We start from the raw sequence: 54,617 nt of genomic DNA, 5'->3' as shown, positions 1-54,617 counted from the left end.
CCATGCCGACCGCGGAGACAACCATGCCTCCGGCAGCCACGCATTCAGGCGAGCAGGGCCTGACGCGACAAAAGCGATCAGACAACCGCATCAGGGGCGCGACAATGGCCTTGCCCCGAGCATGCTTATTTCGGGTTGAGGTGGATCTCAGGCACAAAAATCCCGCCGTTACCTTCCTTCGATCTTTACAGAAAAGCTGCGTTGCGCGCCAGACGGGGGGTCGGGAAACGGGGCGGCGCGGCGCACAACGGTGAGAGCCGCGCGGTCGAGCCGGGACGAGCCCGAGGAGCGGGCGAGCCCGACCGAGGCGAGCCGTCCGCCCGTGCCGATGGAGAACCGGACAATTGCCGCCCCGCGAGAGGTGGCGCGCGGGCGGGGAACGCGGGCGAGGTGGCGCATCACGAGACCGGGATAGTTGCTGGCGGCGGCGTTACCCTGCGCCTCGCTGCGGCGTGTCGTGTCGCGGCCCTGTCGCGTGGCAGTGGCGCTCTCTCGGCCGGCGGCGCTGCCGGCTTTGGCGTTGCGGGTCGCGTTGTTGCCTTGGCGGCTGCGGCTGCGCGCCTCTTGGCGCGCAGGCGATTGGCGTGCGGTAGCTGCCTGTTCGACCTCTCGCGGGCGGGCCTGCGGGCGACGCGACACCTGCACTCCCTGCTGCGGCCCGGGTTCCGCCCCGACCACGTCTTTCGCGGGCGCTTCGGCGGACTCGACCGGGGATGTCGCGGCGATCACTGGTGACGGTGTGCTGTCGCGGGGGCTGGCCGGAGATGTCGGCCTGAGAGGATCGGCGGCGGAAACCATTGGAATCGAATACTTTTCCGATGCAAGGGGCGCCGAAAGATCGGGATCGCGCGCGGCAAGGAGCGGCACCGCGTCCTCGGCTGCGGGGGCGGTTTCGGGTGGTGCGACACCAGGCGCAGACGCCGTTGGGCGCGCGATCTCGGCCGGTTCGGTCGGCTCCAGGATCTCCACCACCTGCCGGTTGGGCGTGACGGTGCTGTCGGAGACGGGCTGCACGGCGCCAGCCACCATGTCGGCGAAGCTGCTGCCCAGCATCGCCTCGGACGCGCCTGCCCCGCCGTCGATCTCGATCGTCGCGCGCGGATCGGAGACCCACAGACCGGCGCCGTGCAGGGCGAGGGCCGCCCCCGCGCAGACCATTATCATGCTGCGCGAGGCCCGGATCATTCGAGCCCCCGTTCGGTGATCATCACGACGCGTTCGGCCCCGGCCGCGCGCAGCGCTTCGCCAAGCCGGATCAGGTCGGGCGCGGGCAGGTCTGCATCGGGCACGATGCGTACATCGCGTACCGTTTCCCCCCGGTTTGTGTACGCCGCCCACATGTAGGCGCGCGCATCCGGCACGGCCGCGCCCCGATAGACCAGCCGACCGTCGGCATGGACCACAAGCGCGTCGGGCGGTGCGCGCCCCTCGAGGTCCTCGGTGCGCACAAGCCGCAGGTCGCCGTCGATCGGCGGGGCGATCGTGGCGGCGGCCATGAAGAAGATCAGCATCAGGAAGACGATGTTGATCAGCGCGATCGTCGGCTCGCGGCGGGACCGTGGCGCAGGTTTCCTCATGACGGCACCAGCACCTGCACGGAAAGCCCGGCCGCCCCGCGCAAGGCCAGCAGCAGGTCCGTCAGCCGCTGCGCGCTGACATCTGCGGACGTGCTGATGAGGGCGCGGCTCTCGCCGTCGCCCATCAGGGGGCCGAGTGTCGCGGGCAATGCATCGAGCGTCACCTCGCGCGCGTTGACCCGCAGGCTGTTCGCGCGCAGTTGCACGAAGATCGGCGGCGTGTCCGGGGATCTCGCGTGCCCGGCCCCGGCGGTGGTCAGGGTCACCTCGGAGAATTGCGAGAAGGTCGAGGATAGCATGAAGAACAGCAGCAGCAGGAAGATCACGTCGATGAGCGAGGTCAGCGACATCCTGCGCCGCCGGAACGCCGGATTACGCAAGATCGGGCACCGCCCGGCCCTGCGTCGCGCCTTGTGCCGCGCCCTGCCCGTCGGGGCGCAGCACCACGCCGAGCGCGTGATCGGCCAGCGCACGCTCGGCGGCCAGCCGCGAGTCGAGCCATGACAGGACGACCGAGGCGGGCATCGCCACCGCCAGACCGGCGGCGGTGGTCAGAAGCGCGACCCAGATGCCGCCCGCGAGCAGCGACGGATCGACCTGCGAGCCGGCAGATTGCAGCGCCTGGAATGCCTCGATCATGCCCAGAACCGTGCCGAAAAGCCCCAGCAGCGGGGCCACTTGCGCCACCGTGTCGAGAAAGCGGAATCCCCGTTCGAGCCGGGAAAAGCGCGCCTCGGCCTCGGCCTCGATCCGCCGGATGGCGGCGCTGTCGCGCGGGTCCTGCGCCGCGAAGGCGCGGGAGATGACCGGCGCGAGATAGCTGCGAGAGCCGGTGAGCGTGCGGCGTGCGGCATCGCCGTCGCCGCGGTCCCATTCGGTCACGGCGGCGCGCAGCGCGTAATGGCGGCCCACGCCCGAGGCGCGGAATTGCCAGAGCTTGTAGAACACGACCGCCAGCGTGGCCACCGAGATGACGGCGATGATCGCGATCACCGGCCCGCCCGTGTCGATCAGCCCCTGCAGTCGCGCGATCATCGCGTCGATCACGCTCATCCCGTCACCTCGATATCCGTGTCCGAGGACAGGCGCAGCCCCTTCAGGCACGCGGCGGGCGCAAGGCCCTCGCCCTCGCAGGTGCCGATACCGTTGACCAGCACCGCGCCGATACCCTCACAGGACGACCCGGCCAGATCGAATTGCCGCACGCGCGGGCGCCCCTCGGGCAGGGTGCCGAAATCGAACAGGGTCATGGTGGCGACGTGGCCCTCGGTGTCGAACAGCACCGCCTCGGCGACCAGTTTGTCGATCGCCGCGCCGAGATCGTTGCGGATCACGAAGGTCAGCCGGCAGCCCCCCGCCTCGGTGGCGGACACGGTGTTGAGCGCGAGGCCCAACCGGGGCGCGGGGTCGTTGCCGGATGGTTGCGCAAGCCCCGGCCCCGTCACGGCAAGGCACAGGGCCGCGGCAAGCAAGGGATGGGCGCAGTGAGGCGCATCCATGACAAGCTCCTTTCATCCTCCGGTCCGGAGGACAGATGAACCGCATGGCTGGCACGGGGCTGGCACGGGGTGATATCGTCGGCGCGGCCCATTTCAGGCGCGCCATGAGTGCCGTTTACCCTTCGACGAGGAAAAGAGTCAAGTTTGTGTAGCGACAGTGTCACCGAAAGGATCGGCCGGCGCGCCGCAGGTCAGAGGGTCCGGTGGCGCGTGAGCTCTGGCGGGGCCGCGCGCCACGAGCCCGGGTTCGGGAACTCTTTTCTTGACTCAATCGCTCGGAAAAGGCTACCCGGAGTACACAAGTGTTTTTGTCGTGATCGTGCCGGGCGTGGTCGATTGTCGTCCATCGCCAGCGGCAGGGATCACGGCCACACGCCAAGGAAAGGCCCGCGATGACATCCAAGCCCGCGCAGACCCCGCGGATAGAGGCGAGAGGTGCAAATGGCTGGCGCGAGATCGTTCAGGCCGGGGCTGAGGGGGCCGGCACGGAAGGTCTGGCGCTCGAACATCTGATCGATCTGCAGCGCGCGCAGGCGCGGCAGGGGAAAGACGTGCGGTGAGCGGGATGTGCACCACCGACGCGCGCCTGCCCGACACCCATTGCCCGGTCACTCATGATGCGCGGGATCTGGTGCAAGAGAATGGAACCGCCCGGATCGTGCTGGACGGTCAGGTCTACACGCTGCGCATCACCCGGTCCGGCAAGCTGATCCTGACCAAGTGACGACGCTGGTCGCAACCCCCCGAGAGGCGCGCATGAGCAAGATACCCAGCCCCTGCATCGATGTCTGCAAGTTCAAGCGCGACGGGCATTGCATCGGCTGCTCGATGACGAAGCAGCAGAAATCGGCCTTCAAGGCGCTGGAGAAGGACGCCCATCGCGAAGCGTTCGTCGAGCTGGTCGTCGCGCAGCAGGCGGTCATGGGGCGGTACACGCATTGGCGAGAGGCCTTTGAAAAGAAATGCCGGAAGAAGAAGGTCGCGTTGAAGGTGCTCGACGGGGGCAAGGCCGCGTGACATCGGCAATGCCCGAAACATCGCCCCGTTCAGCGGCCGCGCCGCTGGGGCATCGCCCCCCCCCCCCCCGCCCGACGCGCGAGGCGGACCTTCAAATATGACTCCACGACGAAAATCACCCGCCCCTTTCTGCAAACAGCAAGGGCCAGAGCGACAACATTTTTCGCTGCCCGCAGCGCGGTTATCACGCCATGTCCGTGGCTCGCCTTTGCACTGCCGTTCTCAGCCGCAGACACCTGGTATTTCTTTTGCGAACCGTCATCGAGACTTGCGGTCAGGTTTGGAAAGATCCTGAAAGCTCTGGCAAGATGACGGGATCGGGCTCGAAATTTCGGCCATGGCCAGCCGCCGAGCCAGCCGGAAGGATCCGCGCCCCGGGAGACGGAAATGACCGAGACCGCACGATCACTTTCGACGGATGCAAGTACCCGGATCAACGAGGCGCTGACCCGGTGCACCGCCGAAACGGTCGTGACTTGGCCGCGAAACACGGCGACACGCTGACCGAGGATCTGTGCATCGAACGCGGTCGGACGCATGAGAAATGCGCCTGGATGCTGCGCGCATCTGCGCTGATGCAGGCGGCCGAAGGATCCAGCCTGCGGCGACCATTCAACCGCGGGCGCGCGGCCTTGATTGCGCTCCCTGGCATAGGGGGGTGGCGATGCAGAGCGGCTCAAGGCATGCTCAGCACGGCCGGACTGCTCAGTCGTCGTACCACATGCGCGACAGGTTGGCTTTCGCCTTGAAGATCCGGTCGAAGGCCGCGGTCTTGCCCTGCGTGTCGAAGATACCGCGCGCCGCCACGTCGAGATCATGCAGGATCTCGCGCCGCCCGGGGTCGCGCACCCAGCTCGTGATCCAGCCGACGATCGCCACCCGTTCGCCTTCGGTCACGGGCTCCACCCGGTGCAGGGCGGATGTCGGATAAAGCACCATGTCCCCGGCCTGCAGGGTGATCGCCCGGTCTTCCAGCGCATCCTCCATCACCAGCGCGCCGCCCGAATAGCGCGCCGGATCGCTGAGCGACAGGGTGAAGGACAGGTCGGTCCGGTTGCCGTTCATGACCGGATCGTCGACATGCGGGCCATAGGACATGCCGTCGCGATACCGCGACAGCAGCATGCGGGCATAACGGCGCGGGCGCGCGACCGAGGTCACCAGTTCGTTGGCGTCCACGGTCTTGCGCACCGTGTCGAAGATGGCGTCCAGCGCCGGTGACGGTCTGGCCTGCTGGTTGGTCTTGACCCGGCGGGCGTACCGCCCGGCGGTCTTGCGGCCATCCTGATAATCGAGACGATCGGCGGCCTCCTGCAAGGCCGCCAGGTCATCCGCGTTCAGCACGTTTCCGATCACGAAGACCATGCGTTACTGGCCCTCGCCCTCGCCCTCTCCTTCGCTGTCACCGGCCGAAAGCGCGTTCGCGGCCAGATCCATCCGGGCGGCCGCGCCGTAAAGGATGCTCGGCTCCATCTCGAACGAGCCTTCGCCCTGCAGGTCCCCGAAGGCGGCCCCGGTCGCCTCGACCTGTTCGAGGATCGCCGTGCCGACCTCGGCCACGGCCGGGTCGTCGCTTTCGGCCATCTGGCGCGCCTCATGCTCGATCGTGCGCAGGAAGCCCCAGCTGTCCTGATATTCGTGCAGGTTCGACACCTCGCCACCCGCAACGGCGACCTTGTATTCGTCGCCCGCCACGCGGGTCAGCGCGATCAGCCCGTCCACCTGCCGGGCGGGCGTGTATTCGGCGCGCGCCTGCTCGATCCCGGCGTGAACGGTGTCGAAAAGCGACGAGACCTCCGTGAACGGCTTCTCCGCCTCGGTGGCGGCGGCCAGTGCCTCGAGATCGCCTTTCATGCCCTCCAGCCCGAGCTCTGCCAGTTGGTCCGCAACGGCGTCGTATTTCTCCTCGATGGGGTGGCCCATATGGGTCTTGGCGGCCTCGAGGTCGCCCGCTTCGTAAAGCGCGAGACCGGCCCTGAGATGGCCTTCCATGAAGCCGAGCGCGCTGAGGAAGGCGGTCTCGGGGGCGAGGCCCGCGGAACCTTCGCCTTCGCCCTCACCGCCGGCGGAGGCTTCTCCCTCGCCGCTGGCCTGCGCCAGACGGATCGGGTCGTCGGCCGGTTGCGTGTCGCTTGCCGCTCCGGCGTGGCCGGCCGTCACCGCCCCTGCCGTGACGAGCGCGGCGAGGCCGCCGGTCATGCGACGTGCAACGACGTGGCGTGTGGTCTTGTCTGTCGAATTGGTCATGTCTTCGCTCTCCCGGTTTGGTTTCTTATTGCTTACTAAATCAGTCGGAATTGTCAAGAACAGGGCCGCGACCGGGCGCCATGTCAGGCCCGGCCCATCGCGGCCCCGCTGGCCTGCGGCAGCAGGTAGGGCACGGCCCCCGGCGGGGGCGTGCTGACCCGCAGGTCGCAGTCATAGACCCGCGACAGCAGCGCCGAAGTCAGAACGTCGGCTGGCGCGCCGGTGGCGGCGATGCGGCCCGCATGCAGGACGCAGACCGCATCGGCGAACATCGCCGTGAGGTTCAGGTCATGCATCACCGCCACGACGCCGCCGCCGGCCTCGGCGAAATCCCGCGCCAGCCGCATCACGGCAAGCTGCTGCCCGATATCGAGGCTGGCGACGGGCTCGTCCAGGAACAGCCAGTTGGCGCCCGCGGCCCCTGTCGGCGCCCATATCTGGGCCAGTACGCGGGCCAGCTGCGCGCGTTGCTGTTCGCCGCCCGACAGGTCCTGGTGGATGCGGCCGGCCATGTGCCGCAGCCCGACCCGGTCGAGGGCCTGCGCGACGATCCCCGGACGGTCGGCGTAGCGTCCCGCACGCTGACCCATGCGCACGACCTCTTCCACGGTGAAGGGAAAGGCGACGCGCGCGGATTGCGGCAGCACACCGCGCCGCGCGGCAAGGGCGGCGGCATTGCCCGGGCCGATGGGGATGTCGTCGAGCCTGCGTGTGCCCTGGGCCGCGATCTCGCCGGTGAGCGCGCGCAGAAGCGTCGTCTTGCCCGACCCGTTGGGCCCGACAATGGCGGTGACCGCGCCCGGTTCGGCGGTGAAATCCACGTCGTGAAGGATGGCCGTGCCGCCGATCTCGACAGATAGGTCGCGTGCGTGCAGCATCACAGATCCACCAGCCCGCGCCGCCGCAGCAGGATCCACAGGAAGACCGGCGCGCCCAGCACCGCCGTCACGATGCCGATGGGCAATTCGGCCGGGGCGATGATCAGCCGGCTGATGATGTCGGCGGCCAGAAGCAGGCCGGCCCCCAGCAGCGCGCAATTGATCAGCAGCGGGCCGTGATCCGGCCCGGTCGCCAGCCGCAGCAGGTGCGGCACGACGATCCCGACAAAGCCGATACCGCCAGACACCGCGACCGCGGCCCCGGTGGCGGCGGCGACCGTGAGGATGGCCGCGCGCTTGACGTGCTGCACGCGGATGCCGAGATGCAGCGCCGTCGCCTCGCCGAAGGCCTGCCCGTTGAGACCGCGCCCCAGCAGCGATGCCCCGAGCAGGGCGGCGAGGATGATCGGCGCGGCGGTCGCGACCTTGGCCCATGTCGCCCCGGCGAGCGAGCCGAGCCCCCAGAAGGTCAGGTCGCGCAGTTGCTGGTCGTCGGCGGCGTAGACCAGCAGCCCCGACACCGCGCCCGACAGCGCGCCGAGCGCGATGCCGGCCAGCAGCATCGTCGCGACCGAGGTCTGCCCGCCGCGCGTGGCCACCGCGTAAAGCAGCAGCACCGAGGCCCAGCCCCCGAGGAACGCGGCAATCGGTACGGTGTAGATGCCGATGATCGCTTGCAGCGCGGGCGGCAGCAGCCCGCCCAGAACGATCGCCGAGACGGCGCCAAGGCCCGCGCCCGCGCTGACGCCGACGATGCCCGGATCGGCCAGCGGGTTGCGGAACAGCCCCTGCATCACCGCGCCCGACACCGCCAGCGCCGCGCCCACCAGCGCGCCGAGGGCGACGCGCGGCAGGCGGATCTCCCACAGGATCACGGCGCTGAAGCGGTCGGCTTGCGCGCCGCCGGTCACCAGATCGAGCAGCGACACGCCCGAGGCGCCGGTCTCGAGGCTGAGGGCGCAGATTGCCAGCAACAGCAGCCCCAGCCAGAGATGCGCGCGGCGTGCCACGGCGCGGCGGTCGCGCGGGGGGATCGCGGCGGCAGTGTCAGCTTGGGTCAGTGTCATCGCGGCCCTGTTGTGTGTCGTAGATCGCCGTGTTGAGATCGCGCACCGCCTGCGCCGTGCGCGGCCCGAAGCCCAGCAGGTAAAGCCCCGGCATGCGGATCACCGCGTTGTCCCGTGCGGCCGGGGTAGTGCGGATGGCGGGCATGCTCAGCAGTGCGTCACGGGTGACGGCGTGATCGCCGCCGCGATCCATCATCAGGATCACGTCGGGGGCGGCGCGGGTGACCGCCTCGTCGGTCATCGGCTTGTAGCCGGTGAAGGCGTCGACCGCGTTGATGCCGCCCGCCATCTCGATGATGCCCGCGGCCTGCGTGTCGCGCCCGCCGGCGAGGATGCGCCCGCCCTGCAGGCTGAGGATGAACAGCACGCGCTTGCGGTTCTCCGGTGCGATGCGCGCGGTCTGCCGTGCGGCGGCGTCGAGCGCGGCGCGCGTCTCGGCGATCAGCGCGCGGGCCCCTGCGGCGGTGTCGAGGGCGTCGCCGACGACCGCGATCTTGCGCAGGATTCCGGGGCCGTCGCGTGCGTCGGGCACCGAGGTGAAGGGAATGCCCGAGGCCTTGAGCACGTCGATGGTCTCCGGCGGGCCGGCATCCTCGATCGCGAGGATATGCGAGGGGTTGACCGACAAAACACCCTCGGGGCTGAGTGCGCGCGCGTACCCCACATCCGGCAGATCCTCGACTTCGGGCGGGTATGTCGAGGTGGTGTCGCGCGCCACGAGGCGGTGGCCCTGCCCGAGCGCATGCACGATCTCGGTCACCGACCCGCCGATCGACAGCAGGCGCGCGTCACTGTCGGCAAAGGCGGGCAGGGCGCATAGTGCGGCCCCGCTCGCCACAGCCTGCGCCAGCAGCGCGCGGCGGCTGAGCGTCGCGCGGGTCATTGTGCCACCTCGGTCGCGGAAATGCTGGGAAGCTCCGCCACCATCCCCGCAAAGGCGGCGCGGTGATCGCCGGTCTCCTTGCGCAGGCCGAAGACCTGGCAAATCAGCCCGCCCTCGGCGTCGAACGCCTCGACCGAGGTTGTGGGCCCGTCGCGCGTCTGTTTCTCGACCGCCCAGACCTCGGCGATGTGGTCGCGGCGCAGATGCAGGTTGAATCCGGGATCCATGACGTTCTGCCAAGGCCCCATTGGCTTGAGCGTCTCGACCCGGCCGGAATGGATCTGGATGCAGCCGCGATTGCCCACGAAGATCATCACCGCGATGCCGGTCTCGGCCAGCCGGCCGAGCATGGCATCGACGGCGCCGGGATCGAGCGCGCGCACGAAGGGGGCACCGGCGATGCGGTAGGCGCCGAGGCGGTTCATCTTCATCTTCGACACCAGTCGCAGGAATTGATGCGTGTCGGTCATGCGCCGCCATTCGGCGCGCAACGTCTCGGCCTTGTCGGGGCTGGATTTCGGGGCCTCGGCGGGCTGGCGCGGGGCCAAATCGAGGATCTCGGCCTGATCGGGCAGCGCGTCCGAAAGGCGCAGAGCGTCCCATGCCGCCAGCGAGGCGCCATCGCGCAGGAAGATCTTGTGGACCGCGTCGCCCGCCGCGTCGAAGACCTGCAGGCTGCGGCGCGGGCCGCTGCCGGTTGCGGTCTCGACCATGAAGGCGTGGCACCAGTGCGCCGGGAAGATCCGCAGATCGATCTGGGGCGTCAGGATCATCGCGGCATGCTTGCCGGGGTGGTAATTGGCGTAGCGCCCGATCTTTTCGTGCACGCAGGACGCGTTGCGGGTCAGCGCCATCACCTCGCCCAGCTTTTGCGCCGCGGCCATTACCCGGTCGGGATGCGGATCGATCTGCACGACACCCGCGCCGCAGGACGCGGCGACGAGCTGCGCCTCGGAAATGCCAAGTGCGTCGGCCTGATCGCGCGTGCGCATTTTAGGATTGGCCGCGGAGAAATCGCGGATCGTCTGCGGTGAAGGGTGATCTGTCGCAACCATGCCGACCTCTGTGCTGTTGTTTGCAAGGGTTGGCTGCATCGCGACACGCGATGTGGCTGCGGGCGCCCGGCGTTTTTTGTCCGGCACCTTATCTTGACTTAATTACTCATATAATAGTAACGCATGCAAGCCCCGGATGCAGATGATGCCCGGGGCCGACAGAAAGGACCGTGCCAGCCCCCTGCAAGCATATCGGTGATCCCCCCCGTGTTGCTGAAGTGAAGGGACTGACATGGCACAGAATTCGCGATGGATCTTGATGGTGCCCGCGGCGCTTTGCGTGGGCTGGGGCGTACCGCTTTCGGCGCAGAATAGCGCGGGCGCCGCGGGCGGCATAGCGGCCGACGGGTTCCTCGGCACGCTGACGCTTGGCGAAAGCAAGCGCCCGGTACAGACCCGGACCGCGACTCCGGTGACGGTGATCGACGAGGACGAGATCCGCGACCGGCAGGCCGGCACCGTCGCCGAGCTGATCGATTCCGTGCCCGGCGTGGCGCTGGTGAACGGCGACACCAAGCAGGGCTCGGGCATCTCGATCCGCGGCTTCGGCTCCAACCAGACCTTCGGCAGCGACCAGAAGGTGCTGATCCAGATCGACGGCGCGACGCGGGGCGCCGAGGAACTCTACCGCATCGGCACGCAGCTTTTCACCGATCCGTTCCTCTACCGCGAGGCCGAGGTGATCCGCGGCACCGTGGGGTCGTTCGAATACGGCTCGGGCGTGGTCGGCGGTGTCGTGCGGCTGGAGACCATCGACCCCGAGGATCTGACCGGGGGCGACCCCGGCGCCGCCCTGCGCCAGACGCTGGAATTCGGCACCAACGGATCGGGTGTGGCGCTGTCGAGCATCGGCGCGTGGCAGCCGACCGAGGATCTGGGATTTCTGGTCAACTACACGCGGCGCAGGCTGGGCTTTCCCGAGGATGGCAATGGCGACATCATCAATCCCGGCCGCGAGGAGATCGACGATCCATCGATCCTGGTGAAGGGCAAGTACCGGTTCGGCGACGCCAAGGCGCATGCGCTCGAGGCGAGTTACCAGCGCACGAAAAGCTCGCAATTCGACGTGCCGTATGATTCCTTCGGCAACATCACCTTCTTCGGCAATGTCGACCGCGAGATCGAGGCGGAGACGACGATCCTGAAATACGCCTTCGCCCCGACAAGCGACCTGATCGACCTGTCGCTGCAGTATTCCCATTCCGACGAGCAGGTGGACCAGAGCCCTGTTTCGTGCCCGGCCAGCCCGGTGGGCAGCATACCCCCCTGTTCCGGGCTCCTCGATGCCGATCAGAGATACGAGACCACGACCGTCACGCTCAAGAACACCGCGTTCTTCGAGACGGGTATGGTCGCGCATGATCTGACCACGGGGATCGAATACATCAATCGCAAGCGGGCCGATGCTTTCTCCGCCCCCGGCGGCGAGGATGACCGCTGGGCGATCTTCGCGGTCGACGAGATCGCCATTGGAACCGCCTGGACCGTGACACCCGCGATCCGCTATGAAACCTCCGATATCCAGGGATCGACGCCGCCCAATGACGGGAATTTCTCGACAGACGCGCTGATGGGCGGGCTGTCGCTGCGCTACGCGTTCGATAACGGCCTCGCGGTGTTCGGCAGCGCCGCCTACACGGAAGTGATGCCGATCCTCGACGATCTGGAATTTCCCGACCGCATCACGCAGACCGAGAAATCGCGCACCTACGAGCTGGGCTTTTCCTATGACCGGCAGGGCCTGATCCGTGACAACGACACGCTGGCGCTGAAACTGACCTGGTTCGACAGCGAGTTGTGGGACGTCACATCCTTCGTGGGCGGCGGGCCGGATTCGGATCCGCTGGACGAAATCCGCACGCGAGGGGTGGAGATCGAGGCCTCCTACGCCATGGAGACCGGGTTCTATGTCGATCTCAACGCCACCTGGGGCGAGGGGGACGAGGTCGACGGCATCGGGATCGTGCGTGACTGGCGCAACCAGGCCCAGGACAACCTGCGCCTGACGGTGGGCAAGGTGTTCGACGACACCTACGATCTGAGCTGGGAAGCGATCGTCGCGGACGACATCGATACCGGCGATCCCGGCACGTCCGGGTCGGGATACGAGGTGCACAATCTGCGCCTCACGGTCGCGCCCGAGGGCAACGGCGTATGGCAGGACACGGAATTCCGTTTCGGGATCGAGAACGTCTTCGACGCGCAGTACACCCCCAACCTCGCCTCGCGTCCCCAGCCCGGACGCAACTTCAAGGTCACGCTGGCCAAGACGTTCTGACTGTTCGTGTTCACTCGGGGTTGGCCGAGGGGCTGCGGTGAGCCGCACCCGGCCCGTCGGCGCCCGGAAACGTGCAGGCGGTGGACTTCAGGCCCGCGCGTTTGCCCGGAACTTCGGCCCTGGCGCCGATCATGCGCTGTCGATCCGGATGATCGGCATATCTTACGCATCTTCGCGGCGACATGTCTCACGAGGATATCCACGCGCCCGCCCGGTGCGTCCTCCGGCACGCGATCGCGAAACCGGTTGCGCCGCGCGGCGGTTTCGTCAAGGCTCTGGCCATGACCCGCCGCCAGCGAACAACAGGGCACCCCCGGAGACACCATGACCGATTTCCCCGTCTTTGACGGCCATAACGACCTGATCCTGCGGCTGCTGCGCGGCGAGGTGACGGCAGCGGGCGTGGCCGCGGGCCTGCCGGACGGGCATATCGACAAACCTCGCGCCCGGGCGGGCGGCTTTGGCGGGGGCATGTTCGCGATCTTCGTGCCCAGCCCCGAGGACAAGGCGCTGCGCCATGACGAGATGCGCAACGCGTCCTATGAAATCCCCCTGCCCGACCCGGTCCCCGAGGCCGAGGCCGCGGGCTGGACCGCGCGCGGGGTCGACGCCCTCGAGGATCTGGCCGCGGCCGGCGCGGTGCGCATCTGCCGCACGGCGACCGAGATTGAGGCGGCGCTGCCCGCCGAGGAAATGGCCGCGGTGATTCATATCGAGGGCGCCGAGGGCATCGACCGCGACTTCGCGCGGCTGCACGACTGGCACGCGCGCGGCCTGCGGTCGCTGGGTCCGGTCTGGAGCCGCGAGACGCTCTGGGGCCACGGCGTGCCCTTCCGGTATCCGTCGGATCCCGACACCGGGCCGGGTCTGACCGAGGCCGGCAAGGCGCTGATCGCGGAATGCAATCGCCTGAAGATCATGGTGGATCTGTCACACCTCAACGCCGCCGGCGTCGAGGACGTCGCGCGGATCACCGACGCGCCGCTGGTGGCCACGCATTCCAACGCCTGGGCGGTCTGCCCGCATTCGCGCAACCTGACCGACCGGCAACTCGACATGATCCGCGACAGCGACGGCATGGTGGGCATCAATTTCGCCAGCGCCTTCCTGCGGCCCGACGGGCGCATGGAGGCCGAGTTCGGCCTTGACATCGTCATGCGGCATCTCGACCATCTTCTCACGCGGCTGGGCGAGGACAGGGTCGGTCTGGGATCCGATTTCGACGGAGCGCTGGTTCCCGACGGCATCGGCGATTGCGCCGGTCTGCCCGATCTGCTGGACGCGTTCCGGTCCCATGGCGTGGGTGACGCGCTGATGACCAGGATCACCCATGGCAACTGGCTGCGGGTTCTGCGTCGGACGTGGGGCGAATAATCAAGATGAAACAGGAAGGGTAACCATGAGAAAATCATTCGTAGCCGCGGTGGTCGCGTCGCTGTTGTCGGTGGGCGTCGCCGCGCCGGCGGTGGCCGAGACGCCGCCGAACATGCTGGTCATCGCCAACCGCATCGACGACATAAAGACCTTCGATCCGGCCGAGAGTTTCGAATTCGCGGGCGCGGATGTCAGCCGCAACGTCTATCAGCGGCTGGTCAATTTCGATCCGATGGATCTGGAGGCCGGGTATCAGCCGCAACTGGCCGAAAGCTGGGAAATGTCCGAGGACGGGCGCACCCTCACCTTCACCATGGCCGAGGGGCACGTCTTTGCCTCGGGCAACCCGGTGACCGCCAAGGATGCCGAGTTTTCGCTGCGCCGCGCGGTGCAGCTCAACAAGACGCCGTCCTTCATCCTGACGCAGTTCGGCTTTACCCCCGAGAACGTCGAAGAGACGATCGTCGCGCCGGATGACAAGACGCTGGTGCTGACGCTCGACCGGCCCTACGCGGTGTCGTTCGTGCTGAACTGCCTGACCGCCACCATCGGCGGCATCGTCGACATGGAAACCGTGATGACCAACGCCGAAGACGGCGACATGGGCAATGCCTGGCTGCGCACCAACACCGCCGGATCGGGCCCCTACAAGGTGGTCGAGTGGCGCCCCAGCGAAAGCGTGCTGATGGATCTCAACCCCAACTACGCCGGCGAGACCCCGGCGATGGAGCGGGTGATCGTGCAGCACATCCAGGAAAGCGCCACCCAGCGCCTGCAACTGGAACGCGGCGATGTCGATGTCGCGCGCAACCTCTCGCCAGAGGATATCGCCGGGCTCGACGGGGTCGAGGGCGTCAAGGTGGTGGACGAGCTGCGCGGCCGGCTGATGTATTTCGCCGCCAACCAGAAGAAGGACCTGCTGGCCGATCCAGGCGTGATCGAGGCGCTGAAGCTGGCCACCGATTACGAGGGCATGTCGGGCTCGTTCCTGCGCGGTCAGTACACGGTGCATCAGGCATTCCTGCCGCGCACCTTCCTCGGGGCACTGGGCGAAACGCCCTACAGCTTCGACATGGAGGCCGCCAAGGCCGCGCTGGCCGAGTCCGACCACCCCGACTGCGGGCCGATCAAGATTTCCGTGCGCGACGCGCAGGAACGTCTGGATATCGCCCAGTCCCTGCAGAACACGTGGGGGCAGATCGGCTGCGAGGTCGAGCTGATCGTCGGCACCGGCGCGCAGACGCTGGATCGCTACCGGTCGCGCGAGCATGACGTCTATCTCGGGTCGTGGGGACCGGACTATCCCGACCCGCAGACGAATGCGGGCACCTTCGCCTTCAATCCCGACAACTCGGACGCGGCCGGCGCCACCGGCATCCTGGCATGGCGCAACGCGTGGCATATCCCCGAGATGAGCAAGCGGACCGAGGCGGCGGTGGCCGAAAACGACACCGACACCCGGCGCGAGATGTATCTCGACCTGCAGCGCGACCATCAGCAGGTCAGCCCGTTCGGCATCATGTTCCAGAAGATCGAACAGAATGCGATGGGCGCGACTGTCGAGAACTTCGTCGCCGGCGGCGCGACGACCGCGGTCTCCTACTGGGTGATCACGAAATAGATGACTGATGCGACAGATGGCGAAGGACGGCTGCGGCCGTCCTTCCCGCCCTGGCTGACGAAAACGCTGAAGACGCTTCTGACCGTGGCCGCGACGCTGCTCGGGCTGCTGCTGGTGACGTTTCTCATCGGGCGGGTGATGCCGATCGACCCGGTTCTGGCGGTGATCGGCGAGCGCGCCACCCAGGAGCAATACGAGCAGACCTATCGCGATCTCGGGCTCGACCAGCCCCTGCTGGTGCAGTTCTTCATCTACGTCTCGGACGTGGTCCGCGGCGATCTGGGCACCTCGATCCGCACCGGCGAGGCGGTCACCGCCGACATCGCGCGGGTGTTTCCCGCGACGCTGGAACTGGCCACGCTGGGCACGCTGTTCGGGGTCCTGCTGGGCGTGCCGCTGGGGGTCGTCGCGGCCGTGCGGCGGGGCACATGGATCGACCAGCTGGCGCGCCTCGTGGGCCTCGTGGGCTATTCCATGCCGATCTTCTGGCTGGGCCTTGTGGGGCTGCTGATCTTCTACGGCATCCTGGGCTGGGTGTCGGGGCCGGGCCGGCTGGGGATCTTCTACCAGGGCATCGTCGAGCCGATCACCGGGATGCTGCTGATCGACAGCGCGCTGCGTGGCGAATGGGCGGTGTTTCGCAGCGCGTTCTCGCACATCATCCTGCCGGCGTCCCTGCTGGGCTATTACAGCCTCGCCTATATCAGCCGCATGACGCGGTCCTTCATGCTCGAACAGCTCGGCTCGGAATACATCATCACCGCGCGCGTCAAGGGGCTGTCGGAATGGCAGGTCATCTGGGGCCACGCCTTTCGCAACATCCGCGTGCAACTTCTGACGGTGATCGCGCTCGCCTATGCCAACCTGCTGGAAGGGTCCGTGCTGACCGAGATCATCTTCGCGTGGCCCGGGCTGGGGCAATATATCACCACCTCGCTTCTGGCCAATGACATGAACGCGGTGCTGGGCGGCACGATCGTGATCGGCAGCATCTTCGTGGCGATCAACATCCTGTCGGACCTTTTGTACCGCGTCCTCGATCCGAGGTCGAAATGAGCACGCTGCAATCCGTTCGTCACTGGCTGCTGACCGAAGAGCCGACCTCGCGCCGGCAGGCGCGGCTGGCGGCGTGGTACAAGGCGTGGCTGACGCTGCGCGGCAACACGCTGGCGATGCTGGGGCTGGCGGTGCTGATCTTCCTGATCCTTGCGGCGATCTTTGCGCCGCTTCTGGCCACGCATGACCCCTTCGCGCAGGATCTTGGGGCGCGGCTGCTGGAACCGGGCGAGGACGGCCACATCTTCGGCACTGACAGCCTGGGGCGCGACATCTATTCCCGCCTGCTCTACGGCGCGCGCATCTCGCTTTACATCGTGGCGCTGGTGGTGATGGTCGCGCCGCTGGTGGGGCTGATCATGGGCACCGTGGCGGGCTATGCGGGGGGCTGGCTCGACGTGGTGCTGATGCGGATCACCGACATCTTCCTCGCCTTCCCGCGGCTGATCCTCGCGCTGGCCTTCGTCGCCGCCCTCGGCGCGGGGATCGAGAACGCGGTGCTGGCGATCTCGCTGACGGCCTGGCCGCCCTATGCCCGCATCGCCCGCGCCGAGACGCTGACGATCCGCAATTCCGACTACATCCACGCGATCCGGCTGCAGGGCGCGGGGCCGCTGCGCATCGTCACCCGGCATATCTGGCCCTTGTGCATCTCGAGCCTCGTGATCCGCGTCACGCTCGACATGGCCGGCATCATCCTGACGGCGGCGGGCCTCGGGTTTCTGGGGCTCGGGGCGCAGCCGCCCAGCCCGGAATGGGGCGCGATGATTTCCGAGGGGCGGCAATACATCCTCGATTCGTGGTGGGTGGCGACCATCCCCGGCCTCGCGATCTTCTCGATCAGCCTCGCCTTCAACCTGCTGGGGGACGGTCTGCGCGACATGCTCGACCCCAAGGAGGACACGTAGATGACCGACGACGCCCCCCTGCTGGATGTCGAGAACCTGTGGGTGCGGTTTCGCACCCGCACCGGCATGTTCGACGCAGTGCGCGGGCTTTCCTTCACCCTCGGGCGCGAACGGCTGGGCATCGTCGGCGAAAGCGGATCGGGCAAGTCGATGACCGGGCGCGCGATGCTGCGCCTCATCCGCCCGCCGGGGATGATCGAGGCCGACCGGCTGGAGGTGCATGGCGAGGATATCCTCGCCCTGCCGGAAAAGCGGATGCGCGCCTTGCGCGGCGGGCGGATCTCGATGATCATGCAGGATCCCAAGTTCTCGCTGAACCCGGTGATGACCGTCGGCCAGCAACTGATCGAGGCGTTGCGCGCGCATGAGCGCGTCTCGCCCAGCGTCGCCCGCGAGCGCGCGCTCGCCACCCTCGACGAGGTGGCGATCCGCGAGCCCGAGCGTGTCCTCGGTCTTTATCCGCACGAGGTGTCGGGCGGCATGGGCCAGCGCATCATGATCGCAATGATGCTGCTGCCCGATCCCGAGATCCTGGTGGCCGACGAGCCGACCTCGGCGCTGGACGTGTCGGTGCAGCTTCAGGTGCTCGAGATCATCGACAAGCTGGTGCGCGACCGCGGCATGGGCCTGATGTTCATCAGCCACGACCTGAATCTCGTGGCGCGCTTCTGCGACCGGATCATGATCATGTATGCCGGCCGCATCGTCGAGACCTGCAAGGCAAGCGACCTGGCCCGCGCCCGGCACCCCTACACGCTGGGGCTGCTCAACTCGGTCCCCGATCTGGAACACCCCCGCGACCGCCTCGAGGTGCTGCAGCGCGACCCCGCCTGGCGCGAGGCCCCGTCGGTGAGTGCCCGGACATGAGCGCGCTGGAGATCGAGAACCTCGACGTCTGGTTCGGCACCGGGGCCGAGCGGACGCGCGCCGTCCGCGATGTCAGCCTGTCCGTGGCGACGGGCGAAAGCTTCGGCCTCGTCGGCGAAAGCGGATCGGGCAAATCGACCATCCTGCGCGCGGTCGCGGGGCTGGTGCCCACGTGGTCCGGCCGCATGACCGTCGCGGGCGAGACCCTTGGCAAGACGCGCAGCAAGGCGTTCTACAGCAAGGTGCAGATGGTCTTTCAGGACCCCTACGGCTCGCTGCACCCGCGCCAGACCGTCGACCGCGTGCTGTCCGAGGCGATGCAGTTGCACGGCGTGCGCGACATCGACGCGCGCATGGGGCGGCTGCTGGATGATGTGGGCCTCGGGGCGGGCTTCCGGTTCCGGTTTCCGCACCAGTTGTCGGGCGGCCAGCGCCAGCGCGTGGCCATCGCCCGGGCGCTGGCCTGCAAGCCGCAGATCCTGCTGCTGGACGAACCGACCTCGGCGCTGGACGTCTCGGTGCAGGCCGAGATCCTCAACCTGCTGGTGGACCTGCGCCGCGAGCACGGGCTGACCTATGTGATGGTGTCGCACGATCTGGGCATCGTCGGCCACCTGTCAGAGCGGATCGCCGTGATGAAGGAAGGCGCGCTGGTCGAGGTTCTGGGCGTCGACGAGATGCGCCGCCTCGAGGCGCAGTCGCCTTACACGCGGCATTTGCTGGAAAGCTCGATCCGCTCGATCCGCTGAGGCAGGCGCGCCCGGCACGCGTGCCCAACCCGAAACCGGCCACCATCAACCCGAAGGACTCGCGTCATGAACGTGGGACGACCGGGGGGCAGGTCATCCGGGCGGCGCGCATCCCCCGGCCAAATCACCGTGCCGGGCTCCTGTCCCGACCCGAGCCGCGCGAGCGCCGGGCCGCGGTGCGGCGATCCAGCGGACATGCTTTGCACTTTATGGCGGCCAAACCCGCAAAACTCATATGCTTTGCGCATAGGCCGACCAAATCGCCGTGCCGGGGGGCGGCCCGGCGATCGCGCGGCGCCTTCGGCGCGTCTCGCGCGGAAGTGTCGTACGTGAGGCGAAGGGGTCGGCGGATTTCAGGCTGGACGCAAAAAGTCAAAGAAATAGTAAAACAGCGCCGTGAAAAACATGAGTATTAAACCGACCGCGATGTTATCTGCGTTACGCACCAAGAAGCCGCTTCTTGAATAGTAAATTTTTGTCCTCGTCCAATGATAATAATATAATAAGAACAAAGCAACAACTGACAGCCCAACCATAAAGAACAGCGCAATTTCTTGCAAATTAAATCCAAACACCTCAGTCGAAACATCAAAAGAAAGCTGAGCGAAAATTCGCGGAAGGCCAAATACGATCAACTGTGCTGTCACGAAGAAAGTAATCAACGGAAACTTGGACAGCACCGGGACATAGGTACGTAATTCTCTTGCAAGCGCTTTTTGTCGGTGTGATGAGCTTGATCTTCCGAAAACACCTGCGGCGAAAGGGTCAAATTCAATGGTTGTTTCACCGCAGCTTATCTTAAACGGAATACTTATTGCGGACTTATTGGACTTTATCTCGTCGAGTGACTCATAGATTGTGTCGTCGCACTTTAAGCTGATCGAACTTTCCCCGGTAGATTCCAGTATCGTGACAAGGCTTTCCATGTCAATCTTTACGCCTTCTACTCGAATATGTTCGAAAGTGTCAACTTTCTGAATCATACATCCAACTCCTCCACGAACCTAGCATTCTCGGTAATATACTGGAACCTCAGTTCCGGCTTCTTGCCCATCAGCCGCTCCACCAGATCGCCGGTCTGCCCCGGCTCGTCCTCGTCGATGGTCACGCGGATCAGGCGGCGGGTCTTGGGGTCCATCGTGGTGTCCTTGAGGTCCTTGGCGTCCATCTCTCCCAGACCCTTGAAGCGGCCCACCTCGATCTTTCCCTTGCCGCCCAGACCCTTGGCCAGCCACGCGTCGCGCTCGGCCTCGTCCAGCGCATAGACCCGCGTCGCCCCCTGGCTGAGGCGGTAAAGCGGCGGACAGGCGAGGTACAGATGCCCCGAATCGATCATCGGCCGCATCTGCGAAAAGAAGAACGTCATCAGCAGCGCGGCGATATGCGCGCCGTCCACATCCGCGTCGCACATGATGATGATCTTGTCATAACGCAGATCGTCGATGTTGAATTTCGACCCCAGCCCGACGCCTAAGGCTTGAGTCAGGTCGCTGATCTCCTGGTTGCTGCCCAGCTTGGCGCTCGCCGCCCCCAGCACGTTCAGGATCTTGCCCCGCAACGGCAACAGCGCCTGATTCTTGCGGTCGCGCGCCTGCTTGGCCGACCCGCCCGCCGAATCCCCCTCGACGATGAACAGTTCGGTGCCGTCGCGCGCCGTGGCGGTGCAATCCACCAGCTTGCCCGGCAGGCGCAGTTTCTTGGTGGCGGTCTTGCGCTGCGTCTCCTTCTCCTGACGCCGCCGCTGGCGTTCCTCGGCCCGCAGCACGAGGAAATCCAGGATCGCGCCCGCGGACTTGGTGTCGGCGGCCAGCCAGTTGTCGAAATGGTCGCGCACCGCCCCCTCGACCATGCGCTGCGCATCCGTGGTCGCCAGCCGGTCCTTGGTCTGGCCGACGAATTCCGGTTCCCGGATGAAGCACGACACGACGGCGCAGCCGCCCGACACCAGATCCTCGCGGGTGATCTGCGCGGCCTTGCGGTTGTTCGACAGCTCGCCGTAAGCCTTGATGCCCTTCAGGATCGCCGCCCAGAACCCGGCCTCGTGCGTGCCGCCCTCGGGCGTGGGCACGGTGTTGCAGTAGCTTTGCAGGAACCCGTCGCGCGCCGGCGTCCAGTTGATCGCCCATTCCACCCGGCCCGGCACGTTGAACTTGTCGGCGAACTCCACCCGGCCCGCGAACGGCCGCGCGGCATAGGTGGTGGCGCCGCCCAGGGTCTCGGCGAGGTAATCCGACAGCCCGCCGGGAAACTTGAACGTCGCCTCCTGCGGGGTCTCGCCATCGGTGACATGGCTTTTCCAGCGGATCTCGACCCCCGAGAACAGGTAGGCCTTGGACCGCGCCATCGCGAAGAGCCGCGCGGGCTTGAGGCTGAGCGAGCCGAAGATCTCGGGGTCGGGGTGAAAGGTGACGGCGGTGCCGCGCCGGTTGGGGGCGGCCCCCACCTTTTCCAGCGGCCCCTGCGGCAGCCCGCGCGAAAACTCCATGCGGTAAAGCTCGCGCCCCCGCGCGACCTCGACGCAAAGATGGTCCGACAGCGCGTTGACCACCGACGAGCCGACCCCGTGCAACCCGCCCGAGGTCTCGTAGCTGTCGCCCGAGAACTTGCCGCCCGCGTTGAGCGTGCAGAAGATGATCTCGAGCGCGGTCTTGCCGGGATCCTTGGGATGCGGATCGATGGGGATGCCGCGGCCATTGTCGCGCACGCTGACATGGCCGTTCGCGTGCAGCTCGACCTCGATCCAGGTGGCGTGCCCGGCGACCGCCTCGTCCATCGAGTTGTCGACGATCTCGGCCACCATGTGATGCAGCGCGCGGTCGTCCTTGCCACCGATATACATGCCCGGCCGCAGGCGCACATGCTCCATGTCCTCAAGCACCTGGATGGACGAGGCGTCATAATCGGGTTTCGGGCTCGATGAGAGAAGATCGTTCATGCCGCTGCTCTTTTCTTTTATGGGTTGCGCGGCAGTATGGCAGAGCGGAACGAACGGGGAAAGTGGCTGTCGCCGCGTGAGGCCGCGGATTGCGTACCCAAGCCGCATACGTCGTGTACGCGCTGTACGCATGTCGGTTGGGGCGAAGTGTGGCGGGCCCGCACGCAACCGTTTGGTTTACGCATTCCCGAGAGCCTGTGTGTACAGGTGGGCGCCGGTTAACCAGACCACGGCCAGGACAGAGCCAGCTCCCTCGGAAAAGATTAAGGCCACTGGAATGTAACCGTTCACGGGAAGGGCAGCACCCGCCACGACCCAGAAGTAGCCCGTCGCGGGGGACGGAACAAGGGGTTGCACGCGTTCGTGTTTCGTTCAAAAATGCCGGCATGGACAGCGCCCTTGACCAGTTCCGACAGCCCGGCCAGCTTCTGGCGCGCGGCGTGTGCCGGCATCTCGCAACCTATGACTTTGTTTCGATTGAGGAATTCTCGCCGGACCGGGGCAAGCGTGTCGATGTCGCCGCCCTCGGTCCCAAGGGCGAGATCTGGGTGATCGAGTGCAAGTCGAGCCGCGCCGATTTCCAGTCGGATGCGAAATGGCCCGGATACCTCGAGTGGTGCGACCGGTATTTCTGGGCAGTGGATTCGGCCTTCCCGCTCGAGATCCTGCCCGACGACACCGGCATCATGATCGCCGACGCCTACGCCGCCGAGATCATCCGCATGGACGCCCCGCGCAAGCTGCCCGCCGCCCGCCGCAACGCGTTGATCCGCAAATTCGCCCGGGATGCGGCACGCCGCCTGCAATGGCTCCGCGATCCGCAGGTGTGAAAATCATTTTAAAACCGATACTTGTCAGGCTACTGGCCGTCCAGCGCCAGCGCGGCGCGGCGCAGCAGGCGGACGCCATGCCCGATTGACGCCACCGGGCAAGAGCGTAATGTCCCCGAAAAATCATCAGGAGAATTCCGCCATGAGCCTCGCAGGCGGTCACCCGTACCTCGCCATTCCCGGCCCTTCCGTCATGCCCGAGGAGGTGCTGCGCGCGATGCACCGATCCTCGCCCAACATCTACGAGGGCGAGTTGATTGAGATGACGGCGGGCCTGATCCCCGATCTGCGGGACGTGGCGCGCACCACGGGCGACGTGGCGATCTACATCGCCAACGGCCATGGCGCGTGGGAGGCCGCGCTGGCCAACACCGTGCCCGAGGGTGGCCGTGTGCTGGTGCCGGCGACCGGGCGCTTCGGGCATGGCTGGGCCGACGTGGCCGAGGCGCGCGGGATCAATGCCGACCTGCTGGATTTCGGCAAGCGGTCGGCGATCGATCTCGACCGGGTCGAGACCGCGCTGCGCGCCGATACATCGCGTGAAATCAAGGCGATACTGGCCACGCATGTGGACACCTCGACCTCGGTGCGCAACGATATCGCGGCCCTGCGCGCCCTGCTCGACGCGGTCGGGCACCCGGCACTTCTGATGGCCGATTGCATCGCCTCGCTCGCCTGCGACCGGTTCGAGATGGACGCGTGGGGCGTCGACGTGATGATCGCCGGCAGTCAGAAGGGGCTGATGGTGCCGCCAGGTCTGGCTTTCGTGTTCTTCTCCGACAAGGCCGCAGAGGCCCGCCGCGCCCTGCCGCGCGTCAGCCGCTACTGGGACTGGACCAACCGCGCCAACCCCGAGATGTTCTACCAGTATTTCGGCGGCACCGCCCCCACGCATCACCTTTACGGGCTGCGCGCCGCGCTCGACCTCATCCGCGCCGAGGGGATCGAGGCGATCTGGGACCGGCACGACCGCCTCGCCCGCGCCATCTGGGCGGCCTGCGAGACATGGGGGCGCACCGGCCCGCTGGAACTCAACATCGCCGACCCGGCCCTGCGAAGCCGCGCGGTGACCGCGCTGCGGATCGGCGCGCCGCACGGATCGGGCTTGCGCAAATGGGTGCAGGACCATGCCGGCGTGACGCTCGGCATCGGGCTGGGGATGGCCGAGCCGGGCGATCCGGCGTGGCACGGGTTCTTCCGCATCGGGCACATGGGGCATGTGAACGCGCACATGATCCTCGGCGCGCTCGGCGCGATAGAGGCGGGTCTGGTGGCGCTGGACATACCGCATGGCGAGGGTGGCGTCGCGGCGGCGGCCCGGGCGATCGCCGACGCGGCGTAAAGCCAGGCCATTGATGAAAAGATGAATTTTTTCGTGTTCAGAGGATCTTCTGCCCGGTCTTGGCCCAATCCGCGGTGAAGGTGGCAAGCCCGGCATCGGTCAGCGGATGCTCGGCCATCTTCTTGATCACCGCCGGGGGCGCGGTCATCACGTCGGCACCGTGCATCGCCGACTGGTAGGCGTGGTTGACCGTGCGGATCGAGGCAGCCAGGATCTGCGTCTCGAACCCGTAATTGTCGTAGATCTGGCGGATATCCGAGATCAGGGCCATCCCGTCGAGATTGATGTCGTCCAGCCGCCCGATGAAGGGCGAGATGAACGTCGCCCCCGCCTTGGCCGCCAGCAGCGCCTGGTTGGCCGAGAAGCAGAGCGTCACGTTGACCATGTTGCCCTCGCCCGACAGCACCTTGCAGGCCTTCAGCCCGTCCCAGGTCAGCGGCACCTTGACCGCGATGTTATCCGCGATCTTCGCAAGCTTGCGGCCCTCGGCGACCATCTCGTCGGAAGACGTCGCCACGACCTCGGCGCTGACCGGGCCCTCGACCATGCCGGCGATCTCTTTCGTCACCTCGTGAATATCGCGCCCCGATTTCAGGATCAGCGACGGGTTGGTGGTGACGCCATCGACCATGCCGAGGGCGTGCAGCTCGGCGATCTCGCGGGTTTCGGCGGTATCGACAAAGAATTTCATGGGACGGCCCTCTCGTGATGGCTTGGGTTCTGTTGCGGATGCGTTTACCTCATGGCTCAGCCCGCCGAAACCCCTGACGGAAAGGAGCCGCCAAGTGCCCGCACCCCCGCCCGAGTTCCATCACGAAGGGGACTTGGTCGCGGTACTGACGGCGCAACCGCTGGACGGCCCGCTCGACTACCTCGCCCCCGAGGGGGGCTGCGTGCATGGCGCCTTCGTCGAGGTACCGCTGGGGCCGCGCCGCGTGCTCGGCGTGGTCTGGGGCGCGGGCCGCGGCGGGTTCGACATCAAGAAGGCGCGCAGCATCATCCGGGTGCTGGAGGTGGCGCCGATGCAGGCCGACATGCAGGATTTCCTGCGCCGCGCGTCGGAGTACACCCTGACGCCCCTGCCCGCCATGCTGCGGCTGGCGACGCGCGCGCCGGGGCTGGGCAACCCGCCCTCGATGCAGAAGATCTACCGCCCGGGCGACGCGGACCCTGCGCGCATGACCGACGCGCGCGAGCGGGTTCTGGCGGTGCTGCGCGCGCATGGCGGGCTCGGCTTTACCCTGAAAGAGCTTGGCGACATGGCCGGCGTCACCGCCTCGGTGATCAAGGGGCTGGTCGCGCAAGGATCCGTGCTTGAAGAGGACACGCCGCGCGACCGCGCCTTTCCCCGGCTCGACCCCGACCTGCCCTCGAAGGACCTGACCGAGGATCAGGTGACGGCGGCGGCGCATCTGCGCGGCGGCGTGCGGGATGGCACCTACGGCACGACATTGCTGCGCGGCGTCACCGGGTCCGGCAAGACCGAGGTCTATCTCGAGGCCGTGGCCGAATCCCTGCGCCAGGGCCGGCAGGCGCTGGTGCTTCTGCCCGAGATCGCGCTGTCGGCAGAGTTCCTGACCCGGGTCGAGGCGCGGTTTGGCGCGAAACCCGCGGAATGGCATTCCGGCGTGACGATGACTGAACGCCGCCGCGCCTGGAAGATGGTCGGGCAAGGTGACGCGCAGATGGTGGTCGGCGCGCGCTCGGCGCTGTTCCTGCCGTTCCGGGATCTCGGGCTGATCGTCGTCGACGAAGAACATGACAGTTCCTACAAGCAGGAGGACGGCGTGCTCTACAACGCCCGCGACATGGCGGTCCTGCGCGCCAGCATCTGCGACGCGCGCGTCGTGCTGGCCTCGGCCACGCCCAGCCTGGAAAGCTGGGCCAATGCCGAGGCGGGCAAGTATGCCCGGCTGGATCTGGCCGCGCGCTACGGTGCCGCGGTGATGCCGGATCTCGCGGCGATCGACATGCGGGCCGAAACGCTGCCCGCCAATCGCTGGATCTCGCCGACGCTTCAGGCCGCGGTCAACGCCCGCGTCGCGGCGGGCGAACAGGCGCTGTTGTTCCTCAACCGTCGCGGCTATGCGCCGACCACGCTGTGCCGGGCCTGCGGGCACCAGATCGGCTGTCCGCATTGCGACGCGCGCATGGTCGAGCACCGCTTCCAGAAGCGCCTGATCTGCCACCAGTGCGGCGAAAGCGCCCCGGTGCCCAGCACCTGCCCGGCCTGCGGCGCCGAGGACCGGCTGGCCGCCGTCGGCCCGGGGGTCGAGCGTCTGGCCGAAGAGGCAGCGACGCTGTTTCCGCAGGCGCGGATCGCGGTGCTGTCCTCGGATCTCTTCGGCTCGGCGCGCGCGCTGAAGGAACAGATCGCGGAAATCGCCGACGGCGCGGCGGATATCATCATCGGCACGCAGCTTGTCGCCAAGGGGCACAACTTTCCGCTGCTGACACTGGTCGGCGTGATCGACGCCGACCTCGGGCTGCAGGGCAGCGACCTGCGCGCGGCCGAGCGGACGTTTCAACTGATGCGGCAGGTCGCGGGGCGCGCGGGCCGTGCCGAGCGCGCCGGGCGCGCGGTATTGCAGACCTACCAGCCCGAGCACCCGGTGATCCGCGCGATCCTCGCGGGCGACGAGGAAGGCTTCTGGCGGGCAGAGGCTTTGGGTCGGCGCGAGGCCGGCGTGCCGCCCTACGGCCGGATGGCGGGGATCATATTGTCATCGCCGGACATGCAGGCGGTGTTCGATCTGGGCACGGACCTCGCGCGCCGCGACGGCCCCTTGCGCAGCGTCGGCGCGCAGGTCTTCGGCCCGGCCCCCGCGCCGATCGCCCGGATCCGCGGACGCCACCGCGTACGGCTGCTGGTCAAGGCACCCAAGGGCGCCGCCCTGCAATCGGCCGTGGCCGACTGGGTGGGACAGGTGCGCCTGCCCGCACAGGCCCGCCTGACGGTGGATATCGACCCGCAAAGCTTTTTCTGAACCCGCCCGCGTCATCGCGCGGCGCCGGTGTTGCAAACCGCGATCGGGCGAATAGATCTATTTACAATTGGATCAACGAAAGGAGCCGGTCATGGCCGACAGAACGAAAAGCATAGAGAACCTGCAAACCGCGCTGTCGATGGAGCTGACGGCGGTGCATCAATATCTGCTGCACGCGCACACCCTCGAGGATTGGGGCATCGACAAGCTTGGCGCGAAGATGCGCGAGGAGATGCAGGAGGAACTCGGCCATGCCGGGGCCTTCATCGACCGCATCCTGTTCCTTGGCGGCACGCCCAAGCTGGAACCGGCCAGCACCCCGAAAAAGGCGCCCGATCTGGAAGCGCTGTTCAAGGCCGACAAGAAAGAGGAAGGCGGCGCGATCGAGTTCTACACCCGTGCCGCGCGCGAGGCGTTCGAGGTCGACGATATCGGCACACGGGCGCTGTTCGAACGGATCGTGCAGGACGAGGAAGGCCATTGGGAATGGCTCGACCTGCAGCTCGACCTCCTGGAAAAGCTGGGCACGCCGGTCTTCATGACCAACTACATGAGCGGCCGCAGCGGCGGACAGGGCGCCACCTGAGCCCTGATCGCGGGCGTTTTTCCGCTCGCCTCCCGCATGGGGCAGGTATATCACCCGCCCCATGCGCATGACGACGTTCCCGCTTGCCAAGGCCAAGACCCTGCCGTTCTGGCAGCGGCCCACGACGCTGCTGTTCCTGATGGCCGCGGCGATGCCCATAGCCTTTGCCACGTGGTCGGCGCTGCTCAACAACTTTGTCATCGAGGTGGCCGGGTTCGACGGCTCGGATATCGGCTGGCTGCACACGGTGCGCGAGATCCCCGGCTTCTTCGCCATCGGGGTTATCGCGCTGATCATGGTCATGCACGAGCAGGTTCTGGGGCTGGTGGCACTTCTTCTTCTGGGGGTCGCGACGGCACTGACCGCGCAATTCCCCTCATTGGGCGGCATCCTGACGATCACCATGCTCAGCTCGATCGGGTTCCACTATTTCGAAACGGTGAACCACTCGCTGCAACTGCAATGGCTCGACAAGCTGCGCGCGCCGCAGATGCTGGGCTGGCTGCTGGCGGCCGGATCGGGGGCCACATTGGTCGCCTATGTGCTGATCGTGCTGACATGGCAGGCCTTCGATCTGAACTATAACACCGTCTACATGGTGTCGGGCGGGGTTACCGCCTGTGCGGCGATCTGGTGCCTGCTGGCCTATCCGCGCTTCGAGGCGCCCAATCCGCAGATCAAGAAGATGGTGCTGCGCCGGCGCTACTGGCTGTATTACGCGCTGCAGTTCATGGCCGGCGCGCGGCGGCAGATCTTCGTCGTCTTCGCGGGCTTCATGATGGTCGAGAAGTTCGGCTTTGCGGTGCACGAGGTCACCGCCCTTTTTCTGATAAACCTTGTCGCCAACATGGTCGCCGCCCCGCTGATGGGGCGCGCGGTGTTCCGCTTCGGCGAACGTAACGCGCTGGTGTTCGAATATGTCGGGCTGGCGCTGGTGTTCCTGGCCTATGGCGGGATCTACATGTTCGGCTGGGGCATGGTGCTGGCCGCAACGCTTTACGTCGTGGATCATATCCTGTTTTCGCTGGCCCTGGCGCTCAAGACCTATTTCCAGAAGATCGCCGATCCCGGCGACATCGCCCCCACCGCCGCCGTGGCCTTTACCATCAACCATATCGCCGCGGTCTTCCTGCCGGCGCTTCTGGGATATGCGTGGCTGGTCTCGCCGGCCGCGGTGTTCGGGATGGCGGCCTGCATGGCGGCGGTATCGTGCCTTCTGGCGCTGATGATCCCGCGCCACCCCGAGCCCGGATACGAGACCATCCTCGCCCGCGCCGCCCCGGCCCCGGCCGAATGACCCCTGACCAGAGAGGCCCCGATGCCGACCTTCACCGCCTACACAACCGTGACGCAAAAGGCCAACGCCGACGCGCTCGCCGAGGCGCTCGACGATCTCGACCCCGAACCCACCGGCATCGGCGCCTTCGAGATGGAGGACGGGTCCGGCCTGTGGGAAATCGCCGCCTATTTCGAGGAGCCGCCGGATCAGGCGGGGCTGGCGCTTCTGGCCGCGATCCACGACGCCAAGCCCTTCGTCATATCAGAGTTGCCCGAGACCGACTGGGTCTCGAAAGTGCAGCGCGACCTCAGCCCGGTCGAGGCGGGGCGGTTCTTCGTCTATGGCAGCCATGACGCGGACAAGGTGCCCGACGATTGCGAACCGCTGCTGATCGAGGCGTCGATGGCCTTCGGAACCGGGCATCACGGCACCACCCTGGGCTGTCTGCGCGCGCTCGACCGGCTGGCCGAGGACGGCTTTGACGGGGGATCGGTGCTCGACCTCGGCTGCGGCACGGCGGTGCTGGCGATGGCGGCGGCGCGAATCTGGCCCGGGGTGATGCTGGCCTCGGATATCGACGCGGTCGCGGTCGAGGTGGCCGAGGCGAACGTCGCCGCCAACGACTTGGCCGGCCGGGTGCGCTGCATCGAGGCCACGGGCCTCGATCATTCCGATCTGCGCGCCGCGGCCCCGTTCGACCTCGTCTTCGCCAATATCCTGAAAGGGCCGCTGATCGACCTCGCGCCCGCGATCACCGACAGCCTGCGCCACGGGGGCAAGGTCATCCTGTCGGGACTTCTGAACGAACAGGCCGACGAGGTGATCGCCTGCTATTCACAGGCCGGCAACAGCCTCGACCAGCGCAACGAGATCGGCGACTGGACAACGCTGGTCATGTCGCGGCCCGGCTGAGACTGCCGCGCGCAATGCGCCCGCATCCCGAATGAAAAAAGCCCTGCATGCGCTTGCGTCATGCAGGGCGTTCATTGTCCGGGACGTGCCGGGCGCGATGCGTCCGCATCAGCGCTTGCGCACGACTTTCGGGATATCCGCGCGGGTCAGGCCGATATCCTCGAGCTCGCGATCGGACAGTCTTGACAGGGCGTTGCGTGTCACGCGGCGCTCGTTCCAGCCGATGAGGGCAGAAGCGACGCGAGAGACGACGACATCGATCCCGGACTGGGAAGAGGTCTTGCGGGTATTTGCGACAGTGGCCATGGTACAGATCCTTGCTACGACAGAGGACGTTTCATCTTCGATTGTGCGATTGAGGTAGGCGAGCACGCCGACCCTCACAAGCAGGCATGTCTGCATAGTCCTTATGCATCGCGTGCATGGGTCATCAGGATTTCAAGGTGTTGTTAACACTGTTTAAATTTCCCTGACCTCTCGATCGGGTTCGCCGCACGCAGATTTTCGGCAAGGATCTGCCGAGCGCATGGGCAAAATGAAAACATCGATGCCTCTTGGTACCCGTTCTTGCTTCGTGCTATGGGTCTGAAAACACGAGGGGCGGGGCGGAAACATGCGGGTTTTGGGAATCGATCCTGGGTTGCGCAACCTCGGATGGGGCGTGATCGAGGTGGATGGCAGCCGGCTGAGCCACGTGGCCAACGGCATCTGTCACTCGACAGGTCCGGATCTCGGGGCGCGGCTCCTGTCGCTCTACCAGCAACTGACGGACATCCTGCACCGCTATGCGCCCGACGCGGCGGCGGTCGAGCAGACCTTCGTCAACAAGGACGGCGCAGGCACGCTGAAGCTGGGGCAGGCGCGCGGGATCGCGCTGCTGGTGCCCGCACAATACGGGCTGACAGTGGGGGAATATGCCCCCAACTCGGTCAAGAAGACGGTCGTGGGTGTCGGCCACGCCGCCAAGGAACAGGTCGCACATATGGTCGCGGTGCAACTGCCGGGCGTGGTGCTGGCCGGCCCGGATGCGGCCGATGCGCTTGCCGTCGCGATCTGCCACGCGCATCACGCACGATCAGGGGCCATGCTGGCACGGGCCGTCGCACGGGCGAGCACATGATCGGGAGGATCGCCGGGCGGATCGACTACCGCGCCAGCGATCACGTGCTGATCGACGTGCGCGGGGTGGGCTACCTCGTTTATTGCTCGGACAGGACGCTGTCGGCGCTGCCCGGCGTCGGCGGCATGACGGCGCTTTATACCGATCTGCTGGTGCGCGAGGACATCCTGCAGCTATTCGGCTTTTCCACGCTGGTGGAAAAGGAATGGCACCGCCTGCTGATGGGCGTGCAGGGCGTGGGCGCCAAGGCGTCGCTGGCGATCCTCGGTGCGCTCGGCCCCGACGGTGTCAGCCGCGCGATCGCCATCGGCGACTGGTCCTCGATCACCGCGGCCCGCGGCGTCGGCGCCAAGACCGCGCAACGCGTGGTCAACGAGCTCAAGGACAAGGCGCCCACGGTCATGGCCATGGGCGCCACCCCGCCCCCCGCGCCGGATGCCGGCGAAGTGATCGAGATGGCGACGCCGGCAGAGGCGCCCGCGGCGCCCGCCCCCGCAGACCCCGGCGCGCAGGCCGAGGCACTGTCGGCCCTGACCAACCTGGGCTATGCCCCCGGCGAGGCGGCAGGCGCCGTCGCACAGGCGGCCAGCGAGACCCCCGAGGCCGCGACCGCCGATCTCATCCGCGCCGCGCTGCGGCGGCTGGCACCGAAAGGCTAGGCGATGACAGGTCCCGACCCGACATTGCGGCCCGAGGCACTGCCCGAGGATGCAGACCGCAGCCTGCGCCCCAAGGTCCTGTCGGAATTCATCGGCCAGCGCGAGGCGCGCGCCAACCTCGCGGTCTTCATCCAATCGGCCAGGCAGCGCGGCGACGCGATGGATCACACGCTCTTTCACGGCCCGCCCGGCCTTGGCAAGACGACGCTGGCCCAGATCATGGCGCGCGAGCTTGGGGTGGGGTTCCGCATGACCTCGGGGCCGGTGCTGGCCAAGGCAGGCGATCTGGCCGCGATCCTCACCAATCTCGAACGCAACGATGTGCTTTTCATCGACGAGATCCACCGCCTGAACCCGGCGGTCGAGGAGGTGCTCTACCCCGCGCTCGAGGATTTCGAGCTCGACCTGGTGATCGGCGAGGGGCCCGCGGCGCGCACCGTGCGGATCGAGCTGCAGCCCTTCACGCTGGTCGGCGCCACGACCCGGCTGGGGCTGCTCACGACGCCCTTGCGCGACCGGTTCGGCATCCCCACCCGGCTGCAATTCTACGAGATCGACGAGCTGCACGAGATCGTGCGCCGCAATGCCGACCTTCTGGGGATCCCCACCGATCCCGAGGGTGCGCTGGAGGTCGCGCGCCGGGCCCGCGGCACGCCGCGGATCGCCGGGCGGCTTTTGCGCCGGGTGGTGGATTTCGCCGTGGTCGAGGGCGGCGGCAAGATCAGCCGCGCGCTCGCCGACAGCTCGCTGACGCGGCTCGGCGTGGATCACCTCGGCCTCGACGGGGCGGACCGGCGCTACCTGCGGCTGATCGCCGAAGCCTATCAGGGCGGCCCCGTCGGGATCGAGACGATCGCGGCCGCGCTGTCGGAGAGCCGCGACGCGCTGGAAGAGGTGATCGAGCCCTACCTGCTGCAACAGGGCCTCATCCAGCGCACCCCGCGCGGCCGGATGCTGGCGCATGGCGGCTGGACGCATCTCGGCCTTCCCGCGCCTGTGGCCAAGGGGCAAAGCGATCTGTTCGGGGACGACGCATGAAGCTGGCGGAGTTCGAGCCGCTCACCGAGGCCGAGCAGGTTGTCATCGCCGGGCTGGGCACGGGCCATGTGACGGTGCTGGGCGACGGGAGCCTGCCGGGCGAGGACGCGGGCGAGGACCGCCAGGTGCGCGCCAGCCTGATCCGCTGGCTCGCCCTCGGCGCGGCGGGGGGTGACGCCGTGCGCTTGCACGAGAAGGGTCTGCGGATCGCTTGGGCGCTGGTGGTCAGCGACGGTCGGGCCGATCCGATCATGGCGGGGGCCACGCCGGGGCTCGACCTCGAAGGGTGCTGGCTCGACCATGACCTTGCGCTGCTGGGGTGTCGGTTTGAGCATGCACCGGTGTTGCGCGGCGCACGGGTGCAGACCTTGAACCTAGAAGCCTCGCATCTCCCCGGCCTCCAAGCAGACCGGCTGGAGGCGCGGGGCGGCGTGTTCCTGCGCCGTGTCGAGGCCAAGGGCGAGGTGCGGCTAGTCGGCGCACGGATCGGCGGCAATCTGGAGTGCGTCCGCGCGCGGCTCGAGAACGCTGACGGCATTGCGCTCCACGCCGACGGGCTGGAGGCGTTGGGCAGCGTGTTCCTGCGCAACAATTTTCAATCCTATGGAGAGGTGCGACTGCTCGGCGCGCGGATCGGCGGCGATCTGTCATGCAAGGGCGGGCGCTTCGAGAACCCGGGCGGCCCGGCGCTCAATGCCGACGGGCTGGAGGCGCGCGGCGCGGTGTTCCTCGCCGGCATCCAGGTCGAGGGGGAGGTGCGGCTGCTCGGCGCGCGGATCGGCGGCGATCTGGACTGCGTTGGCGGGCGCTTCGAGAACCCGGGCGGCTGGGCGCTCCGCGCCCAAGGCGCGCGGGTGACCGGAGCATTCCTTTGGCGGATGGGCAGCCATGCCGATGGGACGCTCGACCTCGCGGGCGCTGAGATCGGGCATCTGTGCGACGATCCCGCCTGCTGGCCCGCGAAGGGCGATCTGCGGCTCAACCGCTGCCGCTACGGCGCATTCGTCGGGCAAGCCATCAGCGCCGCCGAACGCATTCGCTGGCTGGACCTGCAAAAGCCCGCGCGGTTCGGCGACGACTTTTGGCCGCAGCCATGGGAGCACTGCGCGCAGGTCCTGCGCGAGATGGGCCATGCCGAGGACGCCCGCACTGTGCTGATCGCAAAGGAAGAGCGGCAGCGACGGGTGCGGCGTGCCCGCGTTCGGAAGGATACGCAGGGGACATGCCGCCACGCGATTGCACCACTCAACTGGCTGGGCGATGCGCTGCTCGGTGCGCTCATCGCCTATGGTCACAATCCGCGTAAGGCGGGGCTCTGGCTGCTGGTGATGTTCGCCATCGGCTGGGGCGTTTTCGACGCGGCGCATGGCCATGACGGCTTCAAGCCCAACAACGCCTTCATCCTGCGCAGCCCGGAATGGGCGCAGTGCGCGGACGGGGGCGCGCGGCGGGGCGATCAGCCCTCGACGCTGGACTGCTACCGGGACCAGCCCGAGGCGGCGGGGTATCCAGCCTTCAACGCGGCGCTCTACTCGCTCGACACGCTCGTGCCGGTGGTCGATCTGGAGATGCAGGAGTACTGGGTCCCGGACGAAAAGGTGGCGGACTGGGCGCGTTATTACCTGTGGGTCCATATCGCCGCGGGCTGGTTCCTCGCCCTTCTGGCGGTGGCCGGGTTCTCGGGGCTCATTGACACGCGCGCGACGCGAGACTGAGCGCGGGTCACCCGAAGCACTGTGCGTCGAATATTCCGGGCCAGACGACGCCCGCGGGGTTTGCGGCCCGCGCATGGCGCTGCTAAGGCAAGCAGCAACCGGAGGTGGACATGGCCGACACGCTGAGCCCCGAAGAAATCGAGGCGCTTTTCACCCGCAGCGATGGCACGTTTCTGTGCGCGCGGTGGGGGCGGCCCATCGTGCCGGTGGTGTTCGGCGTCGACGACCGGACGCTCGGCATCTTCAAGGGCGCGATCGAGGCGGTGGTCGCGCTGGCCGATCACAGGATGGCCGAGACCGATCCCGAGCTTGGCGCGAACCTGATGGTGTTCTTCGTGCGCGACTGGTCGGAACTGACCGAGACCCCGAACCTCGACCGCCTGGTGCCCGACCTCGCGGCCCTCGTGACCCGGCTGCAGGCAGCCGGCGCGAATCAATACCGGATCTTCCGCTTCGACGCGGATGGCGGGATCAAGGCGTGCTTCGTGTTCCTGCGCTTGGACGAGGTGCTGGCGGCGATGGATGCCGAGACGCTGGCGCTCGGCCAGGTTGTGCAATCGGTCCTGCTCTGGTCGGACAGGGCCTTCACCGAACGCTCGGCCCTTGCGCAACTGCCTGACGGGACAGTGGTTTTGCGCCCCGAGATCGGCGCGCTCATCCGCGCGGCCCACGACCCGGCCCTGCCCGGATGCGCCAGTGACACGAGTCACGCCCTGCGCCTGCACGCAAGGATGCTTGTTTCTTGAACAGCACGAAGATTTTGATACTGTGTGAGAAACAATAACCTTGACTGACTACTATTTCCGTGGGATCTAGAACGTGGAATTTTGCTTGTTGTTGGTTTCACCATCCAGCCGGGCATTCAGCAAAATGGAGAATGAGAATGAAACAATATCTTATCGCAGCCGCCGTGGTGGCCATGACCGCCCCGGCCGCGCATGCGCTGACGCTTGACGAAACCCAGGTCGAGGATGTGGGTTTCGGACCGACCGAATTGAACGCCACACTGAATTTCGACGGGTATACCGGGTCGGGGACAGTCACCGAGGTCCGGCTGGGTTTCCGCGGCGTGATCGAGTCGGATATCTCGATCTTCAACATTTCCGCTTCGCCTCAGGACTTCAGCGCCGATACCGTTACGGAATTTGCGTACACCTCGCCGGCGGGCCCGTCCGTCTTCGACGTGGCCGGCGGAACAGGGCCGACGACGATCGTCGGCGGCGGAAATACCACTTTCGAAGTGGACGGGTCGAACTCTTCCGGCCTGACGGTTACCGGTGGCGGTCTCGCTCCGTTCCTGTCGCCGTTCACCGTTGATCTGCTGACCGACACGTTCATCCGGATCTCGGGTGGCGGTGGCCGCGTTCTGGGCGGCCAGGAAACCGAGGCGTTCGGCGAAGTGACCGTCGAGTACTTCACCGATGATCCGCTCGCCCCCATCCCGCTGCCGGCAAGTGCCTTCCTGATGCTGGCCGCGCTCGGCTCTTTCCTGGCACTTCGGCGCTACAAGACCGTCTGAGCGTCCGGGCTTGCAGAGATCACAAGGCGCCCGGTTTCGGGCGCCTTTTTTATGCGGCAAGGCATTTTTATGCACCACGGCATGTGTATCCGCCGCGGGCGCCAGCGTCAGGCAACGCGAGGCTGCTACAGATCATCCTCGCCGGCCAGTTCCAAGGGCGCCGGCGCAGCGTGCAGATCGTCCACGCCGAGGGCCGTGCGCGGTTTCGACAGGCGGTTGCGCACCACCCAGTGCAGGCGTTCCTCGGCGCGGGTGATGGCGACATAGGCCAGACGTTTCCACAGCGGCTGACCGGCCTCGGAGCGTCCCATGCGCGCCGCGGCGTAGATGTCTGGGGCGAAAACCTGAACATCGCGCCACTGGCTGCCCTGCGCCTTGTGGATCGTCACCGCCGCCCCGTGCAGGAAGGTCGCCCCCATATTGGCGGCAAACGGAATGAACGGCTCTTCCTCGCCCGGTTTCTCGATCTTGACGATCGAGGCCGCCGACAGTTGCGGGCTTTCCGCGCCGATGACATGCAGCCGCGAGAACCCCGGGCGCTTGCCGGGCCCGAGATAGACCACCTGCGCTCCCTTGATCAGCCCCCGCGCCTCGAGATCCAGCCGCTTGCGGCGGTGCTTGAGGGGCAGCTCGATACCGTCGCAGATCAGCGGCTCGCCGGCCAGAAGGGCCGTCTCGGGCGCGTCATGCACGGCGCGGAAGGCGTGGATCAGACGGATGCGCGTGGCATTGCGCCAGACCAGCACCGGCGAACGCGCCATCAGGTCGACCTCGACCCGTTCGGACCACCTGACACGGTCGTCACGGCGCGCAGCCTCGGCGATCATCTGCTCGAAGTCGTGAAATTCCAGCGCGGGGTCGGCGAGGGCATGCGCAAGGTCGAGGATCGGGTTATCGGCGTCCTGCCGGTGCACGCGGCTCAGCTCCAGCCGCGCGGGCGCGGGCAGCGTGTCGAAGACCATCCCCTCGCCCCCGGACTTCACGGGCGGCAACTGCGCCGGATCGCCGAACAGCAGGAGCGTCGGGAAGATCTCCTGCAGATCCTCGAACTGCTGCGCGTCGAGCATGCTGGCCTCGTCGACGAGCCCGATATCGAGCGGCTCTTCCCGGCGTTTCCAGCCGGTGATGAAATCCGATCCGCGCAGACCCGCTGCCGCCAAAGCCCCGGGAATCGAACTGTTGCCCTGGTAGAAGGCAAGCGCCCGGTCGAGCGCCTGATCGGTCAGCCCCTCGATCTCGGGGCGGTCGCCCTGCCCGGCCAGCCACTCGGCGATCTTCTCGTATTCGGGATGGTAGACGGGGGTGTAGAGGATCCGGTGGATGGTCGTCGCGGGCACCCCGCGCGTGCGCAACACGCTGGCCGCCTTGTTGGTGGGTGCGAGGATCGCGAGGCTGCGCCGGTCGCGGCGCTTGCGCCCCTCATAGTCGCCGGACACGATCTCGACGCCCGCCTCTTTAAGTTCGCGGTAGAGCGCCGCCAGAAGCAGCGTCTTGCCCGATCCGGCCTTGCCGATCACGGCAAGCGCGGTCTGCGTGCCCTCGGTCGGCGGGGCAAGGGTGACCTGGTCGAGGTCCACGCCCACGCCGCGCAATTCCTCGGCGATGCGATCATGCGCCTCGGCCTGGTCGGGCGAATATGTCAAGGGGATCTCGGTCATCCGGTCGACCCTAGCGCCGCAGACCGCCGGGTTCCAGCGAAAGACGCGCGGCGCCGCGATCGCACGCAAGCTGTCGGTGAACTCTTTTCTATCGTGCCTCGGCAGGGTATTGCCTAGCGAAAACAGACGGGTTGCCAGCGGCGGATCCCCCGCGGAGGAGAGCAGACATCATGGCGCATATCATCGTCGTCGGGAATGAAAAGGGCGGCGCGGGCAAGTCGACGGTGTCGATGCATGTGGCCACGGCGCTGGCCCGGATGGGGCACAGGGCGAACGCCCTCGATCTCGACCTGCGGCAGCGCAGCTTTGGCCGCTATGCCGAGAACCGCCAGCTTTTCATGGAACAGGCGGGCATCGACCTGCCCTCTGCGCAGTATCACGCGCTGCCGGAACTGGCACGGGATCAGCCCGCCGAAACCCACGACAAGGCCCGCCTGTCCGCCGCGCTCGAGACGCTTGCACCGACAAGCGATTTCATCGTGATCGACTGTCCTGGCGCGCATACCCGGCTGAGCCAGGCGGCGCACAGCCTTGCCGACACGCTGATCACGCCCTTGAACGACAGCTTCATCGATTTCGATCTGCTGGCCAATATCGATGGCGACGGGCAGAAGATCCGCGGCCCGTCGGTCTATTCCGAAATGGTCTGGAGCGCGCGTCAGGCGCGTGCGCAGGCGGGGCAACGGGCGATCGACTGGGTCGTGCTGCGCAACCGCGTCGGCTCGCAACAGATGGTCAACAAGGAAAAGATGCGCCGCGCCATCGATGCGCTGGCCAAGCGCATCGGGTTTCGTGTCGTGCCCGGCTTCAACGAGCGGGTGATCTTTCGCGAGTTGTTCCCGCGCGGCCTGACCCTGCTGGACCTGAAGGATACCGGCGTGAAGGGGCTCAGCATCTCGAACATCGCCGCGCGGCAGGAATTGCGCGACCTGATCAAGTCGCTGAACCTGCCCGGTGTGACGGTGAATTTCTAGGGCGTCACGCCGGCGGTCCGGTCCGCGGCTGCGCACGGGTACGCGGGCGGCGTTGCATCCGCAGCGCCCAGAGGTTCGACACGAAGAGCACGCCGATCACCACCGCCCCGCCGAGGATCGCCCAACGGCCCGGATCCTCGCCCACGACCGCCCACACCAGAAGCGGGGCAAGCACCGATTCCAGCAGGATCAGCAGCGATACTTCGGCAGACACGATGTAGCGCGGGCCTAGCGTCAGCAGGCAGGTCGACACGCTGATGAAGGCCCCGTGTGCAACGACCAGCGGCCAGTTCGCGAACCAGACCGGCGCCGGCGTCGCCACCGGCCAGATCAGCAGCGACGCGCCCAGCATCGCCACGGGGATCGCCGGGATCATCGACACGTGTTTGAGTTCTCGTGCCGCCGAAAGTGCGGCGGCCATGCAGGCCGAGACCGCGAGGGCCACCAGATCGCCGCTCCAATGCGCGCCTTCGGTCTCGCCCGATCCCCGGGCGATCACCGCGAGCCCGGCGAAGACCCCCAGCATCGTCCAGATCATCCGGTGGCTGATCGGTTCCGCGAGGAAGATCCGGCTGAAGATCGCGGCGAAGACCGGCATCGAGGCGAGGATGAACACGACATTGGCGACGCTTGTCCACGACACGGCGATCACGAAGCCCGGGGCGGACGCACCGATCAGCACGGTGTAGATCAGCCCCGCACGCCCGGTGCGCGCCACGGCGCGGAACCCGCGCGTGCCTTGGGCGATCAGCACCCCGGTCAGGATCGCGCCGCCGCCGACGATCCCGCGCCAGAAGGCGATGGTCACCGCATCCCCGTCGATCAGCCGCACGAAAAGCGAATCCGGCACCACGAACAGAACCCCGAGCGCGGTGATCAGAAGTCCCTTGAGATGCTCGGACATGGCGGCGCTGCTCCTCGTGGCCCTCGACCCTTGCCCCGCCCCGCCGCGATGGCGACGCGGCGGGGCGTCGACGGCCACAGCCTTAGGGGATCGGGCACTCGGGCGCCATCCCCCTGCCGCATCCTCAGCCTTGGGTTTTCTTCTGCCAGGCAAGCGCCAGCGAAACGACACCCGCCGCTGTCAGGTCGATCCCGAGGAACAGCCCGAGTAGCCCGAGCGCGCCCTCCGGAAGGGACAGCACGATCAGGGCCGCAAGCACCAGTGACAGCCCGCCCGAGGTCATGATCCAGCCCCAGCCGGTGTCGGGCCGCAGCTGCCATGCCAGCGCGACGCGAAGCGCGCCGATCACCGTAAAGAAGATCGCCACAAGCAAGGTCAGCGTGACCAGACCGGCCAACGGATTCAGTATTAGCGAGATCGCGAAAAGTACGAATACCGCGCCCAGAAGGCTGGTTATCCAGCGGTCTCCGGTGCTTTTCGTCGTGTCGGTTACACCGTGCCAAAGCTGCATCCCGCCAGCGACTAGAAAGGCCGCGCCGGCGACCGCCTCGGCGGCCAGCGACGCGGCGAACGGGTTGAGAAAGGCCAGCAGCCCGCCGATCAGCGTGACGGCCCCAAGAGCGGCCAGCTTTTTCCACCCCAGATCCGGCACCAGATTGTCGAGATCGTTGCGGTCGTCCTGATTGCTCATGATCCTCTCCATTCGAAACCGTTTGATGCGCGACGTGCACATGCCGACAGCGAATTTCAATGGAGAATGCGAACGCGATGCGGCGGGATCCGTTTGGTCACGATCCGCGCCCCGCCCGCATGGTTTGACCGCCGGAGGCGCGTTTGCGGCATGAACTGCCCCCCAAGACATGCCAAGGGAGGGCTTCAGTCGATCCGCATGGTCTCTGTTGCCGCTATCGGCGCGCTGGCCGGAACCCGCGCCTGCGATCGTCGTCCGCACGAACCGGGATCGCGGCATAGTCGTGGTGCATGACGTGCTGGCGATGGCCGCCGCGCGGCTCGTCGTCATCGTCCTGCATGCGCATGACCGAGATGCCGAACTGCACGCCGGCAAAGACGATCCCGTTCGCGATCCACAGTATCACGACGGCCAGCAGACCCTGTTCTGTATGCGTGACGAGGTGCCAGAGATTGGCGACGTTGAACCACAGCAGCATCCCGACGAACGCCGCCGCGATGGCGAAGCCGATGGCGACCTGGGTGATGTAAAGACGTATGAGCTTGGGCATGATCTCTCTCCCCTTCAAGATATCAGGATAAGACCTGTTCCGAAAATTACAAGCGGCACGCCGGAGATAACACCGCTCGGGCCAGTGTCACGCCTTCTTGGCCCGGCCGAAATCGGGCGCGTCGGTGTCCTGTCCGGCCTCGATGATGCCGCGACGGATCGCGCGGGTGCGGCTGAAATAGGCATGCAGGTGGTCGCCGTCGCCGGTGCGGATGGCGCGTTGCAGGGCGAACAATTCCTCGGTGAAGCGCCCGAGAATTTCCAGCGTCGCCTCGCGGTTGTTGAGGAACACGTCGCGCCACATCACAGGATCGGAGGCCGCGATGCGTGTGAAGTCCCGAAACCCGGCGGCAGAGTACTTGATCACCTCGCTGTCGGTCACCCGGCGCAGATCGTCGGCGACCCCCACCATCGTGTAGGCGATGAGGTGGGGCGCATGGCTGGTGACGGCGAGCACCAGGTCGTGATGGTCCGCATCCATCTCGTCGGTGTGAGCGCCGAGCGCCTGCCAGAAACCGGACAGCCGGTCCACAGCGGCGCGGTCGCTGCCCTCCGGCGGCACGACCAGGCACCAGCGGTTGTCGAACAGCTCTGCAAAGCCCGCGCGCGGGCCGGAATGTTCGGTCCCCGCAAGCGGATGCGCGGGCACGAAATGCACATCCGGCGGCAGGTGCGGCGCCACGGCCTCGATCACCGCGCGCTTGACGGACCCCACGTCGCTGAGCGTCGCACCCGGTTTCAGCGCGCCCGAGATGTCCTGGGTCACCGCGCCCATGACGCCGACGGGGACGCACAGCACCACCAGGTCGGCGCCCTCGCAGGCGTCGGCAGCGCTGTCGCAGACAAGGTCGCACAGGCCGATCTCGCGCGCGATCTCGCGGGTCCCGGCGGAACGGGCATAGCCCGTCACCTCGCGCGCCGCACCCGCGCGGCGGATCGCGAGGGCCATCGACGACGCGATCAGACCCAGCCCGATCAGCGCCACGCGGTCGTAGATCACGCTCATCGCGCGCCGCCCTTGAACTGCCCGATGGCGTGGGCCACGCGGCGGCAGGCAGGCTCGTCCCCGACGCTGATGCGCAGGCAATTGGGCAGGTTGTAGCCCGCCACGCGCCGGACGATCAGCCCTTGCGACTTGAGGTAGTCGTCGCAGGCCTCGGCCTCGGCGCGGCTTCCGAAGCGCGCGAGGATGAAATTGGCCAGCGACGTGTCCGAAGGCACCCCGTGCTCTGCCAGCGCCTCGGCCAGCCAGGTGCGCAGGCGGGTGTTGTCGGCGCGGCATTTCTGCGCCCAAGCGGTGTCGCGCACCGCGGCCTCGGCGGTCACCTGCGCCGCATGGCTGAGGTTGAACGGCCCACGCACCCGCCCCAGCACGTCGACCACGTGCCCCGGCCCGTAGCCCCAGCCGACGCGCAAGCCCCCCAGCCCGTAAAGCTTGGAGAACGTGCGCGTCATCACCACGTTGTCATGGCTGTCGACAAGGCCCGCGCCGCCGTCATAGCCCTCGACATATTCGGCATAGGCGCCATCGATGACCAGCAACGCCTCGTCGGGCAGCCCGTCGGCCAGGCGGCGCAGTTCTGCCTCGCCGATCATCGTTCCGGTGGGGTTGTTGGGATTGGCGATGAACACCAGCCGCGTGCGTTCGCTGCAGGCCGACAGAATCGCGTCGACATCCGTCACCCGGTCACGCTCGGGCACCTCGACGGGGATGGCGCTGTTGGCCAGCGTGCTGATGCGGTACATCGCGAAGCCGTGCTCGGTATGGATCACCTCTGTTCCGGGCCCGGCATAGGCCTGGCACAGCAGCGCGATGATCTCGTCGCTGCCCACCCCGCAGACGATGCGCTCCGGGTCGAGCCGGTGCGTCTCGGCGATGGCATGACGCAGGCTCGCGTGATCGGTGGAGGGATAGCGATGCAGCTCGAACCCTGCCTTGCGGAACGCCTCCTTGGCCGCGTCGCTCGGTCCGAACGGGTTCTCGTTGGAGCTGAGCTTGACCACGTTCGCGACACCGTCGACATGCCCGCTGCCGCCCTGATAAGGGGCGATATCCATGATACCCGGCTGTGGCGTGATCGTGGTCATGATGTCCCCCGTCATTCCCGAATTGTTCTAGCCCCGGGGCACAGGGCTGACCAGCGCCAAAAGAAAATGCCGCAGCGGTGACCCGCAACGGCATCCGCAGACCGAGGCACGCAGTTCAGTTCTGCGCGTAGAATTCGATGACGAGGTTGGGTTCCATCATCACCGGATAGGGCACGTCCGACAGGCCCGGCTGACGCACGAACTTGGCCGACATCTTGGAATGATCGGCCTCGATGTAATCGGGGACGTCCCGCTCTGCCAACTGCGTCGCCTCGAGCAGGACGGCCATCTGCTTGGACTTTTCGCGGACCTCGATCACGTCGCCTTCCTTGACCCGGTAGGACGGGATGTTGACGCGCTTGCCATTGACCTTGACATGGCCGTGATTGACGAACTGGCGCGCGGCGAACATCGTGGGCACGAATTTCGCGCGATAGACCACGGCATCCAGACGCCGCTCCAGCAGACCGATCAGCAGCTCGCCGGTATCGCCGCGCACGCGCTCGGCCTCGGCATAGATGCGGCGGAACTGCTTTTCGGTCAGGTCGCCGTAATAGCCCTTGAGCTTCTGCTTGGCGCGCAACTGCAGGCCGAAATCGGAAATCTTCGCCTTGCGGCGCTGGCCGTGCTGGCCGGGGCCGTATTCGCGGCGGTTGACGGGCGATTTGGGGCGACCCCAGATGTTCTCGCCCATGCGGCGGTCGATCTTGTACTTGGCAGACGTGCGTTTGGTCACGGCTGGTCTCCTTCTGTGATGTCGAAGGGCGTTGTCCTCTGCGTTCCGGCAAGACCCGGGCGGCCGACAGGCATCCCCTCGCGGGGGCCACCAACACCAATGAAAGGGCGCGTATACACCACCTGCCCCGCCTGTCAACCGGGCGACGCTGCGTCTTTCGTGGCTGGAATACCCCGGGGGCGGCGCCGCCCGGATCAGAGCGCCCGCATCCAGAACTGCAGCGAGTGGTCCGTCTCGTGGCTCTGGTCGATATCCTTCCAGCGGAACTGCGCCACGGCGCCCTCGACCGGCGCGTAGCCGCGCTTGCGCCAGAAGGCGTCCAGCGGGCGATAGTCGTCGGGGCGCAGCGGATGATCCGCCGGGCGCACCACGCCGCAAAAGGCGCAATGCGTCCGCCCAAGGCTGCGTGCGTGATCCTCGCGCAGATCGAAGAAGCGATGCCCGATCCCCTGCCCGCGATAGTCGGGCAAGAGCACGCTTTCGGCGCAATAGAAGATCCGCTCCAGCGCCAGCCCGGTGCCGGCGAGGGCCGCGCCGAACTCGTCCGCGTGATCCTCCATCGGGGTGCCGGTCGCCGCACCGATCAGGCGACCTTCGTCGAACGCACCCACGACAATCGCCGCATCGCTGTCGCGGTAGACCTGCAGATACGCCTCCTCGTAGGCCAGATCGCCATCGTAGAGGTAGGGAAAGGCGCGGAACACCTCGATCCGAAGCCGGGCCACGTCCGGCAGGGCGGCGGCAAGATCCTTTCCGGTCAGGCGCGCGACGCGGATCATGCCGACACCTGCCGCGTCCAGTCCGCGAGGTTGTAATAGGTGGTGATCCGGGTAATCCGCCCGTCGCGCAGGCCAAAGAACGACCCCGCCGGCAGGCGGTAGCGCTGCCCCGTCGCCTCGGGCAGCCCGTCATCGGTCACGAGATAGGTGCCGTTCACCACGAATTCGGCGGCGGCGCGCGTGTCGTCCTCGCCGGAAAAGATCACGATATCGGTCAGGTCTTCGCGGTAGCAGCGGCTCATGTGCTCGCAGAACGCGCGAAACATCTGCTTGCCGCGGCGCATCTCGCCCTCGTTGACGAAGTGATGCACATCGTCGTCGAGGCAGTCCAGCATCGCGGCCACATCGCCCCGGTTGAACGCGTCGAGATAGCTGCGCACGGTGTCTGTCATGTCTCCTCCCCTGGTGGTCCCCAATAGTCGATCAGATGCCCGATGATCTGGTCGCGCGTCTTGCGGTACGCGTCAAGCCGCGCCGCGCGGGTCTGCGCCAGGCCGGTCGGGTCGAGGATCGGCCAGTAGACCACATCGAGATGGAAATACCGCGTCAGGTCCAGCACCCGCCTCTGGCTGGCGGGGCTGAGCGCGACGATCAGGTCGAAGGACGACAGATCGTCGCCCCATTGCTCCATCTCGTCGAAACTGCGCACGCGGTGACGCTCCAGCTCGACCTCGATCTCGCGGCAGACGGCGACGGAGAACCCGTCGATCTCCATGTCGCTCTTGACACCGGCCGATTGCACATAGGTGTCGGTGCCGTAGAACTTCTTCATGATGCCTTCGGCCATGGGCGAGCGGACCGCGTTGTGATCGCAGCAGAACAGCACCGATTGCGGCAGCGCCCGGGGCATCCTGTCAGCCCCCGTGATGCAGCACGCAGATCAGCGTGAAGAGACGCCGCGCCGTGTCGTTGTCGATCTCGGCCTTGCCTTCAAGACGCTCGGCGAGGATGCGCGCGCCCTCGTTGTGGATGCCGCGCCGGGCCATGTCGATGGTCTCGATCTGGCTGGGGGGCATGTTCTTCACGGCGTCGAAATAGCTTTCGCAGATCGCCCAGTAATCCTTGACCACCTGCCGGAACGGGCTGAGCGACAGGTGAAACTCCGCCGCCGGCTCGCCGTCCTCGGTGCGGATATCGAAGACCAGCCGCTTTTCGCGGATCGACAGACCCACCCGGTAGGGGCCGTCGGGCACCGTGCGATCGTCGCGCGGCGGCAGCGCGAAGCTGTTCTCCTCGATGAGATCGTACATCGCCACCTTGCGCTCCTGCTCGATCTCGGGCGTCGGAGGCGGCAGGTTGGCATCGTTCAACTCGATATGGCAGATCCGGCTCATGGCATGGTCCTCGCGCTCACGTGCCCGAGATCCTTAACCCGGCGATGCGGCCAAGGCAATTTCGGCGTGCGGCCGGGCCGGGCGCGCCGCACGCCGTCACATCACGGCAACGCCCGGGCGAGGATCGAGACGATTTTGCGATTTTTCCGGCAAAAAAACCTCCGCGTGTAAATGGTATCTTGTGGTTGTGTCGGGCAGTATCGTGGCATGGAGGCATCCGGACACGGAAATTTCCCAGACGGCACGGGGCGCAGGGGATCGGGGCGACGGCATGATCGAGTTCGATACGGTCAGCAAATCCTTCTGGACGGGCACGCAGCGCAAGGTGATCCTTGATCGCGTGTCGTTCCGGGTGGATATCGGCCACAGCCTGGGCATTCTCGCCCCGAACGGCACCGGCAAGACCACGCTGATCAACATGATGGCCGGCCTGGAAAAGCCCGACGAGGGGGTGATCCGCCGCGGCTGCCGCGTCTCGTTTCCGCTTGGCTTCATGGGCGGCGTCATCAGCCGTCTTTCGGCGCTCGAGAACGCGCGCTACATCGCGCGGCTCTACGGTCTCGACCCCGACTACATCGAGGCGTATTGCCGCTGGCTGTGCAACCTCGGGGAATACTTCGACCAGCCGATCGGCACGTATTCCTCGGGCATGCGCGCGCGGTTCAGCTTTGCGCTGATGCTGGCGCTGGATTTCGACATCTACCTGATCGACGAGGGCATGCCCGGCTCGACCGATGTGGACTTCAACCGCAAGGCGGGGGATATCCTGCGCGAACGCCTGCGCACCACCACCATCGTCATCGTGTCGCACGATCCCCGCACCCTCGAGAAATTCGCGCGGTCGGCGGCGGTGCTGACGGGCGGGCAGCTTTACATGTTCGAAACCCTGGAAGAGGCAAAGGCACTTTATGACTATGAAACCCAGGGTTAGAAAGTTCCGCATCGGGGCCAGTGCGCCCGGTCGTGCGGACCGGCAGGACGCGGACGCGGCCGAGGCCGATCACGATGCCCCGTCGCGGGACGTCGGTGACGAGGGCGCGCAACCCGCGACAGACCCCGACGAGGCGCTGAGCGCGCGCCAGCTTCGGCTGGCGCGGCGCACGGCACAACGCCACGGGCTGTCGCCCGCCTCGGACCTTGAGGCGGTGCGGATGTTGCGCAAGCGCGGCATCGACCCCTTCCAGCGCGCCACCATCGTCGAGCTCGTGGCAAAGACCGGCGGTGCGCGCGACGCCTCGAATGCCGAAGACAGCCCGCAATTGCCGCAGATCCGGCCCGACGCGGGGCGCGGTCTTCCCGCGACCGATCTCAGCCCCGCGGATCGGCGCGCCCGCGAGATCACCGGGATCCAGCGCGACATCGCCAGGCGGCGCCGCCGCAAGCTGGCGCTACTGATGTCCCGGCTGGTGGCCTTCGTCATTCTTCCGACCGTGCTGGCGGGCTATTACTATGCTGCCATCGCCACGCCGATGTATGCCACGAAATCCGCGTTCCTGATCCTGTCGGCCGATGGCGGCGGGTCCGGCGGGGGCGGCGGCGGCCTTGGTGGCTTGCTGCCCAGCCAGTTCGCCACCGGGCAGGACGCGATCGCCACGCAGGAATACCTGCAATCCAAGGACGCGATGCTGCGGCTCGACGCCGATGCCGGCTTTCGCGCGCATTTCAGCCAGCCCCGGATCGACCCGTTGCAACGCCTCGACCCCCAAGCGTCGACCGAGGACGCCTATGCGATCTACAGCAAATACGTGAAAATCGGCTACGATCCGACTGAGGGCGTCATCCGGATGGAGGTTTCGACCGCCGATCCGCAGGTCAGCGCCGAATTCTCCCGCCGCCTGATCGCCTATGCAGAGGAACGCGTGGACGCGCTGAGCCGGGAGAAGCGCGAGGACGCGGTGATGACCGCCGGCGAGAGCCTCGACCAGGCCAAGCAGGAGCGCCGGAAGGCGCAACAGCAGCTGGTCGAGTTGCAGGAAGGCACCATCCTCGACCCCGAAGGCGAGATTGCCAGCATCCGCAGCCTGATCAACTCGGTCGAGATGCAACTGCAGGAAAAGGAGTTGAACCTCAGCCTGCAGATGAACAATCCCCGTCCCAACACCGCCCGCGTGGAGGCGCTGCAAAGCGAGATCGACGTGTTGCGCGCCGAGATGGCGCGCCAGAAGGCCCGGCTGACCGACGCCACCGAGGGCGAGCGGTCACTGGCCTCCAAGACCGCGGCGATCCAGATGGCGCAGGCCGATCTCGCCACCGCCGACCTCGTGCTGCAATCCGCGCTGGAGGCCAAGCGGCAATCGCAGATCGAGGCCAACAAGCAGGTGCGCTATCTGACCGTCAGCGTGCGCCCCCTGCCTTCGCAGGATCCAAGCTATCCGAGGGCGTTCGAGAACACGCTGCTGGCCTTCCTGATCTTTTCGGGTATCTACCTGATGATCTCGCTGACCGCGTCGATCCTGCGCGAACAGGTGTCGTCGTGACGGAATCCGCCCTGCCGCACCCCCCGCCTTGCCCTCGCGGATGCAGTTTACACCCCTGTCACGGTTTGCCACTATCCGCGGCGTCGATGTTCAATCAAAAACGAGTATTTCCATGACCAGACCGCTGCCGACCGTGCACCCCAACACGTGGGAATTCCTGCGCGACCCGATGATCGTCCCCACCGGATTTCGCGAATATGACGCGCGCTGGAAATATCCCGACGAGATCAACCTGCCTGGCGTCACGGCGCTCGGTCTCGGGCTTGGCACGCAGATCCGGGCACGCGGCATCCGGCCCGAGATCGTGGTCGGCAACGATTACCGCGACTATTCGCTGAGCATCAAGAACGCGCTGATCCTCGGGCTGATGCAGGCGGGCATCACGGTCCGCGATATCGGGCCGGCGCTGTCGCCGATGGCCTATTTCGCGCAGTTCCACCTCGATGTGCCCGCTGTCGCGATGGTCACCGCCTCGCACAATCCCAACGGCTGGACGGGGGTCAAGATGGGGTTCGAGCGGCCCTTGACCCACGGCCCCGACGAGATGGCGGAACTGCGCGACATCGTCCTGCAAGGCCGCGGCCAGCCGCATCCCGGCGGGGCGTATGACGTCGTCGGGGGGGTGCGCGAGGCCTATCTCGACGATCTTGTGGGCGATTTCCGGATGACCCGCAAGCTGCGCGTCGTCTGCGCGACCGGCAACGGCACCGCCGGCGCTTTCGCGCCCGAGTTGTTCGAACGCATCGGGGTCGAGGTGGTGCCGTCGCACAACACGCTGGATTACACCTTTCCCAATTACAACCCGAACCCCGAAGCGATGGAAATGCTGCACGACATGGCCGAGAGCGTGCGCGCCACGGGGGCCGATTTCGCGCTGGGTTTCGACGGTGACGGCGACCGCTGCGGCGTGGTCGATGACGAGGGCGAAGAGATCTTTGCCGACAAGGTCGGCGTGATCATGGCGCGCGACCTCAGCAAGATATACCCCGGCTCTTCCTTCGTGGCGGATGTGAAATCCACCGGGCTTTTCGCCAGCGATCCGGAATTGCTGAAAAACGGCGCCAAGGCGGATTACTGGAAGACCGGTCACAGCCACATGAAGCGCCGCGTCAAGGAACTGGGCGCGCTGGCGGGGTTCGAGAAATCGGGGCACTACTTCCTGGCAGAGCCGGTGGGCCGCGGCTACGATTGCGGGATGCGCGTGGCGGTCGAGATCTGCAAGCTGATGGACCGCAACCCGGAGATGTCGATGTCCGACCTGCGCCGCGCCCTGCCGCGCACCTGGGGCACGCCCACCATGTCGCCCTACTGCGCGGATGCCGAGAAATACCAGACCCTCGACCGTATCGTGGAGCGGCTCGCCGCGATGTTCGACGCCGGCGAGCGGATCGCCGGACGCGCCATCGCCGAGGTGGTGACCGTCAACGGCGCGCGCGTCATGCTCGACAACGGGTCCTGGGGCCTCGTGCGGGCCTCGTCGAACACCCCCAACCTCGTGGTGGTCTGCGAAAGCGGGACAAGCGCGGAGGAGATGCGCGCGATCTTCCATGATCTCGACGCGGTCATCCGGACAGAGCCGGGCGTCGGGGATTACGACCAGACGATCTGAGGCGCGCGCCCGGCAAAATCCCGGCCCCGGCGCGCCGCTGTTGCCCGGTCAGCCATGCTCGCGCAGGATGCCGCCCGCGAGGTAAAGCGAGCCGCAGACCAGGATGCGTGCCGCGGGCGTCTGCGCCGCGATCCGCCGCACCGCGTCGAGCGCCGTGTCGGCGATTTCGGCCCGCATCCCGACGCCACGCGCAGCCAAGGCGGTGGTCTCGGCCGGCAGGGTGTTGGCCTCGCCGGGGATCGACACCGCCGTCAGGCTGTCGGCCACGCCGGCCAGCGGCCGCAGAAAGCCCGCCACGTCCTTGGTGTTCAGCATCCCGCAGACGAGATGCGTCGGACGGGACGGCAGGCCCGCCATATGCCGGGCGAGGGCCAGCCCGGCGGCGACATTGTGCCCGCCATCCAGCCAGATCTCGGCCTCGGGGGCCGCGTCGACCAGCGGCCCGGACGCCAGACGCTGCATGCGCGCGGGCCAGACCGCGCGGCTCACCGCCGCCTCGCAGGCCACATCGGCGGCGCCGAGGCGGCGCAGCACGGCCAGCGCGGCACCCGCATTCTCGATCTGGTGATGCCCGGGCAGGTTCGGCAGGGGCAGGTCGCGCAGCCCGGTCTCGTCCTGGTAGACCAGCCGGCCGTGTTCCTGCGTGGCATGCCAGTGCTGCCCGTGCGCCAGCAGCGGCGCACCGAGGCGGTACGCGGCGGCCTCGATCACCTCCATCGCCGGATCGGCCTGCGGGCCGACGATGCACGGGACGCCCCGCTTCAGGATCCCCGCCTTTTCGCCGGCGATCGCGGCCAGCGTATCGCCCAGATAGTGCTCGTGATCCATCGAGATCGGGGTGATCACCGTCAGCGCGGGCCGGTCGATCACGTTGGTCGCGTCCAGTCGCCCGCCCAGCCCCACCTCGAGCAAAGTGTAATCGGCGGGCTGTCGCGCCATGGCGAGGAGAGCGGCACAGGTGGTGATCTCGAAATAGGTGATCGGCGCGTCGCCGTTGACGGCGTGGCACTCGTCGAGAACCTCCGTCAGGTGGTCCTCGGAAATCAGCTCGCCGTTCAGCCGGATCCGCTCGTGGAAACGGGCCAGATGCGGCGAGGTATAGGCGTGACAGCGATGCCCCGCGGCCTCCAGCCCGGCGCGGATCATCGCCAGCGTGCTGCCCTTGCCGTTGGTCCCGGCGATATGGATCACCGGCGGCAGGTCGTTCTGTGGATTGCCCAAGGCATCAAGCAGACGCCAGACCCGGTCCAGCGTGAGATCGATGATCTTGGGATGCAGCGCCATCATCCGCTCGAGGATGCGGTCGGATGTGAGCGTGCTCATGTGTCGGGCGTGTCCTTGCCCGCGTTGGCCGGGGCGTCCTTTTTCGGGGCGTCGTCGGACGTGACCGGCGGCGCAACCTCTGCCGGAAGCTCGGGCGCGGGCAGGTCGCCCTTGACGGCGGGCGGCTTGCGCATCAGCATCCGGATGATGGTGATCAGGTCCTCGCGCATCTCGGTGCGCGGCGTCACCCGGTCGAGCATGCCGTGCTCCAGCAGGTATTCGGCGCGCTGGAACCCCTCGGGCAGCTTTTCGCGGATGGTCTGCTCGATCACGCGCGGACCGGCAAAGCAGATCAGCGCGCCGGGCTCGGCGATCTGGACATCGCCCAGCATCGCGTAGCTTGCCGTCACCCCGCCGGTGGTGGGATGGGTCAGCACCACGATATAGGGCAGCTTCGCCTCGCGCAGCATCTGCACCGCGACGGTGGTGCGCGGCATCTGCATCAGGCTGAGGATGCCTTCCTGCATGCGCGCACCGCCGGCGGCGGAAAACAGGATCAGCGGACGCTTGCGCTTCACCGCCTCTTCGGCGGCGGCGATGATCGCGTTGCCGACATACATCCCCATCGACCCGGCCATGAACGAGAAGTCCTGCGCCGCGGCGACGACCGGCGTGCGGCCGATCTCGCCGGTGGCGACGAGCATAGCCTCTTTCTCGCCGGTTTCCCTCTGGGCGCCGCGCAAGCGGTCGGGGTATTTCTTCTGGTCGCGGAAATGCAGCGGATCGGGGGTCGGCGCGGGGACGGGCACCTCGCCGAAAACGCCACGGTCGAACAGGGCCGCGAACCGGGCGCGCGGGGTGATCGCCATGTGATGCCCGCAACTGGTGCACACGTTGAGATTGCCCGACAATTCGCGGTGAAACAGCATCGTCCCGCAGTCGTCGCACTTGAACCACAGGTTTTCGGGGATTTCACGGCGCGAGAAGATCGAGTTGATCCGCGGGCGCACGTAATTGGTGATCCAGTTCATCGGGCGGGGTCCTGCCTTGGCACTTGCCCCGTCCAGATAATCGGCGGGCGCGGGAAATGCAATCAGCCGCGCAGGGCAAGCCGGATGGCCAGCCAGCCGCAGAAAAGAACGAGCAGGTCGACCGGCATCATCGCCGTGATCGCCCGGGTGTCGTCTAGCGCGAACGGATAGGAGTAAAGCGCGAGACCATCGAACATCCCATCCGGCGCGGCGATCAGGATGGCGCTGAAATTGTTGATGAAATGCAGCGCCGTCGCGGGTCCCAGCGTGCCGAACCGCGCCGTGAGATCGCCCGCGACGATCCCGAACATCGCGGCCCAGGCGACCACGATCCATGCGTTTCCCCCGTAATTCGTGACGTCGAAATGCAGAAGCGCGAAGACCACCGAGGGCACGGCCAGCCAGACCACCGGCGAGGCGAACCGAGCGGCCAACTGGCTTTGCAGGTAGCCGCGAAAGATCAGCTCTTCTGCGAAGACCTGAAGGAACAGCGCCACGAGCGCCGGGATCAGGAACTTCGCCCATGTCGCTGCGGCAAGGTTCGGGGTCGGCGCCACGCTTTCGGGCATCGGGATCAGCCCGACGACGCCGTATAGCAGCACCATCGCGCCGAGCGCACGCCCGAATTGCCGCATCGCGCGCGGCAGCGGGCCGATGATCGACCGAAGACCGCGCCGATGCACGATCCGCGCGACGATCCCGAGCGCCACGATCAGCAGCCCGAAGGTCGCGAGGTTGATCAGCACGCCGGTCGGGGTGTCGGCGGCGTTCACCCCGTCCTGCACCCGGGCCCATGTCTCGGGGCCGAAGAGCACCGGCAGCAGCGTGGCGTAGGCGAAACTCAGAACCAGGAACAGCGGCACCAGCAACAGGATCCCGCCGGCGAGACGGTTCAGACCGGCCGACGCGCGGGCCGGGGCTACAAGCGTTTCATGGGCATCGTATCGCATGACGGTCAAGCTAGCCCGGCAGCCCCGGCGTTGCAAACGGCTTGCCCCGCGCGCGGCCTTCGCCTAGACCGGCTGCCAGCGAGTTGCGGGAGGCCCCAGATGACCAGGTTCGACAAAGCCAGACTGCCCAGCCGGTACGTGACCGAAGGCGCCGCGCGCGCCCCGCACCGGTCCTATTACTACGCCATGGGCATGACCGAGGACGAGATCCATCAGCCGCTGGTCGGCGTCGCCACCTGCTGGAACGAGGCCGCGCCCTGCAACATATCGCTCAACCGCCAGGCGCAGGCGGTCAAGGGCGGCGTCAAGGAGGCGCATGGAAGCCCGCGCGAGTTCACCACCATCACCGTGACCGACGGCATCGCCATGGGCCATGAGGGGATGCGCTCGTCGCTGCCCTCGCGCGAGGCGATCGCCGACACGGTCGAGCTGACGATGCGCGGGCATTGCTATGACGCGCTGGTCGGGCTGGCCGGATGTGACAAGTCGCTGCCGGGCATGATGATGGCGATGGTGCGGCTGAACGTGCCGTCGGTCTTCATCTATGGCGGGTCGATCCTGCCGGGCAAGGCGCCGCAGATCGACGACATCCCCGAGGAGTTCCGCAGCCGCGACCTGACGGTGCAGGATATGTTCGAGGCCGTCGGCTGGCACCAGAACAAGCAGATGTCGGACGCCGCGCTCGACGCGCTGGAACGCGTGGCCTGCCCATCGGCGGGCGCCTGCGGCGGGCAGTTCACCGCCAACACCATGGCCTGCGTGTCAGAGGCGATCGGGCTTGCGCTGATGAATTCGTCGGGCATGCCCGCGCCCTACGAATCCCGCGATCAATACGCCGACGCATCGGGGCGCGCGGTGATGGACCTGCTGGAGAAGAACATCCGCGCCCGCGACGTGGTGACGCTGAAATCCTTGCAGAACGCCGCGCGGGTCGTGGCCTGCACAGGCGGGTCGACCAATGCCGGGCTGCATCTGCCGGCGATCGCCCACGAGGCGGGGATCGAGTTCTACCTCGAGGATGTCTGCGACCTCTTCCGCGACACGCCCTATTTCGTCGATCTCAAGCCCGGCGGCACATATGTCGCCAAGGATCTTTATGATGCGGGCGGCATCCCCGTGGTGATGAAAGAACTGCGCAAGGCCGGCCTCATCCACGAGGATTGCGTGACGGCGTCGGGGCGCAGCATCGGCGAAGAGCTGGACCTGATCGCGCGCGAGGCCGATGGCCGCGTCATCTACCCCATCGACACGCCGATCACGAAATCGGGCGGGGTCGTGGGCCTCAAGGGCAATCTCGCCCCCACCGGGGCGATCGTGAAGGTCGCCGGGATCGCGCCGGAAAACCAGGTCTTCACCGGCCCCGCGCGGGTCTTCGACTGCGAAGAGGACGCGTTCGAGGCCGTCAAGGCGCGGGGCTACGAGGAGGGCGAGGTGATCGTGATCCGCAACGAGGGCCCCGCCGGCGGACCCGGCATGCGCGAGATGCTGTCGACCACCGCCGCGCTGTCGGGACAGGGGATGGGCAAGAAGGTCGCGCTTATCACCGATGGCCGGTTTTCGGGCGCGACGCGCGGCT

General features: G+C 67.0%; 55 protein-coding genes and 2 pseudogenes (1 of these 57 cut by a window edge). 28 read left to right on the top strand and 29 right to left on the bottom strand.

Annotated features, from left to right (window positions below; translation table 11 throughout):
- Positions 1-168: 168 nt before the first annotated feature.
- Genes V8324_RS05845 through V8324_RS05825 form a run of 5 tightly spaced genes read right to left on the bottom strand, consistent with a single transcriptional unit; the run spans position 169 to position 3,076 of the window.
- Positions 169-1,185 (bottom strand): TonB family protein, encoded by a 1,017-nt coding sequence (locus V8324_RS05845; protein ID WP_336418985.1) that lies wholly within the window; start codon positions 1,183-1,185, stop codon positions 169-171.
- Positions 1,182-1,577 (bottom strand): ExbD/TolR family protein, encoded by a 396-nt coding sequence (locus V8324_RS05840; protein ID WP_336418984.1) that lies wholly within the window; start codon positions 1,575-1,577, stop codon positions 1,182-1,184. The genes V8324_RS05845 and V8324_RS05840 overlap by 4 nt, the downstream gene beginning before the upstream one ends.
- Positions 1,574-1,927 (bottom strand): biopolymer transporter ExbD, encoded by a 354-nt coding sequence (locus V8324_RS05835; protein ID WP_336418983.1) that lies wholly within the window; start codon positions 1,925-1,927, stop codon positions 1,574-1,576. Before V8324_RS05835 ends, V8324_RS05840 begins: the two co-directional genes overlap by 4 nt.
- Positions 1,928-1,949: 22 nt before the next feature.
- Entirely contained in the window at positions 1,950-2,630 is a 681-nt protein-coding gene (locus V8324_RS05830) for a MotA/TolQ/ExbB proton channel family protein (RefSeq protein ID WP_336418982.1), read from the bottom strand.
- Entirely contained in the window at positions 2,627-3,076 is a 450-nt protein-coding gene (locus V8324_RS05825) for a hypothetical protein (protein ID WP_336418981.1), read from the bottom strand. The genes V8324_RS05830 and V8324_RS05825 overlap by 4 nt, the downstream gene beginning before the upstream one ends.
- A gap of 392 nt (positions 3,077-3,468) precedes the next feature.
- Here V8324_RS05825 and V8324_RS05820 point away from each other — a divergent pair, with 392 nt between their 5' ends.
- From V8324_RS05820 to V8324_RS05805, 4 genes and pseudogenes are all read left to right on the top strand, one after another.
- Positions 3,469-3,636, top strand: a complete 168-nt coding sequence (locus V8324_RS05820) for a hypothetical protein (protein WP_336418980.1) — start codon at positions 3,469-3,471, stop codon at positions 3,634-3,636.
- 5 nt (positions 3,637-3,641) lie between these two features.
- Entirely contained in the window at positions 3,642-3,800 is a 159-nt protein-coding gene (hemP, locus tag V8324_RS05815; protein WP_336418991.1) for a hemin uptake protein HemP, read from the top strand.
- Positions 3,801-3,832: 32 nt separating this feature from the next.
- Positions 3,833-4,093, top strand: coding sequence for a DUF1289 domain-containing protein (locus tag V8324_RS05810; RefSeq protein ID WP_336418979.1), 261 nt, complete (start codon positions 3,833-3,835; stop codon positions 4,091-4,093).
- Positions 4,094-4,569: 476 nt separating this feature from the next.
- Positions 4,570-4,659 (top strand): annotated as a pseudogene (locus V8324_RS05805) (Dps family protein); the annotation flags it as partial.
- A 139-nt stretch (positions 4,660-4,798) separates the two neighbouring features.
- On the opposite strand, the gene V8324_RS05800 reads toward V8324_RS05805, so the two are convergent.
- The 6 genes from V8324_RS05800 to V8324_RS05775 all read right to left on the bottom strand — a co-directional run bounded on the left by V8324_RS05800 (position 4,799) and on the right by V8324_RS05775 (position 10,223).
- Positions 4,799-5,458 (bottom strand): Fe2+-dependent dioxygenase, encoded by a 660-nt coding sequence (locus tag V8324_RS05800; protein ID WP_336418978.1) that lies wholly within the window; start codon positions 5,456-5,458, stop codon positions 4,799-4,801.
- Positions 5,459-5,461: 3 nt separating this feature from the next.
- Positions 5,462-6,340, bottom strand: a complete 879-nt coding sequence (locus V8324_RS05795; protein ID WP_336418977.1) for a hypothetical protein — start codon at positions 6,338-6,340, stop codon at positions 5,462-5,464.
- 83 nt (positions 6,341-6,423) lie between these two features.
- Positions 6,424-7,218: a heme ABC transporter ATP-binding protein gene (locus V8324_RS05790; protein ID WP_336418976.1), complete on the bottom strand. Its 795-nt coding sequence runs from the start codon at positions 7,216-7,218 to the stop codon at positions 6,424-6,426.
- On the bottom strand, positions 7,218-8,285 hold the full coding sequence (locus V8324_RS05785) for a FecCD family ABC transporter permease (protein WP_336418975.1): 1,068 nt from the start codon (positions 8,283-8,285) through the stop codon (positions 7,218-7,220). The genes V8324_RS05790 and V8324_RS05785 overlap by 1 nt, the downstream gene beginning before the upstream one ends.
- Positions 8,266-9,168 (bottom strand): heme/hemin ABC transporter substrate-binding protein, encoded by a 903-nt coding sequence (locus V8324_RS05780; RefSeq protein ID WP_336418974.1) that lies wholly within the window; start codon positions 9,166-9,168, stop codon positions 8,266-8,268. Before V8324_RS05780 ends, V8324_RS05785 begins: the two co-directional genes overlap by 20 nt.
- On the bottom strand, positions 9,165-10,223 hold the full coding sequence (locus tag V8324_RS05775) for a hemin-degrading factor (RefSeq protein ID WP_336418973.1): 1,059 nt from the start codon (positions 10,221-10,223) through the stop codon (positions 9,165-9,167). Before V8324_RS05775 ends, V8324_RS05780 begins: the two co-directional genes overlap by 4 nt.
- A 232-nt stretch (positions 10,224-10,455) precedes the next feature.
- On the opposite strand from V8324_RS05775, the gene V8324_RS05770 reads away from it, so the two are divergent.
- The 7 genes from V8324_RS05770 to V8324_RS05740 all read left to right on the top strand — a co-directional run bounded on the left by V8324_RS05770 (position 10,456) and on the right by V8324_RS05740 (position 19,076).
- Entirely contained in the window at positions 10,456-12,501 is a 2,046-nt protein-coding gene (locus V8324_RS05770; RefSeq protein ID WP_336418972.1) for a TonB-dependent receptor domain-containing protein, read from the top strand.
- A 324-nt stretch (positions 12,502-12,825) separates the two neighbouring features.
- Positions 12,826-13,875 (top strand): dipeptidase, encoded by a 1,050-nt coding sequence (locus V8324_RS05765; protein ID WP_336418971.1) that lies wholly within the window; start codon positions 12,826-12,828, stop codon positions 13,873-13,875.
- 25 nt (positions 13,876-13,900) lie between these two features.
- Positions 13,901-15,496 carry an ABC transporter substrate-binding protein gene (locus tag V8324_RS05760; RefSeq protein WP_336418970.1) on the top strand — a complete coding sequence of 532 codons (1,596 nt, stop codon included), beginning with the start codon at positions 13,901-13,903 and terminating at the stop codon, positions 15,494-15,496.
- The gene (locus tag V8324_RS05755; RefSeq protein ID WP_336418969.1) at positions 15,497-16,552 is read left to right on the top strand and encodes an ABC transporter permease; all 1,056 of its coding nucleotides are present in this window, start codon (positions 15,497-15,499) and stop codon (positions 16,550-16,552) included.
- Positions 16,549-17,460: an ABC transporter permease gene (locus tag V8324_RS05750; protein WP_336418968.1), complete on the top strand. Its 912-nt coding sequence runs from the start codon at positions 16,549-16,551 to the stop codon at positions 17,458-17,460. The genes V8324_RS05755 and V8324_RS05750 overlap by 4 nt, the downstream gene beginning before the upstream one ends.
- The gene (locus V8324_RS05745; RefSeq protein WP_336418967.1) at positions 17,461-18,327 is read left to right on the top strand and encodes an ABC transporter ATP-binding protein; all 867 of its coding nucleotides are present in this window, start codon (positions 17,461-17,463) and stop codon (positions 18,325-18,327) included.
- Complete coding sequence (locus V8324_RS05740) at positions 18,324-19,076, top strand: ABC transporter ATP-binding protein (RefSeq protein ID WP_336418966.1); 753 nt, start codon at positions 18,324-18,326, stop codon at positions 19,074-19,076. The genes V8324_RS05745 and V8324_RS05740 overlap by 4 nt, the downstream gene beginning before the upstream one ends.
- A 353-nt stretch (positions 19,077-19,429) precedes the next feature.
- On the opposite strand, the gene V8324_RS05735 is transcribed toward V8324_RS05740, so the two are convergent.
- Both V8324_RS05735 and parE read right to left on the bottom strand, forming a co-directional pair.
- Positions 19,430-20,059 carry a hypothetical protein gene (locus V8324_RS05735; protein WP_336418965.1) on the bottom strand — a complete coding sequence of 210 codons (630 nt, stop codon included), beginning with the start codon at positions 20,057-20,059 and terminating at the stop codon, positions 19,430-19,432.
- On the bottom strand, positions 20,056-22,011 hold the full coding sequence (gene parE / locus V8324_RS05730; RefSeq protein WP_336418964.1) for a DNA topoisomerase IV subunit B: 1,956 nt from the start codon (positions 22,009-22,011) through the stop codon (positions 20,056-20,058). The genes V8324_RS05735 and parE overlap by 4 nt, the downstream gene beginning before the upstream one ends.
- Positions 22,012-22,397: 386 nt before the next feature.
- Here parE and V8324_RS05725 point away from each other — a divergent pair, with 386 nt between their 5' ends.
- The gene (locus V8324_RS05725; protein ID WP_336418963.1) at positions 22,398-22,841 is read left to right on the top strand and encodes an MmcB family DNA repair protein; all 444 of its coding nucleotides are present in this window, start codon (positions 22,398-22,400) and stop codon (positions 22,839-22,841) included.
- Positions 22,842-22,983: 142 nt separating this feature from the next.
- Positions 22,984-24,183 (top strand): pyridoxal-phosphate-dependent aminotransferase family protein, encoded by a 1,200-nt coding sequence (locus tag V8324_RS05720; protein WP_336418962.1) that lies wholly within the window; start codon positions 22,984-22,986, stop codon positions 24,181-24,183.
- 37 nt (positions 24,184-24,220) lie between these two features.
- Here V8324_RS05720 and fsa read toward each other — a convergent pair whose 3' ends face one another.
- Entirely contained in the window at positions 24,221-24,874 is a 654-nt protein-coding gene (gene fsa, locus V8324_RS05715; RefSeq protein WP_336418961.1) for a fructose-6-phosphate aldolase, read from the bottom strand.
- Between the two features lie 94 nt (positions 24,875-24,968).
- On the opposite strand from fsa, the gene V8324_RS05710 reads away from it, so the two are divergent.
- The 4 genes from V8324_RS05710 (at position 24,969) to V8324_RS05695 (ending at position 29,947) form a co-directional block, all read left to right on the top strand.
- The gene (locus tag V8324_RS05710; RefSeq protein WP_336418960.1) at positions 24,969-27,170 is read left to right on the top strand and encodes a primosomal protein N'; all 2,202 of its coding nucleotides are present in this window, start codon (positions 24,969-24,971) and stop codon (positions 27,168-27,170) included.
- A gap of 91 nt (positions 27,171-27,261) precedes the next feature.
- Positions 27,262-27,756 (top strand): bacterioferritin, encoded by a 495-nt coding sequence (locus tag V8324_RS05705; protein ID WP_336418959.1) that lies wholly within the window; start codon positions 27,262-27,264, stop codon positions 27,754-27,756.
- A 67-nt stretch (positions 27,757-27,823) separates the two neighbouring features.
- A complete protein-coding gene (locus tag V8324_RS05700; protein WP_336418990.1) occupies positions 27,824-29,053 on the top strand; it encodes an MFS transporter in 1,230 nt (409 codons plus the stop codon).
- Positions 29,054-29,074: 21 nt separating this feature from the next.
- Positions 29,075-29,947, top strand: a complete 873-nt coding sequence (locus tag V8324_RS05695) for a 50S ribosomal protein L11 methyltransferase (RefSeq protein WP_336418958.1) — start codon at positions 29,075-29,077, stop codon at positions 29,945-29,947.
- Between the two features lie 108 nt (positions 29,948-30,055).
- On the opposite strand, the gene V8324_RS05690 is transcribed toward V8324_RS05695, so the two are convergent.
- Positions 30,056-30,253 (bottom strand): DUF1127 domain-containing protein, encoded by a 198-nt coding sequence (locus V8324_RS05690; protein WP_336418957.1) that lies wholly within the window; start codon positions 30,251-30,253, stop codon positions 30,056-30,058.
- A 307-nt stretch (positions 30,254-30,560) separates the two neighbouring features.
- On the opposite strand from V8324_RS05690, the gene ruvC reads away from it, so the two are divergent.
- The 6 genes from ruvC to V8324_RS05660 all read left to right on the top strand — a co-directional run bounded on the left by ruvC (position 30,561) and on the right by V8324_RS05660 (position 35,998).
- Entirely contained in the window at positions 30,561-31,067 is a 507-nt protein-coding gene (gene ruvC, locus V8324_RS05685; RefSeq protein WP_336418956.1) for a crossover junction endodeoxyribonuclease RuvC, read from the top strand.
- On the top strand, positions 31,064-31,726 hold the full coding sequence (gene ruvA, locus V8324_RS05680) for a Holliday junction branch migration protein RuvA (protein WP_336418955.1): 663 nt from the start codon (positions 31,064-31,066) through the stop codon (positions 31,724-31,726). The genes ruvC and ruvA overlap by 4 nt, the downstream gene beginning before the upstream one ends.
- A 3-nt stretch (positions 31,727-31,729) precedes the next feature.
- Positions 31,730-32,764: a Holliday junction branch migration DNA helicase RuvB gene (gene ruvB, locus V8324_RS05675; RefSeq protein ID WP_336418954.1), complete on the top strand. Its 1,035-nt coding sequence runs from the start codon at positions 31,730-31,732 to the stop codon at positions 32,762-32,764.
- Entirely contained in the window at positions 32,761-34,479 is a 1,719-nt protein-coding gene (locus V8324_RS05670; protein ID WP_336418953.1) for a hypothetical protein, read from the top strand. Before ruvB ends, V8324_RS05670 begins: the two co-directional genes overlap by 4 nt.
- Positions 34,480-34,589: 110 nt before the next feature.
- The gene (locus V8324_RS05665; RefSeq protein WP_336418952.1) at positions 34,590-35,225 is read left to right on the top strand and encodes a hypothetical protein; all 636 of its coding nucleotides are present in this window, start codon (positions 34,590-34,592) and stop codon (positions 35,223-35,225) included.
- Positions 35,226-35,362: 137 nt separating this feature from the next.
- Positions 35,363-35,998 (top strand): VPLPA-CTERM sorting domain-containing protein, encoded by a 636-nt coding sequence (locus V8324_RS05660; RefSeq protein ID WP_336418951.1) that lies wholly within the window; start codon positions 35,363-35,365, stop codon positions 35,996-35,998.
- 125 nt (positions 35,999-36,123) lie between these two features.
- On the opposite strand, the gene V8324_RS05655 is transcribed toward V8324_RS05660, so the two are convergent.
- Positions 36,124-37,656 (bottom strand): ATP-dependent DNA helicase, encoded by a 1,533-nt coding sequence (locus tag V8324_RS05655; RefSeq protein WP_336418989.1) that lies wholly within the window; start codon positions 37,654-37,656, stop codon positions 36,124-36,126.
- Between the two features lie 170 nt (positions 37,657-37,826).
- On the opposite strand from V8324_RS05655, the gene V8324_RS05650 reads away from it, so the two are divergent.
- Positions 37,827-38,630, top strand: coding sequence for a division plane positioning ATPase MipZ (locus tag V8324_RS05650; protein ID WP_336418950.1), 804 nt, complete (start codon positions 37,827-37,829; stop codon positions 38,628-38,630).
- A 4-nt stretch (positions 38,631-38,634) separates the two neighbouring features.
- Here the strand turns inward: V8324_RS05650 and V8324_RS05645 are convergent, their stop codons facing one another.
- The 10 genes and pseudogenes from V8324_RS05645 to V8324_RS05600 all read right to left on the bottom strand — a co-directional run.
- Complete coding sequence (locus tag V8324_RS05645) at positions 38,635-39,534, bottom strand: DMT family transporter (RefSeq protein WP_336418949.1); 900 nt, start codon at positions 39,532-39,534, stop codon at positions 38,635-38,637.
- 124 nt (positions 39,535-39,658) lie between these two features.
- A complete protein-coding gene (locus V8324_RS05640) occupies positions 39,659-40,225 on the bottom strand; it encodes an HdeD family acid-resistance protein (protein WP_336418948.1) in 567 nt (188 codons plus the stop codon).
- A gap of 214 nt (positions 40,226-40,439) precedes the next feature.
- Entirely contained in the window at positions 40,440-40,775 is a 336-nt protein-coding gene (locus V8324_RS05635; RefSeq protein ID WP_336418947.1) for a hypothetical protein, read from the bottom strand.
- A gap of 87 nt (positions 40,776-40,862) precedes the next feature.
- Positions 40,863-41,780, bottom strand: a complete 918-nt coding sequence (locus V8324_RS05630) for a prephenate/arogenate dehydrogenase family protein (protein WP_336418946.1) — start codon at positions 41,778-41,780, stop codon at positions 40,863-40,865.
- Positions 41,777-42,862 carry a histidinol-phosphate transaminase gene (gene hisC, locus V8324_RS05625; RefSeq protein ID WP_442970475.1) on the bottom strand — a complete coding sequence of 362 codons (1,086 nt, stop codon included), beginning with the start codon at positions 42,860-42,862 and terminating at the stop codon, positions 41,777-41,779. The genes V8324_RS05630 and hisC overlap by 4 nt, the downstream gene beginning before the upstream one ends.
- 115 nt (positions 42,863-42,977) lie before the next feature.
- Positions 42,978-43,598: a 30S ribosomal protein S4 gene (gene rpsD / locus V8324_RS05620; RefSeq protein WP_336418945.1), complete on the bottom strand. Its 621-nt coding sequence runs from the start codon at positions 43,596-43,598 to the stop codon at positions 42,978-42,980.
- Between the two features lie 194 nt (positions 43,599-43,792).
- The gene (locus tag V8324_RS05615; RefSeq protein WP_336418944.1) at positions 43,793-44,377 is read right to left on the bottom strand and encodes a GNAT family N-acetyltransferase; all 585 of its coding nucleotides are present in this window, start codon (positions 44,375-44,377) and stop codon (positions 43,793-43,795) included.
- A complete protein-coding gene (locus V8324_RS05610) occupies positions 44,374-44,769 on the bottom strand; it encodes a ketosteroid isomerase-related protein (RefSeq protein WP_336418943.1) in 396 nt (131 codons plus the stop codon). The genes V8324_RS05615 and V8324_RS05610 overlap by 4 nt, the downstream gene beginning before the upstream one ends.
- Positions 44,766-45,227 carry an arsenate-mycothiol transferase ArsC gene (locus V8324_RS05605; protein ID WP_336418942.1) on the bottom strand — a complete coding sequence of 154 codons (462 nt, stop codon included), beginning with the start codon at positions 45,225-45,227 and terminating at the stop codon, positions 44,766-44,768. Before V8324_RS05605 ends, V8324_RS05610 begins: the two co-directional genes overlap by 4 nt.
- Before the next feature lie 4 nt (positions 45,228-45,231).
- Positions 45,232-45,714: pseudogene (locus V8324_RS05600) on the bottom strand (UPF0262 family protein); the annotation flags it as partial.
- Between the two features lie 268 nt (positions 45,715-45,982).
- Here V8324_RS05600 and V8324_RS05595 point away from each other — a divergent pair.
- The 3 genes from V8324_RS05595 (at position 45,983) to V8324_RS05585 (ending at position 49,797) form a co-directional block, all read left to right on the top strand.
- The gene (locus V8324_RS05595) at positions 45,983-46,642 is read left to right on the top strand and encodes an ABC transporter ATP-binding protein (protein WP_336418941.1); all 660 of its coding nucleotides are present in this window, start codon (positions 45,983-45,985) and stop codon (positions 46,640-46,642) included.
- The gene (locus V8324_RS05590; RefSeq protein WP_336418940.1) at positions 46,620-48,188 is read left to right on the top strand and encodes a capsule biosynthesis protein; all 1,569 of its coding nucleotides are present in this window, start codon (positions 46,620-46,622) and stop codon (positions 48,186-48,188) included. Before V8324_RS05595 ends, V8324_RS05590 begins: the two co-directional genes overlap by 23 nt.
- A gap of 112 nt (positions 48,189-48,300) precedes the next feature.
- Positions 48,301-49,797: a phosphomannomutase/phosphoglucomutase gene (locus tag V8324_RS05585; RefSeq protein ID WP_336418939.1), complete on the top strand. Its 1,497-nt coding sequence runs from the start codon at positions 48,301-48,303 to the stop codon at positions 49,795-49,797.
- 48 nt (positions 49,798-49,845) lie between these two features.
- On the opposite strand, the gene V8324_RS05580 is transcribed toward V8324_RS05585, so the two are convergent.
- The 3 genes from V8324_RS05580 to V8324_RS05570 all read right to left on the bottom strand — a co-directional run bounded on the left by V8324_RS05580 (position 49,846) and on the right by V8324_RS05570 (position 53,041).
- A complete protein-coding gene (locus tag V8324_RS05580) occupies positions 49,846-51,120 on the bottom strand; it encodes a bifunctional folylpolyglutamate synthase/dihydrofolate synthase (RefSeq protein ID WP_336418938.1) in 1,275 nt (424 codons plus the stop codon).
- Positions 51,117-52,091, bottom strand: coding sequence for an acetyl-CoA carboxylase, carboxyltransferase subunit beta (accD, locus tag V8324_RS05575; RefSeq protein WP_336418937.1), 975 nt, complete (start codon positions 52,089-52,091; stop codon positions 51,117-51,119). Before accD ends, V8324_RS05580 begins: the two co-directional genes overlap by 4 nt.
- Positions 52,092-52,153: 62 nt before the next feature.
- Complete coding sequence (locus V8324_RS05570; protein WP_336418936.1) at positions 52,154-53,041, bottom strand: CPBP family intramembrane glutamic endopeptidase; 888 nt, start codon at positions 53,039-53,041, stop codon at positions 52,154-52,156.
- 99 nt (positions 53,042-53,140) lie between these two features.
- Here V8324_RS05570 and ilvD point away from each other — a divergent pair, with 99 nt between their 5' ends.
- Positions 53,141-54,617, top strand: partial view of a dihydroxy-acid dehydratase gene (gene ilvD / locus V8324_RS05565; protein ID WP_336418935.1) — the 5' portion only. Its footprint extends 281 nt past the window's final position; only the first 1,477 of its 1,758 coding nucleotides appear in the window; it begins with the start codon at positions 53,141-53,143; the stop codon falls past the right edge of the window.

Source organism: Roseovarius sp. D22-M7, assembly GCF_037083785.1.
Classification (GTDB): domain Bacteria; phylum Pseudomonadota; class Alphaproteobacteria; order Rhodobacterales; family Rhodobacteraceae; genus Roseovarius.
This window is presented reverse-complemented; position numbering and strand designations above follow the sequence as displayed.

Coding starts and splice junctions, on each gene's coding strand:
- V8324_RS05845 (WP_336418985.1), bottom strand. CDS start 1,185: ATGATCCGGGCCTCGCGCAGCATGATAATGGTCTGCGCGGGGGCGGCC.
- V8324_RS05840 (WP_336418984.1), bottom strand. CDS start 1,577: ATGAGGAAACCTGCGCCACGGTCCCGCCGCGAGCCGACGATCGCGCTG.
- V8324_RS05835 (WP_336418983.1), bottom strand. CDS start 1,927: ATGTCGCTGACCTCGCTCATCGACGTGATCTTCCTGCTGCTGCTGTTC.
- V8324_RS05830 (WP_336418982.1), bottom strand. CDS start 2,630: ATGAGCGTGATCGACGCGATGATCGCGCGACTGCAGGGGCTGATCGAC.
- V8324_RS05825 (WP_336418981.1), bottom strand. CDS start 3,076: ATGGATGCGCCTCACTGCGCCCATCCCTTGCTTGCCGCGGCCCTGTGC.
- V8324_RS05820 (WP_336418980.1), top strand. CDS start 3,469: ATGACATCCAAGCCCGCGCAGACCCCGCGGATAGAGGCGAGAGGTGCA.
- hemP (WP_336418991.1), top strand. CDS start 3,642: ATGTGCACCACCGACGCGCGCCTGCCCGACACCCATTGCCCGGTCACT.
- V8324_RS05810 (WP_336418979.1), top strand. CDS start 3,833: ATGAGCAAGATACCCAGCCCCTGCATCGATGTCTGCAAGTTCAAGCGC.
- V8324_RS05800 (WP_336418978.1), bottom strand. CDS start 5,458: ATGGTCTTCGTGATCGGAAACGTGCTGAACGCGGATGACCTGGCGGCC.
- V8324_RS05795 (WP_336418977.1), bottom strand. CDS start 6,340: ATGACCAATTCGACAGACAAGACCACACGCCACGTCGTTGCACGTCGC.
- V8324_RS05790 (WP_336418976.1), bottom strand. CDS start 7,218: ATGCTGCACGCACGCGACCTATCTGTCGAGATCGGCGGCACGGCCATC.
- V8324_RS05785 (WP_336418975.1), bottom strand. CDS start 8,285: ATGACACTGACCCAAGCTGACACTGCCGCCGCGATCCCCCCGCGCGAC.
- V8324_RS05780 (WP_336418974.1), bottom strand. CDS start 9,168: ATGACCCGCGCGACGCTCAGCCGCCGCGCGCTGCTGGCGCAGGCTGTG.
- V8324_RS05775 (WP_336418973.1), bottom strand. CDS start 10,223: ATGGTTGCGACAGATCACCCTTCACCGCAGACGATCCGCGATTTCTCC.
- V8324_RS05770 (WP_336418972.1), top strand. CDS start 10,456: ATGGCACAGAATTCGCGATGGATCTTGATGGTGCCCGCGGCGCTTTGC.
- V8324_RS05765 (WP_336418971.1), top strand. CDS start 12,826: ATGACCGATTTCCCCGTCTTTGACGGCCATAACGACCTGATCCTGCGG.
- V8324_RS05760 (WP_336418970.1), top strand. CDS start 13,901: ATGAGAAAATCATTCGTAGCCGCGGTGGTCGCGTCGCTGTTGTCGGTG.
- V8324_RS05755 (WP_336418969.1), top strand. CDS start 15,497: ATGACTGATGCGACAGATGGCGAAGGACGGCTGCGGCCGTCCTTCCCG.
- V8324_RS05750 (WP_336418968.1), top strand. CDS start 16,549: ATGAGCACGCTGCAATCCGTTCGTCACTGGCTGCTGACCGAAGAGCCG.
- V8324_RS05745 (WP_336418967.1), top strand. CDS start 17,461: ATGACCGACGACGCCCCCCTGCTGGATGTCGAGAACCTGTGGGTGCGG.
- V8324_RS05740 (WP_336418966.1), top strand. CDS start 18,324: ATGAGCGCGCTGGAGATCGAGAACCTCGACGTCTGGTTCGGCACCGGG.
- V8324_RS05735 (WP_336418965.1), bottom strand. CDS start 20,059: ATGATTCAGAAAGTTGACACTTTCGAACATATTCGAGTAGAAGGCGTA.
- parE (WP_336418964.1), bottom strand. CDS start 22,011: ATGAACGATCTTCTCTCATCGAGCCCGAAACCCGATTATGACGCCTCG.
- V8324_RS05725 (WP_336418963.1), top strand. CDS start 22,398: ATGGACAGCGCCCTTGACCAGTTCCGACAGCCCGGCCAGCTTCTGGCG.
- V8324_RS05720 (WP_336418962.1), top strand. CDS start 22,984: ATGAGCCTCGCAGGCGGTCACCCGTACCTCGCCATTCCCGGCCCTTCC.
- fsa (WP_336418961.1), bottom strand. CDS start 24,874: ATGAAATTCTTTGTCGATACCGCCGAAACCCGCGAGATCGCCGAGCTG.
- V8324_RS05705 (WP_336418959.1), top strand. CDS start 27,262: ATGGCCGACAGAACGAAAAGCATAGAGAACCTGCAAACCGCGCTGTCG.
- V8324_RS05700 (WP_336418990.1), top strand. CDS start 27,824: ATGACGACGTTCCCGCTTGCCAAGGCCAAGACCCTGCCGTTCTGGCAG.
- V8324_RS05695 (WP_336418958.1), top strand. CDS start 29,075: ATGCCGACCTTCACCGCCTACACAACCGTGACGCAAAAGGCCAACGCC.
- V8324_RS05690 (WP_336418957.1), bottom strand. CDS start 30,253: ATGGCCACTGTCGCAAATACCCGCAAGACCTCTTCCCAGTCCGGGATC.
- ruvC (WP_336418956.1), top strand. CDS start 30,561: ATGCGGGTTTTGGGAATCGATCCTGGGTTGCGCAACCTCGGATGGGGC.
- ruvA (WP_336418955.1), top strand. CDS start 31,064: ATGATCGGGAGGATCGCCGGGCGGATCGACTACCGCGCCAGCGATCAC.
- ruvB (WP_336418954.1), top strand. CDS start 31,730: ATGACAGGTCCCGACCCGACATTGCGGCCCGAGGCACTGCCCGAGGAT.
- V8324_RS05670 (WP_336418953.1), top strand. CDS start 32,761: ATGAAGCTGGCGGAGTTCGAGCCGCTCACCGAGGCCGAGCAGGTTGTC.
- V8324_RS05665 (WP_336418952.1), top strand. CDS start 34,590: ATGGCCGACACGCTGAGCCCCGAAGAAATCGAGGCGCTTTTCACCCGC.
- V8324_RS05660 (WP_336418951.1), top strand. CDS start 35,363: ATGAAACAATATCTTATCGCAGCCGCCGTGGTGGCCATGACCGCCCCG.
- V8324_RS05655 (WP_336418989.1), bottom strand. CDS start 37,656: ATGACCGAGATCCCCTTGACATATTCGCCCGACCAGGCCGAGGCGCAT.
- V8324_RS05650 (WP_336418950.1), top strand. CDS start 37,827: ATGGCGCATATCATCGTCGTCGGGAATGAAAAGGGCGGCGCGGGCAAG.
- V8324_RS05645 (WP_336418949.1), bottom strand. CDS start 39,534: ATGTCCGAGCATCTCAAGGGACTTCTGATCACCGCGCTCGGGGTTCTG.
- V8324_RS05640 (WP_336418948.1), bottom strand. CDS start 40,225: ATGAGCAATCAGGACGACCGCAACGATCTCGACAATCTGGTGCCGGAT.
- V8324_RS05635 (WP_336418947.1), bottom strand. CDS start 40,775: ATGCCCAAGCTCATACGTCTTTACATCACCCAGGTCGCCATCGGCTTC.
- V8324_RS05630 (WP_336418946.1), bottom strand. CDS start 41,780: ATGAGCGTGATCTACGACCGCGTGGCGCTGATCGGGCTGGGTCTGATC.
- hisC (WP_442970475.1), bottom strand. CDS start 42,862: ATGACCACGATCACGCCACAGCCGGGTATCATGGATATCGCCCCTTAT.
- V8324_RS05615 (WP_336418944.1), bottom strand. CDS start 44,377: ATGATCCGCGTCGCGCGCCTGACCGGAAAGGATCTTGCCGCCGCCCTG.
- V8324_RS05610 (WP_336418943.1), bottom strand. CDS start 44,769: ATGACAGACACCGTGCGCAGCTATCTCGACGCGTTCAACCGGGGCGAT.
- V8324_RS05605 (WP_336418942.1), bottom strand. CDS start 45,227: ATGCCCCGGGCGCTGCCGCAATCGGTGCTGTTCTGCTGCGATCACAAC.
- V8324_RS05595 (WP_336418941.1), top strand. CDS start 45,983: ATGATCGAGTTCGATACGGTCAGCAAATCCTTCTGGACGGGCACGCAG.
- V8324_RS05590 (WP_336418940.1), top strand. CDS start 46,620: ATGACTATGAAACCCAGGGTTAGAAAGTTCCGCATCGGGGCCAGTGCG.
- V8324_RS05585 (WP_336418939.1), top strand. CDS start 48,301: ATGACCAGACCGCTGCCGACCGTGCACCCCAACACGTGGGAATTCCTG.
- V8324_RS05580 (WP_336418938.1), bottom strand. CDS start 51,120: ATGAGCACGCTCACATCCGACCGCATCCTCGAGCGGATGATGGCGCTG.
- accD (WP_336418937.1), bottom strand. CDS start 52,091: ATGAACTGGATCACCAATTACGTGCGCCCGCGGATCAACTCGATCTTC.
- V8324_RS05570 (WP_336418936.1), bottom strand. CDS start 53,041: ATGCGATACGATGCCCATGAAACGCTTGTAGCCCCGGCCCGCGCGTCG.